Annotated in this window: 53 protein-coding genes (2 of these 53 running past the window's edge); 22 read left to right on the forward strand and 31 right to left on the reverse strand. The window is 71.5% G+C overall.

Annotated elements, in window-relative coordinates; all coding sequences use genetic code 11:
• Window positions 1-263, forward strand: the 3' end of a protein-coding gene (locus tag ABZX11_RS32455; RefSeq protein ID WP_354920153.1) for an MBL fold metallo-hydrolase. It extends 664 nt beyond the left edge of the window; the window shows 263 of its 927 coding nt (coding positions 665-927); the start codon falls outside the window, past its left edge; it ends in the stop codon at window positions 261-263.
• 53 nt (window positions 264-316) lie between these two features.
• On the opposite strand, the gene ABZX11_RS32460 is transcribed toward ABZX11_RS32455, so the two are convergent.
• Complete coding sequence (locus tag ABZX11_RS32460; protein ID WP_176175655.1) at window positions 317-502, reverse strand: DUF5302 domain-containing protein; 186 nt, start codon at window positions 500-502, stop codon at window positions 317-319.
• A 93-nt stretch (window positions 503-595) separates the two neighbouring features.
• Entirely contained in the window at window positions 596-1,552 is a 957-nt protein-coding gene (locus ABZX11_RS32465; protein WP_354920157.1) for a winged helix-turn-helix transcriptional regulator, read from the reverse strand.
• Between the two features lie 139 nt (window positions 1,553-1,691).
• On the opposite strand from ABZX11_RS32465, the gene ABZX11_RS32470 reads away from it, so the two are divergent.
• From ABZX11_RS32470 to ABZX11_RS32490, 5 genes are read left to right on the forward strand one after another with little or no spacing between them, the layout of a single operon-like run.
• Window positions 1,692-3,164 carry a carotenoid oxygenase family protein gene (locus ABZX11_RS32470; protein WP_354920160.1) on the forward strand — a complete coding sequence of 491 codons (1,473 nt, stop codon included), beginning with the start codon at window positions 1,692-1,694 and terminating at the stop codon, window positions 3,162-3,164.
• Complete coding sequence (locus tag ABZX11_RS32475; protein WP_354920163.1) at window positions 3,161-4,852, forward strand: class I adenylate-forming enzyme family protein; 1,692 nt, start codon at window positions 3,161-3,163, stop codon at window positions 4,850-4,852. Before ABZX11_RS32470 ends, ABZX11_RS32475 begins: the two co-directional genes overlap by 4 nt.
• 4 nt (window positions 4,853-4,856) lie before the next feature.
• Entirely contained in the window at window positions 4,857-6,044 is a 1,188-nt protein-coding gene (locus ABZX11_RS32480) for an acetyl-CoA acetyltransferase (protein ID WP_354920166.1), read from the forward strand.
• Window positions 6,041-7,024: an LLM class F420-dependent oxidoreductase gene (locus tag ABZX11_RS32485; RefSeq protein WP_354920169.1), complete on the forward strand. Its 984-nt coding sequence runs from the start codon at window positions 6,041-6,043 to the stop codon at window positions 7,022-7,024. The genes ABZX11_RS32480 and ABZX11_RS32485 overlap by 4 nt, the downstream gene beginning before the upstream one ends.
• Before the next feature lie 2 nt (window positions 7,025-7,026).
• On the forward strand, window positions 7,027-7,545 hold the full coding sequence (locus tag ABZX11_RS32490) for a pyridoxamine 5'-phosphate oxidase family protein (RefSeq protein WP_354920172.1): 519 nt from the start codon (window positions 7,027-7,029) through the stop codon (window positions 7,543-7,545).
• Here the strand turns inward: ABZX11_RS32490 and ABZX11_RS32495 are convergent.
• Entirely contained in the window at window positions 7,535-8,377 is an 843-nt protein-coding gene (locus ABZX11_RS32495) for an SGNH/GDSL hydrolase family protein (protein WP_176178246.1), read from the reverse strand. The genes ABZX11_RS32490 and ABZX11_RS32495 overlap by 11 nt on opposite strands.
• Window positions 8,378-8,479: 102 nt before the next feature.
• Here ABZX11_RS32495 and ABZX11_RS32500 point away from each other — a divergent pair, with 102 nt between their 5' ends.
• The gene (locus tag ABZX11_RS32500) at window positions 8,480-9,703 is read left to right on the forward strand and encodes a helix-turn-helix domain-containing protein (RefSeq protein ID WP_354920175.1); all 1,224 of its coding nucleotides are present in this window, start codon (window positions 8,480-8,482) and stop codon (window positions 9,701-9,703) included.
• Window positions 9,704-9,961: 258 nt separating this feature from the next.
• On the opposite strand, the gene ABZX11_RS32505 is transcribed toward ABZX11_RS32500, so the two are convergent.
• Window positions 9,962-10,372, reverse strand: a complete 411-nt coding sequence (locus tag ABZX11_RS32505) for a hypothetical protein (protein ID WP_354920178.1) — start codon at window positions 10,370-10,372, stop codon at window positions 9,962-9,964.
• A 74-nt stretch (window positions 10,373-10,446) separates the two neighbouring features.
• Window positions 10,447-11,316: an alpha/beta hydrolase gene (locus ABZX11_RS32510; RefSeq protein ID WP_354920181.1), complete on the reverse strand. Its 870-nt coding sequence runs from the start codon at window positions 11,314-11,316 to the stop codon at window positions 10,447-10,449.
• A 67-nt stretch (window positions 11,317-11,383) separates the two neighbouring features.
• Here ABZX11_RS32510 and ABZX11_RS32515 point away from each other — a divergent pair, with 67 nt between their 5' ends.
• On the forward strand, window positions 11,384-12,115 hold the full coding sequence (locus tag ABZX11_RS32515; RefSeq protein ID WP_354920184.1) for a TetR family transcriptional regulator: 732 nt from the start codon (window positions 11,384-11,386) through the stop codon (window positions 12,113-12,115).
• Between the two features lie 108 nt (window positions 12,116-12,223).
• Here ABZX11_RS32515 and ABZX11_RS32520 read toward each other — a convergent pair whose 3' ends face one another.
• The 4 genes from ABZX11_RS32520 to ABZX11_RS32535 all read right to left on the reverse strand — a co-directional run bounded on the left by ABZX11_RS32520 (window position 12,224) and on the right by ABZX11_RS32535 (window position 16,778).
• Window positions 12,224-12,889 carry a TetR/AcrR family transcriptional regulator gene (locus ABZX11_RS32520; protein WP_176175666.1) on the reverse strand — a complete coding sequence of 222 codons (666 nt, stop codon included), beginning with the start codon at window positions 12,887-12,889 and terminating at the stop codon, window positions 12,224-12,226.
• A 69-nt stretch (window positions 12,890-12,958) separates the two neighbouring features.
• A complete protein-coding gene (locus ABZX11_RS32525; RefSeq protein WP_354920187.1) occupies window positions 12,959-14,650 on the reverse strand; it encodes an NAD(P)/FAD-dependent oxidoreductase in 1,692 nt (563 codons plus the stop codon).
• Window positions 14,647-15,390, reverse strand: a complete 744-nt coding sequence (locus ABZX11_RS32530) for a carbon-nitrogen hydrolase family protein (protein WP_176175668.1) — start codon at window positions 15,388-15,390, stop codon at window positions 14,647-14,649. Before ABZX11_RS32530 ends, ABZX11_RS32525 begins: the two co-directional genes overlap by 4 nt.
• Window positions 15,387-16,778, reverse strand: coding sequence for an amino acid permease (locus tag ABZX11_RS32535; RefSeq protein WP_176175669.1), 1,392 nt, complete (start codon window positions 16,776-16,778; stop codon window positions 15,387-15,389). The genes ABZX11_RS32530 and ABZX11_RS32535 overlap by 4 nt, the downstream gene beginning before the upstream one ends.
• A 226-nt stretch (window positions 16,779-17,004) precedes the next feature.
• Between ABZX11_RS32535 and ABZX11_RS32540 the strand changes: the two genes are divergently transcribed.
• The 3 genes from ABZX11_RS32540 to ABZX11_RS32550 all read left to right on the forward strand — a co-directional run bounded on the left by ABZX11_RS32540 (window position 17,005) and on the right by ABZX11_RS32550 (window position 19,119).
• Window positions 17,005-17,808 carry a MarR family transcriptional regulator gene (locus ABZX11_RS32540; RefSeq protein WP_354920292.1) on the forward strand — a complete coding sequence of 268 codons (804 nt, stop codon included), beginning with the start codon at window positions 17,005-17,007 and terminating at the stop codon, window positions 17,806-17,808.
• Window positions 17,809-17,951: 143 nt separating this feature from the next.
• Window positions 17,952-18,242: a transposase gene (locus ABZX11_RS32545; RefSeq protein ID WP_354920191.1), complete on the forward strand. Its 291-nt coding sequence runs from the start codon at window positions 17,952-17,954 to the stop codon at window positions 18,240-18,242.
• Complete coding sequence (locus ABZX11_RS32550; RefSeq protein ID WP_354920194.1) at window positions 18,220-19,119, forward strand: IS3 family transposase; 900 nt, start codon at window positions 18,220-18,222, stop codon at window positions 19,117-19,119. The genes ABZX11_RS32545 and ABZX11_RS32550 overlap by 23 nt, the downstream gene beginning before the upstream one ends.
• A gap of 142 nt (window positions 19,120-19,261) precedes the next feature.
• Here ABZX11_RS32550 and ABZX11_RS32555 read toward each other — a convergent pair whose 3' ends face one another.
• The 6 genes from ABZX11_RS32555 to ABZX11_RS32580 all read right to left on the reverse strand — a co-directional run bounded on the left by ABZX11_RS32555 (window position 19,262) and on the right by ABZX11_RS32580 (window position 25,094).
• A complete protein-coding gene (locus ABZX11_RS32555) occupies window positions 19,262-20,548 on the reverse strand; it encodes a HAMP domain-containing sensor histidine kinase (RefSeq protein WP_354920196.1) in 1,287 nt (428 codons plus the stop codon).
• Window positions 20,549-20,550: 2 nt separating this feature from the next.
• Window positions 20,551-21,261, reverse strand: coding sequence for a response regulator transcription factor (locus tag ABZX11_RS32560; protein WP_176175671.1), 711 nt, complete (start codon window positions 21,259-21,261; stop codon window positions 20,551-20,553).
• Window positions 21,262-21,307: 46 nt separating this feature from the next.
• Complete coding sequence (locus ABZX11_RS32565; protein ID WP_354920198.1) at window positions 21,308-21,970, reverse strand: IclR family transcriptional regulator; 663 nt, start codon at window positions 21,968-21,970, stop codon at window positions 21,308-21,310.
• Between the two features lie 54 nt (window positions 21,971-22,024).
• Complete coding sequence (locus ABZX11_RS32570; protein ID WP_354920201.1) at window positions 22,025-22,837, reverse strand: sugar phosphate isomerase/epimerase family protein; 813 nt, start codon at window positions 22,835-22,837, stop codon at window positions 22,025-22,027.
• Complete coding sequence (locus tag ABZX11_RS32575; protein WP_354920204.1) at window positions 22,837-23,970, reverse strand: DUF993 family protein; 1,134 nt, start codon at window positions 23,968-23,970, stop codon at window positions 22,837-22,839. Before ABZX11_RS32575 ends, ABZX11_RS32570 begins: the two co-directional genes overlap by 1 nt.
• A gap of 83 nt (window positions 23,971-24,053) precedes the next feature.
• Window positions 24,054-25,094 (reverse strand): LacI family DNA-binding transcriptional regulator, encoded by a 1,041-nt coding sequence (locus ABZX11_RS32580; protein ID WP_176175674.1) that lies wholly within the window; start codon window positions 25,092-25,094, stop codon window positions 24,054-24,056.
• Between the two features lie 216 nt (window positions 25,095-25,310).
• Here ABZX11_RS32580 and ABZX11_RS32585 point away from each other — a divergent pair, with 216 nt between their 5' ends.
• From ABZX11_RS32585 to ABZX11_RS32615, 7 genes are all read left to right on the forward strand, one after another.
• Complete coding sequence (locus tag ABZX11_RS32585; protein ID WP_176175675.1) at window positions 25,311-25,715, forward strand: nitroreductase family deazaflavin-dependent oxidoreductase; 405 nt, start codon at window positions 25,311-25,313, stop codon at window positions 25,713-25,715.
• Window positions 25,716-25,783: 68 nt separating this feature from the next.
• Window positions 25,784-26,554, forward strand: a complete 771-nt coding sequence (locus ABZX11_RS32590) for a lysophospholipid acyltransferase family protein (protein WP_176175676.1) — start codon at window positions 25,784-25,786, stop codon at window positions 26,552-26,554.
• Window positions 26,555-26,901: 347 nt separating this feature from the next.
• The gene (gene lpdA / locus ABZX11_RS32595) at window positions 26,902-28,293 is read left to right on the forward strand and encodes a dihydrolipoyl dehydrogenase (protein ID WP_176175677.1); all 1,392 of its coding nucleotides are present in this window, start codon (window positions 26,902-26,904) and stop codon (window positions 28,291-28,293) included.
• A 271-nt stretch (window positions 28,294-28,564) separates the two neighbouring features.
• Window positions 28,565-29,461, forward strand: coding sequence for an NADP-dependent oxidoreductase (locus ABZX11_RS32600; protein WP_354920209.1), 897 nt, complete (start codon window positions 28,565-28,567; stop codon window positions 29,459-29,461).
• 146 nt (window positions 29,462-29,607) lie between these two features.
• Window positions 29,608-31,518, forward strand: a complete 1,911-nt coding sequence (locus ABZX11_RS32605) for a S8 family serine peptidase (protein WP_354920212.1) — start codon at window positions 29,608-29,610, stop codon at window positions 31,516-31,518.
• 58 nt (window positions 31,519-31,576) lie between these two features.
• Window positions 31,577-32,311, forward strand: coding sequence for an SDR family oxidoreductase (locus tag ABZX11_RS32610; RefSeq protein ID WP_354920215.1), 735 nt, complete (start codon window positions 31,577-31,579; stop codon window positions 32,309-32,311).
• 23 nt (window positions 32,312-32,334) lie between these two features.
• The gene (locus ABZX11_RS32615) at window positions 32,335-33,309 is read left to right on the forward strand and encodes an AraC family transcriptional regulator (RefSeq protein ID WP_354920218.1); all 975 of its coding nucleotides are present in this window, start codon (window positions 32,335-32,337) and stop codon (window positions 33,307-33,309) included.
• A 137-nt stretch (window positions 33,310-33,446) separates the two neighbouring features.
• Here the strand turns inward: ABZX11_RS32615 and ABZX11_RS32620 are convergent, their stop codons facing one another.
• A complete protein-coding gene (locus tag ABZX11_RS32620; protein ID WP_354920221.1) occupies window positions 33,447-34,463 on the reverse strand; it encodes an SDR family oxidoreductase in 1,017 nt (338 codons plus the stop codon).
• Between the two features lie 70 nt (window positions 34,464-34,533).
• On the opposite strand from ABZX11_RS32620, the gene ABZX11_RS32625 reads away from it, so the two are divergent.
• The gene (locus tag ABZX11_RS32625; RefSeq protein ID WP_354920224.1) at window positions 34,534-35,412 is read left to right on the forward strand and encodes a LysR family transcriptional regulator; all 879 of its coding nucleotides are present in this window, start codon (window positions 34,534-34,536) and stop codon (window positions 35,410-35,412) included.
• Between the two features lie 10 nt (window positions 35,413-35,422).
• On the opposite strand, the gene ABZX11_RS32630 is transcribed toward ABZX11_RS32625, so the two are convergent.
• From ABZX11_RS32630 to ABZX11_RS32665, 8 genes are read right to left on the reverse strand one after another with little or no spacing between them, the layout of a single operon-like run.
• Window positions 35,423-36,049, reverse strand: coding sequence for a VOC family protein (locus tag ABZX11_RS32630; protein ID WP_354920227.1), 627 nt, complete (start codon window positions 36,047-36,049; stop codon window positions 35,423-35,425).
• Window positions 36,046-37,323, reverse strand: a complete 1,278-nt coding sequence (locus ABZX11_RS32635; RefSeq protein ID WP_176175685.1) for an MFS transporter — start codon at window positions 37,321-37,323, stop codon at window positions 36,046-36,048. The genes ABZX11_RS32630 and ABZX11_RS32635 overlap by 4 nt, the downstream gene beginning before the upstream one ends.
• A 50-nt stretch (window positions 37,324-37,373) precedes the next feature.
• Window positions 37,374-38,270: a hypothetical protein gene (locus tag ABZX11_RS32640; protein ID WP_354920230.1), complete on the reverse strand. Its 897-nt coding sequence runs from the start codon at window positions 38,268-38,270 to the stop codon at window positions 37,374-37,376.
• Complete coding sequence (locus tag ABZX11_RS32645; protein WP_354920232.1) at window positions 38,267-39,643, reverse strand: FAD-binding oxidoreductase; 1,377 nt, start codon at window positions 39,641-39,643, stop codon at window positions 38,267-38,269. The genes ABZX11_RS32640 and ABZX11_RS32645 overlap by 4 nt, the downstream gene beginning before the upstream one ends.
• The gene (locus ABZX11_RS32650) at window positions 39,630-40,229 is read right to left on the reverse strand and encodes a class I SAM-dependent methyltransferase (protein ID WP_176175688.1); all 600 of its coding nucleotides are present in this window, start codon (window positions 40,227-40,229) and stop codon (window positions 39,630-39,632) included. The genes ABZX11_RS32645 and ABZX11_RS32650 overlap by 14 nt, the downstream gene beginning before the upstream one ends.
• The gene (locus ABZX11_RS32655) at window positions 40,226-41,884 is read right to left on the reverse strand and encodes a hypothetical protein (RefSeq protein ID WP_354920236.1); all 1,659 of its coding nucleotides are present in this window, start codon (window positions 41,882-41,884) and stop codon (window positions 40,226-40,228) included. The genes ABZX11_RS32650 and ABZX11_RS32655 overlap by 4 nt, the downstream gene beginning before the upstream one ends.
• Window positions 41,885-41,888: 4 nt before the next feature.
• A complete protein-coding gene (locus tag ABZX11_RS32660) occupies window positions 41,889-43,127 on the reverse strand; it encodes a hypothetical protein (RefSeq protein ID WP_354920239.1) in 1,239 nt (412 codons plus the stop codon).
• An 18-nt stretch (window positions 43,128-43,145) separates the two neighbouring features.
• A complete protein-coding gene (locus tag ABZX11_RS32665; protein WP_354920295.1) occupies window positions 43,146-44,054 on the reverse strand; it encodes a YcaO-like family protein in 909 nt (302 codons plus the stop codon).
• Window positions 44,055-44,902: 848 nt separating this feature from the next.
• Between ABZX11_RS32665 and ABZX11_RS32670 the strand changes: the two genes are divergently transcribed.
• Genes ABZX11_RS32670 through ABZX11_RS32680 form a run of 3 tightly spaced genes read left to right on the forward strand, consistent with a single transcriptional unit; the run spans window position 44,903 to window position 47,107 of the window.
• Entirely contained in the window at window positions 44,903-46,126 is a 1,224-nt protein-coding gene (locus ABZX11_RS32670) for an aminopeptidase (RefSeq protein WP_354920242.1), read from the forward strand.
• Entirely contained in the window at window positions 46,119-46,967 is an 849-nt protein-coding gene (locus tag ABZX11_RS32675; protein WP_354920245.1) for a DUF5829 family protein, read from the forward strand. Before ABZX11_RS32670 ends, ABZX11_RS32675 begins: the two co-directional genes overlap by 8 nt.
• A complete protein-coding gene (locus ABZX11_RS32680) occupies window positions 46,964-47,107 on the forward strand; it encodes a hypothetical protein (protein ID WP_354920248.1) in 144 nt (47 codons plus the stop codon). The genes ABZX11_RS32675 and ABZX11_RS32680 overlap by 4 nt, the downstream gene beginning before the upstream one ends.
• 49 nt (window positions 47,108-47,156) lie before the next feature.
• On the opposite strand, the gene ABZX11_RS32685 is transcribed toward ABZX11_RS32680, so the two are convergent.
• From ABZX11_RS32685 to ABZX11_RS32715, 7 genes are all read right to left on the reverse strand, one after another.
• Window positions 47,157-48,734, reverse strand: a complete 1,578-nt coding sequence (locus ABZX11_RS32685; protein WP_354920251.1) for a glycoside hydrolase family 13 protein — start codon at window positions 48,732-48,734, stop codon at window positions 47,157-47,159.
• Between the two features lie 37 nt (window positions 48,735-48,771).
• On the reverse strand, window positions 48,772-49,641 hold the full coding sequence (locus ABZX11_RS32690) for a carbohydrate ABC transporter permease (RefSeq protein ID WP_176175695.1): 870 nt from the start codon (window positions 49,639-49,641) through the stop codon (window positions 48,772-48,774).
• Entirely contained in the window at window positions 49,638-50,612 is a 975-nt protein-coding gene (locus tag ABZX11_RS32695; RefSeq protein ID WP_176175696.1) for a sugar ABC transporter permease, read from the reverse strand. The genes ABZX11_RS32690 and ABZX11_RS32695 overlap by 4 nt, the downstream gene beginning before the upstream one ends.
• Window positions 50,590-51,966, reverse strand: coding sequence for an extracellular solute-binding protein (locus ABZX11_RS32700; RefSeq protein ID WP_176175697.1), 1,377 nt, complete (start codon window positions 51,964-51,966; stop codon window positions 50,590-50,592). Before ABZX11_RS32700 ends, ABZX11_RS32695 begins: the two co-directional genes overlap by 23 nt.
• Window positions 51,967-52,292: 326 nt before the next feature.
• Window positions 52,293-53,300 carry a LacI family DNA-binding transcriptional regulator gene (locus tag ABZX11_RS32705; RefSeq protein WP_354920255.1) on the reverse strand — a complete coding sequence of 336 codons (1,008 nt, stop codon included), beginning with the start codon at window positions 53,298-53,300 and terminating at the stop codon, window positions 52,293-52,295.
• A gap of 175 nt (window positions 53,301-53,475) precedes the next feature.
• Window positions 53,476-55,656, reverse strand: a complete 2,181-nt coding sequence (locus tag ABZX11_RS32710) for a discoidin domain-containing protein (protein ID WP_354920258.1) — start codon at window positions 55,654-55,656, stop codon at window positions 53,476-53,478.
• A gap of 6 nt (window positions 55,657-55,662) precedes the next feature.
• Window positions 55,663-56,062: the 3' end of a discoidin domain-containing protein gene (locus ABZX11_RS32715; protein ID WP_354920261.1), read on the reverse strand. Its footprint extends 1,799 nt past the window's final position; 400 of the gene's 2,199 nt are visible here — the last part of the coding sequence; its start codon lies off the right edge, out of view — the gene reads right to left on this strand; its stop codon occupies window positions 55,663-55,665.

Genomic DNA, 56,062 nt, shown 5'->3' on the forward strand with positions numbered 1-56,062 from the left:
AGTCCGAGCTGGCGGGCTTGCGGCCGGACGTGGTGCTGCTCCCGCCGGGCGGGGCGAAGGTGACGGACTACGTGCCGAGGCTCCTGCGGGTCCTCGGGAACCCGCGGTGCGTGGCGGCGACGCATTGGGACGACTTCGACCTGCCGTTGGGCCGGGCTCACGACCCGAACGGCGGGTTGGAGGTCCTGCGGAAGGCCGTCGCGGCGGCGAGCCCGGGGAGTGAGTTCGTGGTGCTGGACCACCTCGGCGAGTTCACGCCCTGAAAACGGTGAAGGCCACCTCGAGCGACCTCGAGGTGGCCTTCACCGGCTGCGTCTCAGCCGCTCTTGCGGCGGAACTGGCGCTTGTTCGCCGCGGGCCCGTGGGCGTGCTGGTTCTTGCCGCCGCCGTTCTCGTGGGATGCGCCGCTGCGGGCGTGGGCCTGCTTGCGCTCCAGTGCCTCGCGGAACTTGCGCTTGACGTCGTCCTCCTCGCCGCTGGGCGACGGGTTCGGTTCACTCATGCTACCTCCGGAAAACGACGAAAAACGACGACGTGTGACCGCTCCAGCCTGGCACCACTCCCAGCGCTTGGCGAGCCGATTTCCGTCACCCCTTCAGCGTTTGGGCGACGGCACCCCGCCGAACTGCACCGACTTGCGCGTCAGGGGGCGGCCGCAGTGGTCGCACAGCAGGATCGGCTGCAGCCGGTTGCCGCACTCCACGTGGTGGAGCGTGATGTCCGGGTCCTGGCCCGTCACCTCGAACCCGCGGGACCACTCCGCGATGAACGCCAGCGCCGGGAAGAACGCCAGGCCCTTCGCCGTCAGGCGGTAGTCGCGCGCGTCCGTGCGGGTGGCCGCCGTTCCCGTCCGCAGCACGCCCACCTCGACCAGCTTGCTCAGCCGGGCCGACAGCACGCTCGGCCCGATGCCCAGCTCGCGCTCGAACTCCGAGAAGTGCCGGCAGCCGAGCAGCGCCGAGACCAGCAGGCCGGTCGACCACCGGTCGCCGAGCAGCTCCATCGTGTCCGGGAAGAACATCATCGGGTCGCCGGCCAGTGACTCCGCGTCCTTGCGGCGGAAGCGCTTGGACGCCGTCGCCGCCGCCACCCCCGTGCTGTCCAGGCGCGAAGCCCGCACGTCACGCGCGTCGACTCGGCGGCCGCAGGCGGCGCAGCCGAGGGGCGCTGATGTAGCCAGCTCGCAGTCGAGGTGGATCAGCGTCGGCAGCACCTCGCGGCGGCCTTCGACCCACTCGCGCTCCCACGCCCAGATGGAGATCAGCAGCGGCCACAGCTCGAGGCCGCGTTCGGTGAGCCGGTACTCGTGCCGGGTGCGGCGGGCGTCCCGGTACGGCACCCGGGTCAGCATGCCCGCCTCCACCATGTCCCGCAGCCGCCCGGACAGCGCCGTCGGCGAAATGCCCAGGCGGAGCCGCAGCTCTTCGTACCGCCGGAACCGCAGGAACAGGCTCTGCAGGATGAGCAGCGTCCACTGGTCGCCGACCAGCTCGAGCGCCCGGCGGAGCGGGTCGCCCGCCGGCCGGATGCGCTGTGCAGTCGCCTCGACCACGTCTTTCCCCCTTGTTACTCGCCCCTGAGGGTAGCACCTGACTACACCAAAAGAAGCCTATTGACAGCTGGGTACACAAATCATAGTCTCGTCCTCATCAGCCCGCCGCATTGAGGTCCCACAGCCAGGGAGCAGCCCGATGACCAGCACTTCCGAACAGCCGCTGATGGTGGCCCGTGCGGCGGACGCGGACGAGGCCAACCCCTACCTGCTCGGCGTCTACGCCCCGGTCGGAGAAGAGATCGACGCCGAAGACCTGCAGGTCATCGGCGAGATCCCGAAGGACCTCAACGGCGTCTACCTGCGCAACGGCCCGAACCCGCGGTTCGCCCCGGAGGGCCGCTACCACTGGTTCGACGGCGACGGCATGATCCACGCGGTCCACCTGGAGAACGGCAAGGCCCGCTACCGCAACCGCTGGGTCCGCACGAAGGCGTTCGAGGCCGAGTCCGCCGCCGGCAAGGCGCTCTGGACCGGCGTCATGGAGCACCCGAAGGGCAACCCCTTCGGCAACTCGCACGGCCTCGGCCTGAAGGACAACGCCAACACCGACGTCATCTTCCACCGCGGCCGCGTCCTCGCCACCTGGTACCTGTGCGGCTCGCCGTACGCGGTCGACCCGCTCTCGCTGGAGACCCTCGGCGCCGACGACTTCCTCGGCACGCTGGCCGGCGACATGATGGCCCACCCGAAGGTCGACGAGACCACCGGCGAGCTGTTCTGGTTCGACTACGGCCCCCGGCCGCCGTACCTGCGCTACGGCGTGATCAGTGCGGACGGCCGGGTCGTCAAGACCACCGACGTCGAGCTGCCCGGCCCGCGCCTGCCGCACGACATGGCCATCACCGAGCACTACGCGGTGCTGATGGACCTGCCGCTGGTCCAGGACCTGGCGGCGGTGCGGCAAGGCCGCCACAAGCTGCACTTCGACCGCTCGCTGCCGAGCCGCTTCGGCGTCCTGCCACGCTACGGAGACGGTAGCCAGGTCCGGTGGTTCGAAGCGAGCCCGTGCTACATCTACCACGTCGTGAACGCGTGGGAAGAGGGCGACGAAGTCATCCTCGACGTCTGCCGCGTGCAGCGCCCGCAGCCGCGCGCCGACGCGCACACGCCGCTCGCGAAGATGCTGTCCTACCTGCGGCTCGACGCCCAGCTGCACCGCTACCGCTTCGACCTGCGGACCGGCGCGTGCCACGAGGCGCCGCTCGACGACGACAACACCGAGTTTCCGACCGTCGACGCCCGCGGCGTCGGGCGGCGGAACCGGTACTCCTACACCGTGCACATCTCGCCCGAGTCGACGCTGAAGTTCGACGGGCTGGTGCGCCGCGACAATCTTGCCGGCACGAAGACCGAATACCGGTTCGGTCCCGGCCGGTGGGGCAGCGAGGCTCCGTTCGCACCCCGCGAAGGAGCACCCGTCGACTCGGCGGACGGGTACCTGGTGACGTTCGTGCAGGACGAGCGTGAGGGACGCTCGGAACTGGACATCTTCGACGCCGCCGATCTCGCTGCCGGACCCGTGGCCAGGGTCCTGCTCCCCCAGCGTGTCCCGCTCGGTTTTCACGCGACCTGGGTCCGGGCGGACCAGCTGGAAAACCTCCGTTCATGAGATGCCATCGAGAGGGTCGCGCCCGGGACTTCCGGGCGTGGGGATGGTGGAGTGCGGAGACGATCGACCAGCTCGTCAAGGAGCGGGTCAGTGCCGCCCCGGAGGGTCTCGCGCTGGTCGATCCACCGAACACCACCGCACTGGTCGGACGCGACCCGGTGCGGTGGACCTGGAACCGGCTCGACGAACGCGTCGACGTCCTGGCCGCGTTCCTGCTCGCCAGAGGGGTGCGAGCAGGGGACGTCGTGGCCGTGCAGCTGCCGAACTGCTCGGCCCTGGTCCAGGCCTTTCTCGCGATCGTGCGGATCGGCGCGATCGTCACCCCGTTCCCGGTGTCCTACCGGGAGCACGAACTCGGTCCGATGTGCCGGCGCACCGGGGCCGTCGGGGTGGTGACCGCTTCCAGATACGGCGAGCACGAGCTCGCCGGGGCGGCCCTTGGGCTCATCGGCGCTGCGGCGCCGTCGGTCCGGTTCGTCGTCGCCTCGGGGGACGACGAACCGGCCGGCGCCCTGGCCTGGCCCGAAGCGGCCCTGTCCGAAGCGGACAAGTCTACTTTGGACGCGCAACTGCCCGAAGCCGACGTGAACGACTGCGTCACCATCTGCTGGACGTCCGGCACCGAAGCCGAGCCGAAGGCCGTACCGCGCTGCCACGGGGACTGGCTGGCGACGGCCGCCGGCTGCGTCCAGGCCGCCGGGATCACCCGGGACGACGTCCTGCTCTCGCCGTTCCCGATGACGAACATGGCAGGCATCGGCGGGATGTTCCTGCCCTGGCTGCTGACCGGCGCCGTGTTCGTCCCGCACCACCCGTTCGACCTGCCGGTGTTCCTCGGGCAGCTCGCGGCCGAACGCGTGACCTACACGCTCGCGCCACCGGCATTGCTGACCATGCTGCTGCACAACGAGAAGATCCTGTCCGGAGTGGACATTTCGGCGCTGCGGAAGATCGGGTCCGGCTCGGCCCCGCTGTCGCCGTGGCTCGTGCGCACCTGGGCGGAGCGGTACGGCATCGACATCATCAACTTCTTCGGCTCCAACGAAGGCACCGCACTGCTGTCCGGCCCGGCCGACATCCCGGACCCGGACCAGCGCGCGAGCTACTTCCCCCACTACGCCGCCGACGTCACCTGGTCGACGCCCGTCGCCGGCTGGACGTCGGTGCGGCTGCACGACCCGGTCACCGGCGAGCACGTGACCGAGCCCGGGCGCCGCGGCGAACTGCACATCGCCGGGCCGACGGTGTTCGCCGGCTACCTGACCTCGGTGGGCGAACCGCTCGACACGTCGCCGTTCGACGAGAACGGCCACTTCCGCACCGGCGACGTCTTCGAGGTCGCCGGCGAGCGCGGGGAGTTCCTGAAGTTCGTCGACCGGACGAAGGACCTGGTGATCCGCGGCGGCATGAACATCTCGCCCGCCGAGGTCGAGGGCCTGCTGGCCGGGCACCCGGACGTCGCCGACGTCGGCGTGGTCGGCGTGCCCGACGACGTCATGGGGGAGCGGGTGTGCGCGGTCGTCGTGCCGGGCGCGCGCAAGCCGACCCTCGACGAGCTGGTCGCGTACCTGCGCGAGCGGAAGGTGGCCGCGTTCAAGCTGCCGGAGCGGCTCGAGTACGCCGACGCCTTGCCCCGCAACCCGGTGGGGAAGATCCTGAAGCGGCAGCTGCGGCAGAGCTTGGGGTGAGGCCATGACGGTGTTCGTGCTGGGCGGGGCGCAGACCGACTTCGCGCGCAACTTCACCAAGGAAGGGCGCGGGCTCCTCGAGCTGTTCGCCGAGGTCGTGCCCGCGGCCCTCGCGGACGCTCGCGTGAGCGCCGAAGACGTCGAAGTCGCGCACGTCGGGAACCTCGCGGCGGAACTGTTCACCGGCCAGGCCCAGCTCGGCGGGCTGCTGGTGGCGGCCGTCCCGGAGCTGGACGGCGTGCCGTCGGCCCGGCACGAAGCCGCGTGCGCGTCCGGCAGCACCGCCGTCCTCGCCGCCTGCGCGGACCTCGAAGCCGGCCGCTACGACCTGGCGCTGGTCGTCGGGGTCGAGCTGATGCGCAACGTCGACGGGCAGCGCGCGGCCGAGCACCTCGGATCCGCCGCGTGGGCCGGGCACGAAGCCGTCGCCGCGAAGTTCCCGTGGCCCGCGCTGTTCGCGGACGTCGCTTCCGCGTACGACGCGCGCTACGGCCTCGACCCCGACCACCTCGGGCAGTTCGCGGCGCACGCCTTCGCCCGCGCGGCGCTGAACCCGCTGGCCCAGGCCCGCGACTGGCGGTTCCCGGCCGGCTCGTTCGGCCTCGACGACGAGCTCAACCCCGTCATCGAAGGCCGCCTGCGCAAGCAGGACTGCGGCCGCATCACCGACGGCGCCGCCGCGGTCCTGCTGGCCTCGCCCGCGTTCGCCGAACGGCTCGGCGGCGGGTTCCCGCGCATCGCGGGCTTCGGGCACCGGACGTCCCACATCGGGCTGGCCGAGAAGATCGCCGCCGACGGCGAGTACCTGTTCCCGCACCTGCGCGGCGCCGTCACCGACGCCTACCGGCGCGCGGGCGTGCCCGGGTCTGACGCGCTCGACGTCGTCGAACTGCACGACTGCTTCACCATCACCGGCCTGGTCGCGCTGGAACACCTCGGCGCGGCCCCGCCCGGCGACGGCGGCCGGTTCGTCGCCGATGGCGGCCTCGACGCGGCCGGGATCAACCCGGGCGGCGGCCTGATCGGCCTCGGCCACCCGGTCGGCGCGACCGGCGTCCGGATGCTGCGCGACGCGGCGAGGCAGGTCTCCGGCACGGCGGGCGAGACGCAGGTCGAGGGCGCGCGGACGGCGCTGACGCTCAACGTCGGCGGGTCGTTCACCACGGTGGTCACGATGGTGGTCACCGCGTGAAGCTCTCGGTGTCGCTGGGGCTCTGGCAGGACCGGCCGCCGGAGGAGGCCCTGGAAGCGGCCCGCGCGGCCGAGGCCACGGGCTACCCGGAGCTGTGGATCGGCGAGATGGCGACGTGGGACGCCTTCGCGCTCGGCACGGCGATCGGCGCGGCCACCTCGCGGATCTCCCTGACGTTCGGGCCGTTGGCGGTGACGGTACGGGACCCGGCCACGATCGCCATGGGCGTCGCCTCGGTGGCGGCGCTGACCGGCCGCGCGACGGGTGTCGCGCTCGGGACGTCCAGCGAAGTCGTCGTGTGCGGCTGGCACGGCCGGTCGCGCTCGCGCGCGGCCACGGCGCTGGCGGAGTCCGCCCAGGCGGTCCGGCAGCTGCTGGCGGGTGAGAAGTCCGGTGTGGACGGTCAGGTGGTGGGCTCGCGGGGCTACCGGCTGCGGCTGCCCGCGCCGAAGTCGCCGTTGACGATCGCGGCGTTCGGGCCGCGCGCGCTCGCCGTCGCGGCGCGGTTCGCCGACCGCATGGTGGTCAACCTGGTCAGCCCGGCCGCCGCGGCGACGCTGGTGCGCGGGCTGCGGGAAGCCGCTTCGGGCGCGGGGACCACGCCACCGCCGGTGGCCGCGTGGGTGGTGGCCGCCGCCGACCCGGGGCCAGCCGAGCTGGAGCAGCTCCGTCGGGGCGTGGTCGGCTACCTGGCCGCACCGGGCTACGCGGACATGTTCCGCGCGGCGGGCTTCGGCGAGCTGGTCGACTTCGCGCGGACCCGGCCGCATCCGCGTTCGCTGCTGGCGGCGGTGCCGCCGGAGGCCGTCGCCGCGGTCGGGCTGGTGGGTTCGCCCGCCGAGATCGCGGCGAAGATCGGCGAGTACGCGGCGGCCGGGGTCGACGAGCTGGTGATCGTGCCCGCGAGCGGCGACGAGGATCCGGGCGGCGAGAAAACTCTCGTGGCGTGTCGATCCGCCGCCGGCTCGTTCGACGCGTAGGCATGACTGAAGCCAGCGCAACGAAGAACCTCGACCGGTCCGGCCTCGCGGCGCTGCCGTGGAGCAGGGCGCGCGACCTCCTCGCCACCCAGACCCCCAAGGAGGACCTGACCTTCTTCGTGGGGACCGTCCGCCCCGACGGCCGTCCGCACGCCGCCGGGGTCGGGGCCATCTGGGTCGACGACGCCCTGTACTTCGTCAGCGGGCCGGGCACCCGCCGGGCCCGCAACCTGGCGGCGAACCCGGCGTGCACCGTCTCGGTGCGGCTGCGCGGCCTCGACCTCACGCTGGAAGGCGAGGCCCGCCGGGTCGCCGACCCCTCGACGCTGGAGCGGGTGGCGGCCGTCTACCGCGAGGGCGGCTGGCCCGCGACCGTGCAGGACGAGGGCTTCACCGCGCCGTTCATGGCGGCGAGCGCCGGACCGGCGCCCTGGCACCTGTACCGGTTCACCCAGGACCGGGCCATCGGCGTCGCCACCGCCGAGCCGCACGGCGCCACCCGCTGGGACTTCACCCGCTGACCGCCGCGGCGACCAGGCCGCCGATGGCCACCATGCCGTCGGCGTTCGGGTGCAGCGGGGCCGCCACCGACGTCGGGATCAGGCTCTCGAACCACTTCACGCCGGGCAGCTTGCAGACGTCGTGCCCGATCGAGGCCGTCCGGACGTCGACGTAGTGCGCGTCGTGCGCGGCGGCCTGGCGGGCGAGGGCGGCGTTGGTCTTGTCGATGCTGCCCTGGATGTAGTTCGCGTCGCGGCGGGTCAGCGGCGCGACCGGCCAGCAGCCGTTGTGCGGCAGGTAGGTGCCGTAACCGGCCACGTAGACGTCGGCGTTCGGCGCCTTCGCGTGGATCGCGTCCAGCAGCGCGCCCCACACCGGCTCGAACGCGGCGATCTTCTCGGCCAGCTGGTCGTGGCCGCCCGCCGTGTACCGGTCGACGCAGTCGGGGACGACACCGGGGAGCAGGTTGATGCAACTCGTCGCGGCACCGACCAGGCCGACGTCGTTGCCGCCGATCGTCACGGACACCGTGCGGGTCTGCTCGCCCAGCGCGTCCAGCTGCGGCGGCACCGCGCCGGCCGACGTCTGCTGCGGGGCCGTCATGTCCGCCGTCGTCGCACCGGAGCACGTGACGTCCTTCAGCGGCACGCCGAGCTGTTTCGCGGCGACGTGCGGGTAGTCGAGCAGGGACCGGATGCAGCCGGGGGAGGAGAGGTCCCACGGCAGGATGAGCGGCCCGGCCGCCGCGGAATCGCCCAGCGCCACGTACTCCCCGGCGGTGTCCGCGGCCGCCGTGCCCGCTGTCGCGCCCAGCGCGGTGACCAGGATCGCGATGAACGCCGTTGTTCTCACTCGCACGGTGTCCTCCTTGACACTGTTGGTCTCCGTGACACCATCGGCACGGGGCGTCACCGGATTGACTGGGAATCCGGGCAGAGAACGAGGGGATCGGTTGTGACCGAGCACAAGTGCGGCGGGGACCTCACCCTCGGCGGGCAGCGCGTGCACGAGCGGCTCACCCGGGAGGAGCCCGAACTGATCGCCCGGGTGCTCGCGCGCATCCAGGCCGAGGTCGCCGACTACCGGCGGCTGCCGGTGGAGGAGCTGGCCGGCGACATCGCGGGGATCACCCGGCAGGCGGTGCGGGCGTTCGCGCGGAGCCTGCGCGAGGACCGCGAGCTCAACGCGGCCGAGCTGCGGCAGGTCGGCGCGTCGGCGGTCCGGCGGGCGGAGGAGGGCTTCCCGCTGGAAGCCGTGCTGACGGCGTACCACGTCGGCGCGCGGGAGATCTTCGCCGTCGGCTCGGCTGCTTCGGGCAGCGGGGACGTCGCCGATCTGCTCGAAGTCGCGGACCGGGTGCTGGCGTTCGTCGGCACGGTGACGGGCGCGGTGACGCGCGGGTACCTGGAGGAGCTGCGCACGAAGGTCGGGCAGGAGCACACGGCCCGCCGGACGCTGCTCTCGGTGCTCGTCGACGGCGGCCCGGTCGACCTCGTCGCCCGCAGCGCCGGGATCACGCTGCCGGCGCGGTACGTCGTGCTGAGCGTCGAGCTCGGGCCGCACGCGGACGAGGGGTCACCGGGGGTGGACGCGGAGATCGCGGTCCGCCGCAAGCTCCGCCGGTTCCTGGCGGCGTTCGAGCACGCCTGCGGCGACGGCGTGCTGGCGTCCCTGGACGGCTCCGGCGGGCTCGTCCTGCTCCCGGCGGCGGGCCGGCTCCCCGACTGGCACGCGGTGCTCGACGCGGCAGGCCGCGCGGCGGGGGTGACCGTGCTGGCGGCGGCGGAGACGGCGGCGCCCGCGGAGGTCCGGGAGGTGGCGGCGCAGACGGGCGAGGTCCTGGACGTGCTGCGCTGGTTCGGCCGCGCCCCGGGGCTGTACCGCCTCGACGACGTCCTGGTGGAGTACCAGCTGACCCGCCCGGGAGCGGCCCGCGACCGCCTCGCGGCGGCCCTCGACCCGCTGGAGGCGCACCCGGAGCTGGCCGAGACGCTGGCCGCGTACCTGGAGCTGGACACGAACCGCCGCCGCACGGCGGCGGTGCTCCACGTCCACCCCAACACGGTCGACTACCGCCTCCGCCGCATCCGCGACCTGACGGGCATCGACCCCCTCCACCCGGCCGGCCTGCCCCGCATCATCGCCGCCTCGGCGGCCCGCCGCGCCGCCCACCCCTGACGTGTCGTCCCCCCAATCACACGAGATGCCCCTCGGATCACGCGAGATACGCGTCCAATCACGCCAGCCGACCCTCCAGGTACGCCAGCCGACCGTTCCGGTACGCGAGCCGACCCCCCGAGCACGCGAGTCGACCGTTCAAGCACGCGAGTCGACCCTCCGATCACCAGGACGCGGCCTGACCCGCCCGGCGGACCGTGTACCCAGACGGTCGGTTCGCGTACCCGGAGGGTCGGCCGGCGTACCTGGAGGGTCGGTTCACGGGATCCGGGGCACGCGGCCGGCGAACTCGCGTACCCGGACGGACGACTCGCGTACCGGAACGGACGACACGCGTGCCTGGACGGACGACACGCGTGATCGGAGGGTCGACACGGTGCGGGCGAGAGCGCCGGCGAGCAGGGCCGAGGCGAGGACGAGCGCAGCGAGCCCGGAGCCGCGGTCGAAGGCGAGTTCGCCGAACCGGCCCAGCACGAAGCCGGTGTGCAACGCCCAGGCGACCACGGCCACTCCGGAAGCCGCCGCGGGGGAACAGCGGTAGGCGGAAGCCAGGACCACCGCGCCCAAGGTGACCAGCGCGTACCAGGGATGGCCGGTCGCCCCCGCGAGGTCCGCCACGACCACCGCGGCCACCGACGCCACGCATCCGAACGGGAATCCGAAACCCATCTGCCCAGTCCAGTCCGGCGCACAAGAGCAGGCGTGAGCCAGGACACGTTCCCTACGCCCCGGCCCGGGGATCTTTACGCCCTGTTGACGACTCCCTCGATCGCGTCGGCCAGCTGAGGCCAGACCGCGTGCGGCAGGTTGTGCCCCATTCCCGGGATCACCAGCAGCTCCGCGCCCGGGATCGCCTCCGCCGTCGCCTTGCCGCCGCTCACGTTGATCAGCGGGTCCGCGTCGCCGTGGACGACCAGCGCCGGCAGCCGCACCCCACGCAAACGAGCCGTGCGGTCGCCCGAGGCCACCACCGCCGCCGCGTGGCGGAGCGTCCCGACCGGGTGCCGCGCGCGGTCGTAGTGCAACGTCGCCTTGGCCAGCAGGAACGCCTCGTCGTCCGGGTAGCCGGGGGAGCCGAGCTTCCGGTAGCCGTCGACGCTGTCCACCAGCGCCTGCTCCCGCGTCGTCGCCGGCGGCCGGGTCAGCAACGCCAGCGCCCACGGCTCGGCCTGCCCGACCGCCGGATCGCCGGTGGTCGACATGATCGACGTGACCGAAAGGAGCCGGTCCGGGTGGTCGATGGCCAGCTGCTGCACGATCATCCCGCCCATCGACGCGCCCACGACGTGCGCCCGCTCGATGCCCAGCGCGTCGAACAGCCCCACGGCGTCGTCGGCCATGTCCGAAAGCGTGTACGGCGCACTCGCCAGGTCGCCGGCGGCCAGCGCGGCCAGGTCCGGCGGCGGCAGGTGGTCGAGCCACGTCGAGAGCCCGACGTCCCGGTTGTCGTACCGGACGACGAAGAACCCGCGGCCGGCGAGCAGCTCGCAGAAGCCGTCCTCCCAGGTGATCATCTGGGCACCGAGGCCCATCACCAGTACCAGCGGCGGGGCCGCCGGATCGCCGAAAGTGTCGTACTCGAGCTCGAGACCGTTGGCCTGTGCGCGTGCCATACCCCGATCCTGCCGTACCCGCGCGGACCTGGCACCGGGCCCGCCGGTGCCGTTACCGTTACGCCCCATGCCGACCTCATCCTCAGGCACCGGACAGCGCCCCCGGTCGCGGGCCGCGGCGGGGCTGCCGGCGCTGACCGCCGACAGCATCGTCAGCGCGGCCACCGACCTCACCGCCCAGCGCGGCCTGGACAACTGGACGCTGCGCGAGCTCGCCCGCGCGGTCGAGGCCTACCCGGCGGTGATCTACCACCACGTCGGCGACCGGGACGCGGTGGTGAACGCCGTCGTCGACCGCGTGGTCGGGCTGATCGAGCTGCCGGACGAGCAGCTGCCTTGGCAGGAGTGGTTCACCGAGCTGCTGGCCGGCCTGCGCGCGGTGCTGCGGACCTACCCGGGCTGCGCGCGGCGGCTGGCGCTGTTCGGCCCGTCGGTCAAGGCGGCCACGCGCACCATCGACGCGGGCATCACCGTGCTGCTCGCCGCCGGGTTCGGCCGGGAAAGCGTGCTGGCCTACAACCTGCTGCTGATGACCGCGTGCCAGTTCGTCGCGATGGAGGACGACCGCGACGGCGCGCTCGCCCTGCGGCTCGACAACACCGAGGAGTACGCCACCTACCGCGAACGGTCGGACCTGCCCGGCATGGCCGAGCTGGGCGCGGCGATGCACGACCTGATGGGTGACCCGGACCTCGCGTCGGGCTACTACGCCCAGCTCTACGACTACGCCGTGCGCCGCTGCCTCGACGGTCTCGCCCACCGGCTGGACGAACTTCGCAAACCGGACATCTCGGGTTGACAGTGACTTGACAGTGCCTCGGCGTACCGTGAGCGTGCGTCGGTGGTTCGCCCACTGACCCGGAGCCCCTGGCGCCCTCCTCCCCCTCGTGGCGCCGGGGGCTTCGGTCTACCCGGAGTCGCCCTGCCGGGGTGACGGCGGGCCGGTGCGCGACGGCTCGGCCTGGATGGCCGGGAAGACCTCCCCGACCAGCGTGACCAGCGACTTCGACAGCAGCAGGTGCACCTGGTCGCGGGTCAGGGCCCCGCGCACCAGCCACTCCCGGCCCGCCGACTTCACCATCCCACCGAACGCGCGCACCAGCGCGTTCAGTTCCGGGCCGTGCTCGCTCTCCCGCGACAGCCCGACGGCCTCCAGCACGCGGTCGGCCGATTCGCGGTCGGCTTCTTCGAGGATGCGCTCCACCTCGAGGTCGCGACCGATGCCCTCGGGTGCGATCGCGGCCAGCCACATCCGCTCCTGGCTGGTGACCATGTCGAGGAACCAGTTGATGGCGACGTCGGCCCGCAGCTCGAGCGGCCCGTCGGGGAGGATCTCGACGGCCAGCCGCGGCACGGTCAGCGCGCGCCGGATGATTTCGAGGTACAGCTCGCGTTTCGTGCCGAAGTAGTGGTTGATCAGCCCTCGCGCGACGCCGGCCGCCGCGGCTATGTCCGAAGTGGACACTGCGGAATACGGGCGCTCACCGAAGAGCCGCGCCGCACAGGCGTAGATCTGTTCCTTCCGTTCGTCCGGTTCCAGTCTTCGCCATCTCGGCGCCGGCTCGGTGTTCATGGGCCCATCGTCGCACGGGCGGTTGCGCCGGGCAGGGTAGTCGGACGGGCTCCCACGATCGGGGCACGCTCAGTCCGGCAGCGTGATCGGCGCGATGTCCGCGAAGCCGTCACCCGGGCCCGGATTCGCCGGATCGGTGGCCCCGCCGAAGTGGCGCAGCACGCCCCACACGGCGTTCAGCGCGGTCTGGACCGCGCCCTCGGCCCAGCCGGCGGTCCACGAGATGTCGTCGCCCGCCAGGAACAGGCCCCGGTACCGCGCGGGCAGCTCGTCCTGCACGAAGTGCGTGAACAGCCGCCGCTGGTAGCGGTAGTGGCCGGGCAGGTTCGCCTTGAACGCGCCCATGAAGTGCGGTTCGGCCTCCCACGACACGGTCACCGGGTCGCCGATGATGTGCCGGCGGACGTCGACGCCGGGGTAGATCTCGCGCAGCGACTGCAGCATCACCTCGACGCGTTCGGACACCGACAGCGGCAGCCACTTCAGCGAGTCGTCGGCCCACGTGTAGGACAGGCAGATCACCGCGGGCTTGGCGGGGTCGTCGCCGAGCAGGTAGGTGCCGCGGGGCATCCGGTCGGTGAGCGTCATGCTCATCGCGTCGCGGCCGGTGGCCGGGTCGCCGTCCAGCCAGAACGGCCGGTCCACCGGCACGAACACCTTCGACGACGCCATGTAGTGCGTGCGCTCGATCGCCGTCCAGTGGTCGATCGGGAAGAGCGCTTCGTCGCACTCGATGTTCGACAGCAGCATCCAGCTCTGCGCGGTGAACACCGCCGCCGGGTACGTCCGGATGTGGCCTTCCGTGTCGGTCACGGTGATGTTGCCGGGTGCCGTGCGGTGCAGCCGGGCGACGCCGGGCTGCGGCCGTCCGCCGTGCAACGTGCTCAGGCTGGTGCCGGCCGGCCAGAAAACGATTTCCTCCGGGGTGTGTTCCCACAGCCGCAGCGGGAGCTGCCTGCTGCCGCCGACGATGCTGCGGTGCTCGTCGTCGGCGCCGGTGTAGACCACGCGCAGGATCTCCAGGATGGAGTTCGGGAAATCGGTGTCCCAGCCACCGGTGCCGAAGCCGACCTGGCCGAAGATTTCGCGGTGGCGGAAGGAGGCGAACGCGGGTGAGTCGCAGAGGAACCCGTAGAACGTCTGGTTGTCCAGCTGGGGGACGAGTTCGTTCCACAGCCGCTTGATCGTCTTCGCGTCGCGGTCGCGGATCGCCGTCTGCATCTCGGCGAAGCAGGCGTGCTCGGCCAGCGTCCGGTCCCAGGCCGCGGCGACCTCGCGGAAGACGGCGGGCAGGTCCTCGGGCGTGCGCGCGTAGTGGCTCTGTCCCTTGAGGTCGACGACGGTGCTCGGCGTCCCCGGGGCCAGGGGGTTGGGGAAGGGCGTGGTTTCCAGCCCGACCTTGTCGATGTAGTGGAACAGCGCGGTGGACGCGGGCGGGAAGCGCATCGCGCCCATCTCGGCGACGACGTCGTCCGGGCAGCCGGGGAACCGCACGGTCCGCAGCCGGCCGCCGATTTCGGCGATCTCGTACACCACCGGCCGCAGGCCCAGCTTCATCAGCTCGTACGCGGTGACGATGCCGGAGAGGCCGCCGCCGATCACGGCGACCTCGGTGCCGTGCCACTCGGCGGGGAGCTTCCCCAGTCCGGCGGGGTGGGCGAGGTGGTCGTCGTAGGCGAACGGGAAGTCCGGGCCGAACATCGTGATCGGGCGGCCCGCCGGTTCGTCGTGGTGGATCGCGGTCGGGACGGCGGAGGTCATGCGGTGGTTCCCCGGTACAGTTCGGGCCGTCGGTCGGCCAGGTGGGTGTTTTCCAGGCGGGACGCGACCAGTGCGTCCCGCGTGACGTCGGCGGTGATCACTCCGGGCCCGGCGCCGGCGCGGGCGAGCACCTCGCCGGTGGGGGCGACGACGCAGGACCGCCCGCAGTACGTCAGCTCCTGCTCGGTGTCGCAGCGGTTCGCGTAGGCGACGAACAGCTGGCTTTCGTAGGCGCGTGCGGGCACCAGCGTGTCGGCGACCAGTTCGTACGGGCTCATCAGCGCGGTCGGCACGACCAGCAGTTCGGTGCCGGCCAGCGCGTGCGCGCGGACCAGCTCGGGGAACTCGACGTCGTAGCAGATGAGCAGCCCGACCCGGAGGCCGCCGAGGTCGGCCTGCACGACCGGCTCGTCGCCGGGGGTGAACCAGGCCTTGTCGAGGTCGCCGAAGAGGTGCGTCTTGCGGTAGTTGGCGAGCCGCCGTCCGGTGGCGTCGATCAGCTGGACGCTGTTGTGGACGTGCTCGCCGTCGGTTTCCGGGTAGCCGTAGGCGAGCGCGGTGCCGGTTCGCCGGGCCCAGGCGGACAGCCGGGCCGCGGTGGGGCCGTCGGCGGGTTCGGCGAGCTGGTGCGTGCGCGCGCCGATGTGGTAGCCGGTGGTGATCATCTCCGCGGTGACGACGAGATCGGCGTCGGGTTCGCGCAGGTCGTCGAGCGGGCCCTGGTGGATCGCGACCCTCACGCCAGCCTCGACTTCCGGATCCCGTAGCCGAAGTAGATCAGCAGGCCGAGGACCATCCAGGCGCCGAAGACGAGCCAGGTGGCGCCGTCGAGGCTGAGCATCATGTACGCGCAGCAGAGCACGCCCAGGATCGGCGTCACCGGCGAGAGCGGGACGCGGAACGTGCGCGGGCGGTCGGGCTGGCGCTTGCGCAGCAGCAGGACGGCCACGTTGACCAGGCCGAACGCGAAGAGCGTCCCGATGCTGGTGGCGTCGGCCAGCTTGCCGAGCGGGATGAAGGCGGCCAGGACGGCGACGAAGGCCGAGACGACCAGGGTGTTGATCCGCGGGGAACCGGTCTTCACGTCCACTTTGGACAGGGCGGCGGGCACCAGGCCGTCGCGGGACATCGCGAACAGGATGCGCGTCTGTCCGTAGAGGACGGTCAGCACGACGCTGGAGATCGCCACGATCGCGCCGACGGCGAGCAGGCCGGCCCAGAACGGGTTGTCCGAGACGACGTCGAGCACGTGCGAGAGCGCGGCTTCCTGGCCGTCGAACTGCTGCCACGGCAGGGCGCCGACGGCGGCCACGGCGACCAGGCAGTACAGCACGGTGACGATGCCGAGGGAGAGCAGGATCGCCCGCGGCAGGTCGCGCTGCGGGTTCTTCGCCTCCTCGCCGGCCGTCGAAGCCGCGTCGAACCCGATGTAGGAGAAGAACAGCTTGGCGCCGCCGGCGCTCAGCCCGGCCAGCCCGAGCGGCAGGAACGGCGTGAAGTTCTTCGCCTGCACCGCGCTGAAGGCGATCGCGCAGAACAGCACCAGCGTGCCGATCTTGACCACGACCATGACCGCGTTGGCCCGTGCGCTCTCCTTGGCCCCGGAGAGCAGCAGGACCATCGCGAGGACGACGACGAGGATGGCGGGCACGTTGACGACCCCGCCGGAGCCGGGCGGCTGGCTCAGCGCGTCCGGGATGGCGAAGCCGAAGGCCAGCCGCAGCAGCTCGTTGAGGTACTGGCCCCAGCCGACGGCGACCGAGGCGACCGAGACACCGTATTCGAGCACCAGGCACCACCCGCAGACCCAGGCGACGAGCTCGCCGAGCGTGGCGTAGGTGTAGGAGTAGGACGAACCGGACAGCGGGATCATCCCGGCGAGCTCGGCGTAGGAGAGCGCCGAGAACAACGCCGTGACGCCGGCGAGCACGAACGAGAGCACCACGGCCGGGCCGGCCACCGGGACGGCCTCGCCGAGCACGACGAAGATGCCGCTGCCCAGCGTCGCGCCGATGCTGAGCATGGTGAGCTGCCCGAGGCCGAGCGACCGCTTCAACGTGCCATGATCACCTTCGGCGACCAGGTCGGCGACCGGTTTCCGCCGCACCGTCGCGGCTCGCAAAGTCATGCCGACGACGGTAACGGTCGTCTCCGGAGCGCAAAACAGGAGAACGTTGCGCGTACAGATGAATCACAGGTGATTCATTGCACAAGTGCGTGAGATCATGGCGATTCGTTCCGAACCGCATTTCGGGTGTCGGATCGCGGGGGAGCCGTTCGTGGAGGGGGTGAGCGGCCGCCGCGAGGGCGCCGCCGGACCCGCAGGGGGAAGAAAAATGGCCGTCGCCCGCCGCATGTACGACCTGGTCGAGCCGATCGGCCTGGTGCCCTACTTCGCCGACGAGTCCGACGAGGCCCTGATGGCGCTGGGCCTGCGCAACCCGTGGGACGCCTACTTCGCCGGCCGCGCCGCGCCCTTCGGCCGGTCGGTCCCGGCCGAGGTGGTCCACGCGGTCTTCTACAACTTCGCGCCCGGCGAAGTGGCCCGGCACATCCCACGGGTGTGGGAACTGACCACGCCGGAAGCGGCGCTGGCGGCCCGCGAGCGGGGGTGCGTCGCGGGGATGCGGCGGATCCTGGGCGAGCTCGCCGACGACCCGCGCGTCGGACGCGCGGCCGACGGGCTGCTGAAGGCTGCGACCAGCGCCCCGGCCGGGGGACGTCCGCTCTACGCGGCGTTGCGCACGGTTCCGGTGCCGGACGAGCCGGTGGCCCGGCTGTGGCACGCGGCCACCCTGCTGCGCGAGCACCGCGGGGACGGCCACACGGTCGCGCTGCTGGCCGAGGGCATCGGCGGGACGGAGGCGCACGTGCTGCACGCCCTGTCCATCGACCTGCCCGCGGAGAAGTTCGGCCGGGTCTGGCACCTCCCGGCGGCCCAGCTGGCCGCGGTCATCGACGGGATGCGGGCGCGCGGATTGGTCGGGTCCGACGGCTGGCTGACGTCCGACGGCCGGGCCGCGAAGGAGCGGGTCGAGTCGCTCACGGACCAGCTCGCGGAGGCTCCTTACGCTGCCCTGGCTCCCGCCGAGCTGGAGGGTCTCATCACCGACCTCGAGCCGATCTCGGCCAAGTTCCGCGCAACCTTCCCCATGTGACCGCCGCTCACCGGTGATTGCCGAGTCATCACTCGTGATTGAAGGGTCGACACGCGTGATTGAACGGTCGACACGCGTGTGGAGTTGCCCCGTGGGGCCGGACACCTTGATTCCAGACAGTGGTCTGGAGGGAGGATGTCCTGGTGTCTCGCAGGTCGAAGTATCCGGAGCAGTTCCGTCGTGACGCGGTCGAGCTGGTCAACTCCAGTGATCGGCCGTTGCGGCAGATCGCCCGGGAGCTGGGAGTCAACCACGAGACCTTGCGGTCGTGGGTGAACATGGCCAAGCAGGCCACCGAAGCCGGGCCGCCGGCAGAGGACCCGGCCGAGGCCCAGGAGCTGCAGCGATTGCGTAAACGGGTCGCTGAGCTGGAGAAAGAGAAGGAGATCCTGCGGAAAGCGGCCGCCTATTTTGCGCGCGAGATGGATCGATGATCTACCGCTACCGGTTCATCTCCGAACACCGCACCACCTTCGGTGTGAAGGGTTGTGCCAGGTCCTGGGGCTGCGCCGGCAGGGCTTTCACGAGTGGGTCGCCGCCGAGGAGGCCCGGTCCGCCCGGGCGGAGGCCGAGGCCGGGCTGGTGCGGGTGATCACCCAGATCCATGCCGAGCACCGGGGTGCCTACGGCGTCCCGCGGATCACCGCCGAACTGCACCGCCGCGGGATCGTGGTGAATCACAAGCGGGTGGAGCGGCTGATGCGCGAACACGGGCTGGCCGGGATCACCCGCCGCAAACGCCGAGCGTTGACCCGCCCTGCGGCCGGCCCAACCGCTGCGGTGGCCGATCTGATCCGCCGCGACTTCACCGCATCCGCGCCCGGGCAACGCATGGTCGGGGATATCACCTGCCTGCCCACCTTCGAAGGCTGGCTCTACCTGGCCACCGTCATCGACCTGCACACCCGCGAAATCGTCGGCCACGCCATGGCTGAGCACATGCGCACCACCCTGGTCTGCGACGCCATCGACCTCGCCACCGCTCGCGGCCTCATCGACCCCGATGCGGTGTTTCATTCCGACCGCGGCGTCCAGTACACCTCCGGCCAGTTCCGGGCCGCGCTGGCCGAGCATCGGATCCGGCCGTCGGTCGGGCGGGTCGGGTCCTGCTACGACAACGCCGTCGCCGAAGCCTTCTTCGCCACGTTGAAGACCGAGATCGGCACCACGATCTGGCGGACCCGGGCTCACGCCCGCCAAGACGTGTTCACCTGGCTGCGCTACTACAACCACCACCGGCTGCACTCCACCATCGGCCACCACACCCCAGCCGAAACCCGCACCAACTACCGTCAGGCCCTCGCTGCCTGAAAACTCCGTGTCCGCCCCACCGGGGCAACTCCACGTGATTGGGAGGTCGACACGACCCACCGTCGTGTTGACCTCCCAATCACGTGAGTTGACCTCCCAATCACGTGAGTTGACCTCCTGATCACGCGAGTTGACCTCCCAATCACGGGTCGGCGGGGGTGGCGGGGAGGAGAAGGGTGAACGTGGGCGGCTCGGGGCGGCTGAGCCGGAGGCGGCCGCCCTCGGCTTCGGCCAGCCCGCGGGCCAGCCTGAGGCCGATGCCGTGGCCGCTCGGCGTGGTCGCGAACGGGTCCGTCTCGCCCAGGTCCGGGCCTTCGTCCGTCACGTCGATCGCGAGCGCGTCACCGGCGTCACGGGCCACCACCGTGACCGTCCCGCGGCCGTGCGTGGCCGCGTTGTCCAGCAACACCCCCAGCACCTGCCGGACCGCCGCGGCCGCCACCCGCGCCGGGGGCGGCTCCTCGCAGCGGATCCGCAGCTCGCGCCCCGACGGCCCGAGCAGGGCCTCACCCGCCTGCCGGACCTCCTCGAGCAGCGCGTCGAGGTCCAGCTCGGCCCGTGGGGCCCGGCGCTCCCGCCCCAGCGCCAGGAGGTCCTCGATGGTGCGCTCCAGCCGGTCCGTGGACGCGATCCCGGCGCGGATCGCCGCGTACGGGTCCGCCGACGGGGTCTCCAGCGCGGCTTCGAGCTGCAAGCGCAGCCCGGTCAGCGGGGTCCGCAGCTGGTGGGACGCCTCCGCGGAGAACGCCCGCTCGCGCTCCAGCGTCGAGCCGATCCGGGCCGCGGTGGTGTCCAGGGTCTCGCCGACCTGGTCGATCTCCGGGATGCCCGCGCGCGGCGAGCGGGCGGTGAAGTCGCCCTCGCCGAGCCGTCCGGCCGCCGCGGCGAGCTCCTCCAGCGGCCGGACCAGCCGCTTCGTGAACCGCCGGGCCAGCAGCCAGCTCGCCCCGGTCGTCGCGACCGCGAGCCCGGCCATGCCGAGCCAGGTCAGGATGATCCGCATCCGCAGCTGGGACAGCGGCAGCGCGGCGCGGACCACGCCGGTCACCCGGGAGCCGCTGACCACCGGCACCGCCAGCGCCAGTTCGTCGCCTTCGCGGCCGATGACGACGTCCTCCGTGGCCGTCGCCGCCTGGCGCTCGACCGAGCCGCCGACGGCGGGCCCGTGCCCGGCGAGCAGCCGCCCGTCCGGGAGGTAGATCGCGACCTCGGCTTCGGCTTCGTCCTTCTCGGGCAGCGGCAGGTCGGGGGACAGGCCGGCGTTCAGCTCGTGTGACACGGCGAGCGCGGCGGTGTCCGCGGCCCGTTCCAGGTCGCCCTTGGCGTTCTCGTGGTAGTACTGCCACACCGCGAAGCCCAGCGGCAGCGCGAACAGCAGGGTCGCGACCAGGGCGGCCAGCACCGTCAGCGAGGTGATCCGGCGGCGCACGGCTACCCTTCGGCCGCGGTACGGGCCGGGTCCTCCAGCCGGTAGCCGTGCCCGCGCAGGGTGGCGATCCGCGGCACCTCCGCACCGGGCCCGGCGGCCGCCGACAGCTTCCGGCGCACCGCCGCGATGTGCACGTCCAGCGTCTTCGTCGAGCCGTACCAGTGCGCGTCCCAGACCTCGGACATCAGCGTCTCGCGGCTGACCGCGACGCCGGGCTGCTCGGCGAGCCGGGCCAGCAGGTCGAACTCCTTGGCCCGCAGCACCACCTCGCGCCCGCCCAGGATGGCGCGGCGGCCGGCGATGTCGACGGTCAGCCCGCCGACGGTGACCGGCGGCCGGGCCCCGGCCGGCGCGCCGCGCCGCAGGTGCGCCCGCACCCTGGCCAGCAGCTCGCCCAGCCGGATCGGCTTGGTGAGGTAGTCGTCGGCGCCGGCGTCGAGGCCGACGACGACGTCCATCTCCTCCTGCCGCGCGGTGAGGATCACCAGCACCGCCGCGGGCAGCGCGGCCCGCAGGCGGCGGCAGACCTCGACGCCGTCGAGGTCGGGCAGGCCCAGGTCGAGCAGCACGAGGTCGAAGTCGCCGGACTCGGCGGCCTGCAGGGCGGTCCGCCCGTCGCGGCTCCAGCACACCTGGTGACCGTGCAGCCCGAGGGTCGATTCGAGCACGCTGCCGATCGCCGCGTCGTCTTCCACCACCAGCAGGTTCGGCATGCCGGAAGCCTAACCAACCGGACGCCGGAATCCGGACCTCTGTGGCCTATTCCGCCCGCGTTGCGAGGCCGATCTGCGATATCCGCACCGAAGCGGCGGTCAGAGCTTCGGTGAACGCAGCGACTTCGCTCGGGCCGAACCGGCTGCTCGGCCCGGTGATCGCGAGGGCGGCCAGCAGCCGCCCGTCGCCGTCGTGCACCGGCGCGGCGACGCTGGAGGCGCCCGGCTCCGGCTCGCCGTGGCTCACCGCGGCGCCTTCGGCGCCGTCGAGGACGCGCCCGGCGGCCCCGAAGCCGAGCGGCAGCTCGTCGCCGACCCGGCCGACGTGCCGGATGGCCAGCGGTCCTTCCTGCTGGGCCACGCAGACCAGCACGGAGGTGCTGCGGACGTAGAGGTTCACCGTCTCCCGGCACTCGGCGGCCAGCTCGCGCAGCACCTGGCGGACCGGCTCGGGCAGCTGCCACGCGGTGTTCGCCAGCTGCGCCCACCGCAGCATGCCGGGCCCGACGGTGATCCGCCCGTCCGGGCGCGTCCAGAGCAGGCCGCGCTGTTCGCAGGTGGCGACCAGCCGCAGCACGGTCGTCTTCGCCAGCCCGCTGGCCGTGGTGAGGTCCTTGACCGCCCAGGTCCGGCGGTGTTCGGTGAAGAGGGCGAGCAGGTCGAACGCGCGCAGCACGCTCCGGACCGAACCGTCGTCGTCGGTCTTCATGCGCGACCCCCCCGTCCGCCTGACGGACCCAGCGTAGGCGCCAGGTGGACCGGATCAGGCCACGAATCGCTCGAACGCCGCAACGGTCTCCGCGAGCACGTCTCCGCCGGGCCGGGCCCACAGCTGCGCGTTGAACACCTCGACCTCGATCGGCCCGGTGTAGCCCGCCGCCTCGACCGCCGCCCGCAGGTGGCGGTGGTCGATCGGACCGTCGCCCGGCAACGCGCGCCCGAGCAGCGGGTCCGGCAGCGGCACCAGGACGTCGCAGACGTGGAACCCGGCGATCCGCCCGGCGGCCGCGGCGATCGACGCCTCGATCCGCGGGTCCCACCAGACGTGGAACTCGTCCACGACCACCCCGACCTGCTCGGCCGGGTGCTCCACCGCGATCGCCAGCGCCTGCTCCACAGTGGACAGCACCGACCGCTCCGCGCACTGCACCGGGTGCAGCGGTTCCAGGCCGAGCCGCACCCCGCGCTCCCCGGCGTAGGGCGCCAGCTCGCCCACGGCGTCGGCGACCCGCTGCCGGGACGCGGCGAGGTCGTTGCCGGCGATCCCGCCGACGACCAGCACCAGCACGCCGGCGCCGAGCGCGGCCGCTTCGTCGATCGCCTCGCGGGTCTGCGCCACACCGTCCACAGGGGAGCCTTCCGGCGTCACGCCGGTGAAGAACCCACCGCGGCACAGCGACGAAACCCGCACGCCGTGCTCTTCGAGCAGCCGGGCGGCCTCGTCGACGCCGGTCTCGGCGACCTTGTCGCGCCACAGGCCGATCCAGCCGACGCCCGCCTCGGCGCAGCCGGCCACCGCTTCGGGCAGCGACCAGGACTTCGTGGTGATCTGGTTGAGGCTCAGCCGCGGGTCCATCACACGACCCCCGCGACCCGCAGCAACGGCCGCATCCGGGCCTCGGCCAGGTCGGGATCGGCCAGCACGCCTGCCTCGTCGGCCAGCCGCAGCAGGGTGGCGAGGTGGGTGATCGTGCGCGCGGACTCCTGCCCGGCGATCATCCGGAAGTGGTCCTGGTGACCGTTGAGGTGGGCCAGGAACACGACGCCGGTCTTGTAGTGCCGGGTCGGCGCGCGGAAGATCTCGCGGGACAGCGGCACGGTCGGGTCGAGCAGGGCGCGGAACCCGGCCTCGTCGCCCTCGTCGAGGCGGGTCAGCGCGGCCGCGGCGACCGGGGCGAGCGGGTCGAAGATGCCGAGCAGGGCTTCGCTGTGGCCGCGTGCGTCCCCGGCGATCAGCTCGGGGTAGTGGAAGTCGTCACCGGTGTAGCAGGCGACGCCGTCCGGGAGCGCCCGGCGGAATTCGACCTCGACCCGGGCGTCGAGCACGGAAACCTTCACCCCGGCGATCGTGCTCGCGTGTTCGGTGCACAGCGCGGCCAGTTCGCGGGCGGCGGCGCGCACGTCGTCGTGGCCCCAGTAACCGGCCAGCGCCGGGTCGAACTGCTCGCCCAGCCAGTGCAGCAGGACCGGCCCGCCCGCTCCGGACAGCAGCTTCCCGTAGGCCGCGTGGTAGTCGTCCGGGCCCGTCGCCGCCGCGGCCAGCGCCCGGCTGGCCATCACGACCGGGACCGCGCCCGCCCCGGCGACCAGGTCGAGCTGCTCGCGCCAGGCGTCCACAATGGACGCGACGGTGGCCGGTCCCGGCGGCAGCTGGTCGGTGCCGACCCCGGCGCACCAGCGCCGTCCGGCCGCGATCGAACCGGTGCGGGTCACCAGCTCTCGGGTGGCCGCCCAGTCGAGGCCCATCCCGCGCTGCGCGGTGTCCATCGCCTCCGCGACGCCGAGCCCGCACGACCAGAGGTGCTCGCGGAAGGCCAGCGTGGTGTCCCAATCCACCGCGTAGGGCTCGTCGGCCAGCGCGTCCGCGACGACGTGCGCGGCGGCGTAGGCGACGCGCGACGACGGTGGCGTGTTCGGGGGTGCGGGTGGCCGTGGTCCGGACGGCGACCAGTTCAGCAGCTCGCCGCCGGGAGCCGGGAGCACCAGCATCGCAGACCTCCGGAGGAGTCAGAAAGCGCTTTCTCAGGCCACGGTAGGGCCTGCGCCGCGCCCGCGGCAAGGCCCGTCCGGGGTCAGCGCTTGGGCCGTCCGGTGCTTTCCCGCAGGACCACTTCGCCGGAGAGCCGCACCGTCCGCGGCCGGGTGCCCGCGGCGCCCTTGATCGCCAGGTCCATCGCGCGTTCGCCGAGTTCCTCCAGCGGCAGCCGCACCGTGGTCAGCGCCGGGGCCAGGTCACGGACCACCGGGATGTCGTCGAAGCCGGCCACCGAAATGTCGCCGGGCACGGACAGGCCCTCCTCGCGCAACGCCGTCAGCGCGCCGATCGCCATCACGTCGGTGACGGCGAACAGGCAGGTCGGCAGCTTGCGCCGGCGCCCGGCGAGCAGCCGTTTCGTCGCCTCGTAACCGCCGTCGCGGCTGAACGCGGCCTCGACGACGTCCTCTTCGTGCAGCTCGATGCCGTGCGCGGCGAGCTCGCCGGTGAACCCGGCCAGCCGGTCGATCACGGTGCTCAGCTGCCGCGGCCCGGCCAGCACGGCGAACCGCTTGTGGCCGAGGCCGACGAGTTCCTTGGCCAGCGCCGCGGCGCCGCCCTTGTTGTCCGGCTGCACGGTGTCGATCTTGAGGCCGCGGTGCCTGCTGACCGCGGCGACCTGGCCGCCGCCGCGGCGGTAGGGCTCCAGTTCGGCGGCCATCGCGCGTTCCCACGCCCGGTCTTCGAACGCCGAGCCGATGAGCAGGATGGCCGCGGCGCGCTGGGCCCGCAGGGTCGAGACGTAGGCGACTTCGCGGTCCGGGTCGCGGAACGTGCCGGCCAGCATGACGAGCAAGCCGTTGTCGGTGGCCACCCGCATCACCCCGCCCGCGATGGCGGCGAAGTACGGGTCGCTGACGTCGTGGCAGATCACGCCGACCGTGCGGTGGGTGCCACCGGCGAGGGCCTGCGCGTGCGCGTTGGGGGCGTAGGCCAGTTCGGCCGCCGCGGCGGACACCCGCTCCCGCAGGTCGGCGCGGACGGACGCGGTGCCGTTGAGCACCCGCGACGCCGTCGCGAGCGAGACGTTCGCGCTGCGTGCCACGTCTTCGAGTGTCACGTGCGGCCGGGCCTTCATGGCTGGCTCCTCCAAGAGTCGGTCTCGAGTGTCTCGGCGTGCTCGGTCGGTGCAATCTACTGGGAGGGGGGTGTGCCGGGAGAAGCCGCTGCTCGGGGGACCTCCCCCGAACGAGTGAAAACGGCGGGGAAGATCGTGCGTCGCGGGTTTGTTGGAAACCAGGAGAACTCTCAAGTGGTGAGCCCGCCACTGACGAAGTCCGAGAAAGGAACCCGCATGCTGTTCGGTGACGAGCACGTCCGCCGCTACGAGGAGACCGATGGCGAGGTCGGCCACGAGTGGAAGGAAGGCGTCCCCACTTTGGTCTTGACCACCACGGGCCGCAAGACGGGTCAGGAGCGCAAGTTCGCCCTGATCTACCAGGAGGTCGACGGCAACCCGGTGATCGTGGCCTCCAAGGGCGGCGCGCCGAACCACCCCGGCTGGTACTTCAACCTCGTCGAGCACCCCGAGGTCGGCGTGCAGGTCAAGGCGGACAAGTTCTCCGCGCGTGCCCGCACGGCCGTCGGCGAGGAGCGCGCGAAGCTGTGGGAAAAGCTCGCCGCCGTCTGGCCGGACTACAACGAGTACGCGAAGAAGACCGACCGTGAGATCCCGGTCGTCGTGCTCGAGCGGCTCTGAAAATCCCGCTGTGATCTGCGCCGCGTTCGGCGCGGGCGTGGGCCGATCCGGCCGGTCGTGGGCTACGAATGACAGTCATGGACCGCTGGACCGCCCTGGACACCGAAGGTGAGCTGCTCACCCGACGCCAGATGATCGCCTACGGCCGGCGCTTCGCCCGCGCCGGCCGTGGCGCCTGGTACAGCTTCGCGATCGAGGTGGTCTGGCAGCTGCTCGTGCAGACCACCCGGTTCCGCGTCCGGGGTGCGCGCCACATCCCGAAGTCCGGCGGTGTGCTGGTGGCGTCGAACCACCTGTCGTTCGCCGACCCGACGACGCTCACGGCGTTCTGCCTCGAGGCCGGCCGCGTGCCGCGGTACCTGGCGAAGGCTTCGCTGTGGAAGCTGCCGGTGGTCGGGCGCGTGATGCGTTCGGGTCGCCACATCCCGGTCTACCGCGGCGCGGCGACGGCCGCGGAGGCCTACCGCGACCTGGTCTCGTCGGTGCGGGCGGGCGAATGCGTCGCGATCTTCCCGGAGGGCACGTTCTCGACGGACCCCGACGGCTGGCCGATGCGCGGCAAGACCGGCGTGGTGCGGGCGGCGCTGGAGACCGGGGCGCCGGTGATCCCGGTCGCCAACTGGGGGACCCACCACCTGCTGCCGTCGACGGCGAAGCTCCCGCGCGTGCTGCCGCGCAAGACGGTGGAGCTGGTGGCCGGCCCGCCGGTCGACCTGTCGGACCTGGCCGGCCGCGAGCTGACCCGCGCGGTGCTGGAGGAGGCGACGGCCCGGATCATGGCCGCGATCACCGAGCTGCTGGTGTCGATCCGGGGCGAGCGGCCGTCGGTGGCCGCCTGATTTTGTCGGTGGTGGGTGAGAACCTGCCGGCATGACGATTTCCGGGTTTCCCCCGAGCGGCGTCGGTTGGTTGGCCGCCGGGGAGGGCGGCGGTCGGCGAGCCGCTGGGAGGGTGTGGCGCGGGAGCGACCTTCGGAGGCGGCTCTGCCTGCCGCTTGGCCGATGGCAGGAGCGGCGCTCGCGGCGGCTCCCAGTGCCTTGGTCGCGCCATCGGCAAGGCGGCCCCTCCACCGCCGCGGGCGGGCGGCCACACCGCCTGAAGTCGCCGGTCTCGGCGGCCGTGGGCTTGCCGCGCGTGAGGCCCGGGTCACCCCGCCGCCCACCGCGTGGAAGGGTAGTTTCGAGGCATGAGTGCACAACACTTTGATGTCGTCGTGCTGGGGGCCGGGGTGGGCGGCTACGTCGCGGCGATCCGCGCGTCCCAGCTGGGGCTGAGCGCCGCGGTGGTCGAGGAGAAGTACTGGGGCGGTGTCTGCCTGAACGTCGGGTGCATCCCGTCGAAGGCGCTCCTGCGCAACGCCGAGCTGGCGCACGTCGTCACCCAGGAGGCGAAGGCGTTCGGCATCTCCTCCGACAGCCCGATCAAGGTCGACTACACCGCCGCGTACGAGCGGAGCCGGAAGGTCGCCGACGGGCGCGTCAAGGGCGTGCACTTCCTGATGAAGAAGAACAAGATCACCGAGTTCGACGGGCACGGCACGTTCGTCGACGACCACACCCTCGAGGTCAACGGCGAGCGCATCACGTTCGGCCACTGCGTCATCGCCACCGGCGCGACCACGCGGCTGCTGCCCGGCACCGCGCGCAGTGAGCGGGTCGTCACCTACGAAGAGCAGATCCTCTCGAGCGAGCTGCCGTCGAGCATCGTGATCGCGGGCGCGGGCGCGATCGGTGTCGAGTTCGCCTACGTGCTGCACAACTACGGCGTCGACGTCACGATCGTCGAGTTCCTCGACCGGATGGTGCCGCTGGAGGACGCCGAGGTGTCGGCCGAGCTGGCGCGCCGGTACCGCAAGCTCGGCATCAAGGTGCTGACGTCGACCCGCGTCGAGTCGATCGACGACTCGGGTTCCTCCGTGCGGGTGACAGTGTCCTCGGAGAAGAACGGGCAGCAGGTCCTCGAAGCGGACAAGGTGCTGCAGGCCATCGGCTTCCAGCCGCGCGTCGAGGGCTACGGCCTGGAGAAGACGGGCGTCGCACTGACCGAGCGCGGCGCGATCGCCGTGGACGGCCGCGGCCGCACGAACGTCGAGCACATCTTCGCGATCGGAGACGTGACAGCGAAGCTGATGCTGGCGCACGCGTCGGAGTCGATGGGCGTGGTGGCGGCGGAGACGATCGCCGGCGCCGAGACCATGGAACTCGACTTCCCGATGATCCCGCGCGCGACCTACTGCCAGCCCCAGATCGCCAGCTTCGGCTGGACCGAGGCGCAGGCCCGCGAGAAGGGCTTCGACGTCCAGGTGGCGAAGTTCCCCTTCACGGCCAACGGCAAGGCCCACGGCCTCGGCGACGCGGCCGGCTTCGTGAAGCTGATCAGCGACGCCAAGTACGGCGAGCTGATCGGCGGCCACCTGATCGGCCCGGACGTGACGGAACTGCTGCCGGAGCTGACCCTGGCCCAGCAGTGGGACCTGACGGTGCACGAGGTGGCCCGCAACGTCCACGCCCACCCGACACTGGGCGAGGCCGTGAAGGAAGCGATCCACGGCCTCGCGGGTCACATGATCAACATGTAGGCACGCCGAAGCGGAGCTCCGGTGCGGTCCCAGCGCACCTTCGCCGGGACCGCGCCCATCCGCCGTGGTGTCCGGGCGCGATAACGCAACCGTCCAAGATGGACTTCCCCTGACAGGCCGACGAGCAGGCATCAGGGCGCGCAGGCCCGGGCGCGGCGCATCCTCGCGACGCCGCCGACCGTGTGGCCGGGCACCGGCAGTTCCCGCTCTTGACCTCCAGTGGACTCGAAGTTCCAGGATGGCGGTACACGCCACCCACTGGAGGAAATCCGTGAAAGCCGTTGCGTTCACCGAATTCGGCGGGCCCGAAGTGCTCCGCGTCCTCGAGCTGCCCGAACCCCACGCCGGCCCGGGGGAGGTCCGGGTGCGGGTCAAGGCCGCCGGGGTGCAGCCGTTCGATGCCGCCGTGCGGGCCGGGTGGGAACCGCCGCACCTGGAGCTCGGCTGGCCGCGGGTGCCCGGGAACGAGTTCGCCGGCGTCGTCGACGAAGGCGAACTCCCCGCCGGGACCGAAGTTCTCGGCTTCACCGCCGTGCAGGCCGCCGCCGAGTGCATCGTCGTTCCCGTCACCGATGTCACGCCGAAGCCGCCGGAAATGCCGTGGGAGGTGGCCGGCGGGTTCACCGCCGGCGCGCAGACCGCGTCCATCGCACTGGAACTGCTGAACCCGCGCCACGGCGAGACGCTGCTCGTCCACGGCGCCGCCGGGGCGGTCGGCACCGCGGCCGTCCAGCTCGCACAGCTCCGCGGCGCCCGCGTGGTCGGCACCGCGAGCCAGGCCAACCAGGACTACCTGCGCGAGCTGGGCGCCATCCCCGTCGTCTACGGCGACGGCCTCAAGAGCCGCATCGAAGCCGCCGCGCCGCAGGGGATCGACGCCGTGCTCGACGGGGCCGGTGGGGAGGCACTCGACGTCTCACTCGAACTGGTGAAGGCGCGGGACCGGATCCTCACCCTCGTCGACCACGACCGGGCCGCGGAACTCGGCGTCCTCGTCTCGAAGTCCGGACGCTCGGCCGCGCGGCTCGCCGAACTGGCCGCGCTCTACGCCAAGGGTGACTTGCGGTTCACCGTGCGCCGGGCTTACCCGTACACCGAGGCTGCGGCCGCACATCGGGAAATCGAAACCGGACACGGCCGGGGAAAAATAGTTCTCACGTTTCCTTGAGCACCCGGCCGAGTTCCAGCATGTGGACCCGGCGGCGTTCCCGACTTTGGTCGGTGGAATCCGGCTCGGTCACTCCTTAGATTCTCCCCATTACACCCGGTCGGGTGTCATTCGGTCAGGTGGCCGAGTACCACAGGGAGACATCGATGGTGAGATTCAGCCGGGTCGCCGCGCACGCGGTTCCGCTGACGGTCGGCGCACTGCTGCTGACGACGGGGGTCTCGGCGGCGCAGCCGTCCACCGTGGACGCCGCGGCCGCGCGCACCGAAGCGGGCATCAACGCGCTGCAGAGCATCAAGAAGAGCCTCAGCCCCGCCGAGCGCAAGCAATCGAGCCAGCTGGTCGTCGAGAAGCGGTTGCGGGCCGACCGGTCGCTGGCCGCGAAGCTGCCCGAATACCGCTCCGGCGTCGGCGTCAACACCGCCGGCACCGTCTCCGTCGACATCGCCGCGCAGGGCAACGCCGTCGCGAACGCCGTCAAGGCGGCGGGCGGCACCGTCCGCTACGCCGCGCCGGACGGTGCCGTCCGCGCCGACCTGCCGCTGTCCGCCCTGGACGCGATCGCCGGCCGGGCCGACGTCACCGAGGTCAAGCCCGCCGCGCAGGCCACCACCTGGAGCGAGCAGGGCAACCGCGACTTCCGCAAGGCCGCCCAAGCCGCCGCCGCGCAGGCCGCCGCCACGCAGGTTTCCGAAGGCGACAAGGCGCACGGCGCCGACACCGCCCGGACCACCTACGGCGTCAGCGGTTCCGGCGTGAAGGTCTGCGTGCTCTCCGACGGCGTCGACTCCCTGGCGAAGTCGCAGTCGGCAGGCGAACTGCCCGCGGTGGACGTGCTGTCCGGCCAGAAGGGCAGCGGCGACGAGGGCACCGCGATGCTCGAGATCATCCACGACCTCGCGCCGAACGCCACCCTCGGCTTCGCCACCGCGTTCACCAGCGAGGCCAGCTTCGCCGCGAACATCCGCGCGCTGCGCACCACCGGCAAGTGCCAGATCATCGTCGACGACGTCTCCTACTTCGACGAGTCGCCGTTCCAGGACACGCAGGTCGCGCAGGCGGTCAACGACGTGACCGCGGCCGGCGTGCTCTACTTCTCCTCGGCCGGCAACTCGGGCAACGCGACCGACGGCACCAGCGGCTACTACGAGGGCGACTTCCGGGCCTCGTCGTCGAAGATCAGCGGCGTCACCGGCACCCCGCACGACTTCGACCCGAGCAGCACCACGCAGAACTTCGACGCGCTTTCGGCGGGCTCGCTCGGCCGCCCGGTGACGCTGTTCTGGTCCGACCCGTGGGGCAAGTCCGCCAACGACTACGACCTGTTCATCCTGAACTCCTCGGGCAGCGTCGTGGCCTCCAGCGAGAACGCGCAGTCCGGTTCGCAGAACCCGTACGAGATCGCGTCCGCGCCGTCCAGCGGCTCCGGCTACAAGGTCGCGGTCGTCAAGTACTCCGGCGCCGACCGGTTCATCGCGCTGAACGTGATCCGCGGCCGCTTCGTGGCTTCGGGTTCGCTGAAGGCGTTCAGCACCAACGGTGTCACGAACGGCCACTCGGCCGCGGCCAACGCGTTCAGCGTGGCGGCGGCGCCGGCGGCGGGTGCGTTCGGCCGCCCGCTGGAGACCGGTGACCCGGCGAACCCGGCCGGCCCGTACCCCGGCCTGTACACGGCGTCGAGCAAGTGGGAGCGCTTCTCCTCCGACGGCAAGCGCCGCCTGTTCTACAACGCCGACGGCACGGCGATCACCCCCGGCAACGTCTCCTCGACCGGCGGCACGGTCCGCAACAAGCCGGACATCACCGCGGCCGACGGCGTGGCGACCTCGGTGACCGGCTTCCAGCCGTTCTTCGGGACGTCGGCGGCGGCCCCGCACGCGGCGGCCATCGCGGCGCTGCTGCTGTCGGGCAAGCCGACGGCGACCCCGGCCCAGATCCGCTCGGCCCTGGTGTCGAGCGCGATCGACCTGGGCACGCCCGGCTTCGACACGGTGACCGGCAACGGCGTGATCATGGCCGGCCCGGCGCTCGCCGCGCTGGGCGTGGCGGCGAAGTAACCGACGTTCCGCGTGAAGGGCCCGGCACGCGCCGGGCCCTTTTCGTTAGGGTCGGGGCATGGTGAAGACCGCGGTGGTGACCGGAGCCGGTTCGGGCATCGGGCGGGCGGTGGCCCGCGCCCTCCTCGAAGACGGCTACCACGTTGCCCTGGCCGGACGGCGGTCCGAGGCGCTCGCCGAAACCGCCGCGGGCTTCGAGCACGCGCTCGCCGTGCCCACCGACGTCTCCGACGAGGGAGCCGTCGAGGCGCTCTTCGCGGCCGTGCGGGAGCGGTGGGGGCGGCTCGACCTGCTGTTCAACAACGCCGGGATCGCCGCGGGCGGGACCGTCGCCGAGCTGTCCGTCGAGGACTGGAAGCGGACCGTCGACGTCAACCTCACCGGGATGTTCCTCTGCGCGCGGCAGGCCGTGCGGCTGATGAAGGACCAGGAACCCCGCGGCGGCCGGATCGTCAACAACGGCTCGATCTCGGCGCACGCCCCGCGGCCCGCAAGCGTCGCCTACACCGCGACCAAGCACGCCGTCACCGGGCTGACCCGGTCGATCTCGCTGGACGGGCGGGCCTGGGACGTCGCCTGCGGGCAGATCGACATCGGCAACGCCGCCACCGAGATGACCGAGCGGATGGCGGCGGGCATCCCGCAGGCCGACGGCCGGGTCGTCGCCGAGCCGACCTTCGACGTCCGGCACGTGGCCGACGCCGTGCGGTACATGGCCGCCCTGCCGCTGGACGCCAACGTCCAGTTCCTCACCATCACCGCGACGACCATGCCGTTCATCGGCCGCGGGTAGGGTCGGCAGCGGGGGGAGCCGCGATGCTGCTGTACGAGGGGAACGACGTCGAGGCGCTGGACGAGGCGGTGACCGGGGAGTTCTCGCCCCACGGCCTGCGCGTCGGCCGCGGCGAGCCGGGGCCCGGCCGCTTCCGCCGGCTGCACCGGAGGGGGCTGGCGCTCTACGAGCTGCGCTGGGGCGTCCCGGTCGAGGTGGCGGCCGGTGAACTGCCCGACTTCTACAACGTCCACCTCCCGCTCGCCGGCGCGGGCTCGGTCCGGGTGGCGGGGCGCGAGGTCACCTCGCCCTGCTCGATCGCCGGGCCCGGGACGACACTGGGCATGTCACTGGCCGCCGGCTCGGACACCCTCATCCTGTTCCTGCCGCAGGCGGCGGTGGACGCCGCCGTCACCACGCAGACCGGTGAACCGCCCGCCGCCGCGCTGCGGTTCGACCCCGGCTTCGCGGACGCCGACCCGGCCGTCGCCGCCTGGCTGGCGACCGCGCGGGCCTTCGCGGCGTTCACCGCGTCACCGCTGGCGGCCCGGTCGCCGCTGGCCGCCGCGCACTTCGAGCAGGTCCTCGTGCACGGCCTGGTCGACCTCCAGCCGCACGACCACCGCACCGCCCTGCCCGCGCACGCCCACCCGGCGCTGCCGCGGGCGGTGCGGCGGGCCATGGCGTACTGCGAGGAACACGCGGGCGAGCCGATCTCGGTCGCCGACATGGCCGCGGCCGCGCGGGTCAGCCCCCGCACCCTCCAGGACCGCTTCCGCGCCGGCTTCGGGACCACCCCGGGCGCCTACCTCAGGCGGGTCCGGCTGGACCGGGTGCACCAGGACCTGCTGCGGATCGCCGGCGGGTCCGCGTCCGGAACGGTCGCCGAGGTCGCGACGCGCTGGGGCTTCACGCACCTGAGCCGGTTCGCCGCGTACTACCGCGAGGTCTACGGGCAGCCACCGTCCCGCACCGCGGGCCATCCGTTTTCCGCCGACCGCTCGGCGGAAAACGGATAGCGGGCGGCCGAGCGGCCTGCCTACCCTGAACGGGAGGCCGCGGTCGTCGTAAGGGGGAATTCCACGGGGGGTTGGAAGACGTCGGCACGCGGTTTTGACCCGCGGCCGGCGGTGCCTTCGCCTGGTACCGCCGGCCGCTAGGGGATCACCCCGGCCTTCCGGAACTCGTCGAACAGCCGGGAGAACATCTGCTCCGTTTCGACGTATTCGTGGAAGCCCGCCCGGCGCGACTTCGACGTGTCCGCGAACATGTCGTAGTCCCAGCCGAACACGAAGTCGCCGAAGGCCCACGAAGCCGAAACGTCCGCGTAGGACGCCGAAAGACCGTACTTCGAAGACATTGCCGTCCACAGTGGACCCTTGTCCGCCATCACCTCCGCCAGTGACATCCGCAGCGGCGGGGCGACGTCGAGCTCGAAGTACGCCGCCAGTTTCGGCCACAGTTCGCGCCAGCGGAACAGGTCGCCGTTCGCGATGTTGAACGTGCCCTGGTGCCCGGTCGCCCAGACCGTCGCCGAGGCCAGGAGACCCGCGTCCGTCATTTCCAGCAGGCTGTCGTACGCGCCCGGTTTACCGGGGAAGCGCAGCGGCAGCCCGAGTTCCTTCGAAATCGACGCGTACACCGCGATCACCAGCGCGAGGTTCATCGGGTTGCCCAGCGCCGTGCCGCCGACGACCGACGGCCGGATCGCCGACCACGTCCAGGTGCCCGCCCGCCGTTCGAGGAACTGCTGCTGGTCGACGTTGAACTCCGGGGGCATGTGCCCGGCGTCGGTCTCGCGCGCCGGGGTCTTGAACGGGCCGAGGTGCGCGCCGTACACCTTGTAGCCCTGCATCAGGCTGACGTGCTCCAGTCCGGGTGCGGCCGCTTCGGCGGCGTCCACGAGGTTCGTCAGCATCGCCAGGTTCGGCGGGACGAGCTCCGCCCACGTCGGTTTGTCCTGGTAGGCGGCGTAGAACAGGTGGGTGGTGCCGGTCAGCGGGGCGAGCTTCGCGCGGGTGTCGTCCGCGTCGAGGAGGTCGACGGCGATCGTGCCGGGGCCGCCGCGGCGGGAGAGGCCGGTGACGTCCCAGCCGCTCGTGCGCAGGTGCTCGGTGAGCGTGCGGCCGATGATCCCGTTGGCCCCGGCGACCAGGGCGGTCTTGCGTTCCATGCCTCCAGGCTGGGGGTGAACGCGCAATAAGTCCAAGGCTTGGTTGTCACCAAGTCGATAAGCTGCGTTCATGACAAGCCTGCGGCAGCTGGAGTACCTGGTCACGGTGGTCGACACCGGCTCGTTCACCCGCGCCGCCGAGCAGCTGCACGTGACGCAGCCGGCGTTGTCGCACCAGATGCGGGCGCTCGAACGCAGCCTCGGCGGCCCGCTGCTGGAGCGGCTGCCGCGGGCGGTCCGGCTCACCCCGATGGGCCGGGCGATGCTGCCGCACGCGCGGGCGGCGCTGGCCGACGCCGAACGAGCACGCTGCGCCGCCCGGCTCGCGTCCGGGACGGCGGCGGGCGAGCTGCAGGTCGCCACGGTGTACTCGGTCAGCCTCGGCGTGCTGCCGCCGGCGCTGCGGGTGTGGCGGCGCGACCGGCCCGAGGTCGACGTCCGGCTGATCGAATTCCGCCACGCCGGCGAGCTGCGCGAAGCGATGGCGGCGGGGGAGGCCGACGTCGCGCTCGGCCCGCGCCCCGGCGACTGGGCGGGTCCGGTGCGCGAGCTGGGCGTGGAGGAGTTCGTCGTGGTGCTGCCCGCCGACGGCGCCGGCGAGGACGACGGCACGGGCGAAGTCGACCTGGCCACCCTCGACGGCTGCGCGTGGGTGCACTACGCCACGGGCAACGGCCTGGCCGAGCTGGTGGACGCGGCCTGCGCGGCGGCGGGCTTCCGCCCCCGCGCGGCGGTCCGCACCGAGCAGACGGCGGCCGCCCCGATCCTCGCGGCGGCGGGCCTGGGCCCGGCGCTGGTCCCGGCGAACGTCCTGCCGCCCCGCTTCGACGGCCGGGTGCTGCGGCCGAGCGTCCCGATCCACCGCACCCTGACGGCGTACACGCGCGCGGCCCCGGACCCGCTGACCACGGCGTTCATCGAGACGCTGGCGGAGCACGCGACGGTCTGAGGACGGCCGCTCACCCCAAGGTGACTTCTCCGGCCGGGGTCTGCAGCGTTGCCTGCAGAGAAGGTTCCGCCGCCTGCCGCACGGTGACGCAGTCCGTCAGCCCGAGCGAGGCCAGGTGACCCCGCACCATCGCGGCGTCGGGGTGCGACACGACCAAGGACACCAGGTGCACGCCCTTGGCGGACAGCTCGGCCGCGTACGCCTCGGTCTCCCACTGGACGAGGAACGGGATGACCTGGCCGAACCCCTGTCCTTCCGAGGGGGCGGCTGCCCGCCAGGCGAGGTGGACACCATCGCCCCGGTCCCGGGACATGGCCACGACCGGGTCGAACCGGCACCCGTTCGCCGTGGCGGCTCGCACGGCCTCGTCCAGATCGTCCACCCGGGCCGCCCAGGTGGACAGCCGCGGCTCGGTCAGGTCGTCGATCCCGAGCGGCCGTCCGTGCGCCGGCACCGGCAGGTCCGGGTCCGGGCCCAGCACCTCGAAGTAGGTGCGGTCACCGAGATCGGCGAGGTAGTTCCGGGTACCGAGCTCGAGGTGACGGCCACCGGGCGAAAGCCGGATCCCGAACCGCCGGTTCAGCTCGTCCACACCGGACTCGAGATCCGGCGTGGCGTACAGGATGTGGTCGATCATGCCGTCTCGGCCGGTACTTCGTTCAGCTCGGTGGCCGGCGGCGCCTTCTTCGGCACCCGGACCAGGCCGAGGATCGCCACCGCGACGAGCACCTCGACGGCCCCGAGGAGCGGCCACAGCAGGGCGGTTCCGAGTGAGAGGAACAGCCAGCCGCCGACCAGCGGGGCGACCGTGTTGCCGAGCCCGAAAGCGAACTGGAAACTGCCGATGTACCGGCTCTTCAGCGGGCCGGCCCCGACGACCGCGGGGTAGGCGAACAGCGACGGGCCGCTGATGATCTCGCCGATCGTCCACAGCAGTGTCCCGCCGATGATCACCGCCGGTACCAAGGGCAGCCCGTACACGCCGACGCCGATTCCGATGAGGGCGAGGCCGATCGCGATCGAAATCCGCATCGGCATCCGCTGCACCACCTTCGTCGCCGGCAGTTCGAGGGCGATCACCACCAAACCGTTCAGCGAAACGGCGAGCGTGTACCAGAAGACGTCCAGCTTGACCTCGTTCACGGTCAGGGGCAACGTCGAAAGGTATTGCTGGTAAACGATGGTGTGCACGGCGGCCACCAGCAGGAAGACGACATAGCGGCGGTTCCGGAGCACCGCGAGGTAACCGCCGCGGCCGGAGCCGGCGGCGGGGTCGGATTCGACCGGCGCGGCAATCGTCCGCACCACGTCCCGGGGTGGCAGCATCACCCAGGCCAGCACCGCGTACGCGACCGCGACGATCGCCTCGGTGAGGAAGACCACCGTGTAGTGCTTGCCGTCCAGGTAGTAGAGGGCGAACCCGAGCATCGGGGCCACGGTCGAGCCGACGTTGAGGCCGAACCGCCAGATCGCGAAAATCATCACCTGGTTGTCGGCGGGGGTGAGGTCCGACAGCAGGGTGGAGGAGGCGGGCCGGAAAACCTGCGAGGTGACGCCGACGAGCACACTGGCCACCAACAGCAGCGGATACTGGTTCGGCACCAGCATGAACGCGATCAGCAGGCCGCTGAGGCCCATGCTCCCCGCGATCGTGAGACGCGGCCCGAACCGGTCGGAGAGCGCCCCGCCGACGAGCGTGCCCACCACCCCGCCGGCGCCGTAGGCGCCGAGGGCGAACACGGCCTGGGCGGTCGAATAGCCGAGCGCCGACACGTAGAGGACCAGGAAGATCACGAGAAAGCCGCTGAGACGATTCACGATGACGCCGAACATGATCGTCTTCGCCGCCGCGGGGGCGTCGCGGAATGTCGCCCACACGCCCGGTTTCTGCGGATCGGCAGCCGCCGTCATACAACCCCCTTGCGAACCGGCGAGCGAATTTCGCCCGCGCGTACGGGATACTACCGAAGAACGGAGGTGAGGACCCCCTCCATCGCCGCACCGAAACGCGCCGGAAACGCGTGGCCCATCCCGTCCTCGTAACGGAGGAAACAGTCGATCCCGCGCGTACGGGCCCATCCCGCGAAGCTTTCGCACGAGGCCACCGATGCCGGGGTCCCACCAGGGAAAATACAGATTCGCGGCTCGATTGCGGCCACCGTTCCGAGCGGCCGCAGGTTCGGTGCGAACGCCACGGCGCCGTCCGCCGCCACGGCACCGGTGAGGGTTGCTTCGATCGCGATCCGGCCTCCGGCGCCGAGTCCGGCGAGGACCAGCGGCACCTCCGGGCCGAATTCGGCCCGTGCGGCCCGCGCGGCGGTCCGGACGTCGGCGACGGCCCGGTCGTGGTCGCGCCATTCGTGGACCCCGACGGCGGCCAGCTGCGGTGAGCGCACCAGGCAGGCCGCGCACGAGCCCAGTTCGGCCCACAGCGAGGCGAAGAGGTCCGCGGGCGCCGGACCGTTGCCGTGCAAGGAAACGACGACCGCGGACGGCGGTGTGTCCGGGCGGATGAGCTCCCAGCTCACCTCGGCCCGCTCCTGCGCCGCCCGCCAGCGCCGCTCCGACTCGGCGCGGACGTCCTGGCGGTCGAGCGGCCAGATGGTCTCCAGCGCGGGATCGGCCAGCAGCTGCGGACTCCACCAGCCACCGCGTTCGACGGCCTCGGCGAGCAGCCGCAGGCCGGCCTCCGGCGCACCGCGCAACGCCATGACGCCGGCGCGGATGTACGCCGACCACACCTGCAGTTCCGGGTGCGCGGTCCCCAGTTGCGAGGCCGCCGCGTCGACCTCGGTCAGCGCTCCTTGCTCGTACGCCTCCATCAGCCGGGCGAGGAGCCGGTCGGCACGGGAGGTCACGGCTGACGGGCGGCCCACGCGAAAAGTCCCTCCGGGTCGAATTCACTGCGGATCGCGTCCAGCCGGGCCGCGCTCGGTCCGTAAACGGCGGCGCGCACGGAATCGGCGTCTTCGGCCAAGCCCGAGAAGTTCAGGTAGACACTTCCGTTGGCGTGCGGTCCCAGCGCCGTCCAGCTCGTCCGGCACCAGCCGAGGATCGTCTCGTCGAGCCCGGTGTCGCGCCACATCGCGTTGACGTTGACGTTGAACTGCGCCGCGCGGTGCGGGAACGCGCTGCGGTCCGCGGGGATGTCCCGGACGGCGCCGCCCATCGTGCGGATCACCAGCTCGGCGCCGGGGCCGGGGCAGCACGCCTGCCGGTCGAGCAGGGTCCGGATCGCGTCGTCGGTGAGCTCGTCCAGGAAATGGGACTTCATGAAAGCCCGGATCCCGGCGGGCGGGCTGGGCGACTGCTCGTAGCCCACGGTCCCGCTCACGTCGAGCAGCGGGGTGGCCAGCTGACGCAGGGGTGCGAGCACCGCCTGCGCCTCCTCCGGCGGACCGGCGTGAACCGCGCCGACGCCGACGACGGGGGTGTCCCGCAACCCTTCGGGCACCTGGGGGTACGGCGGCATACCGCGCAGGATCGTCATCGGCGAGACCGTGTCCGGCAGGGTCGCGACCGCGTCGCGCCAGGCCCGCAGCACCGCATCCCCTTGCTCCGACGAGTAGTACACCTCGGCGTAGGAGACGGTCGGCCCCAGGGGGACGAGGTCGAACTCCATGCCGGTGACGACGCCGAGACCCCGCCCGCCGCCGCGCGCCGCCCAGAGGAGGTCCGGGTACTCGTCCGGGCCCGCCGTCCGGACCCGGCCGTCCGCCGTCACGATCTCCATCGACCGCAGGTGATCGCACGTCAGGCCGTGTGCCCGGGTCAGCATGCCGATCCCGCCGCCCAGGGCGAGGCCCGCCACGCCGGTGCCCGTCACGTCCCCGCCGGGCACCGCCAGCCCGAAGACCTGTGTCCCGGCGTCCAGCTCGCCGACGGTCACCCCGCCCTGCACCCGCACGACCCGGCGTGCCGGGTCGACGTGCACCGCGGTCATCGCCGACAGGTCGATCACCAGCCCGTCGTCGCACACCGCGCTGCCGGCGACCTGGTGGCCGCCGCCCCGGATGCTCACCGGCGGCCGGTGCTCCGCGGCCACGCACACCGCTTCGATCACGTCCGCCACGTCGGCGCACCGGGCGATCAGCGCCGGACGCCGGTCCACCAGCCCGTTCCACACGCGACGCGCATCGTCGTAGGCGGGATGCCACCGGTCGACGATCGTCCCGCCGAACCCGGCCTCGAACGCCCGGCGGAGTGCGCGGCCGTCCTCAGCTGTCGACATCGGCCGCGATCCGGGTCGCGACGCAGACGCCGGGCCCCCAGTCCATCAGCAGCACGTGGAAGTCCGGCTCGTCGAAGATCTCCAGCCGGAACTTGTCGACCCGGTCCTTGCTCGGCCGGACGGCCGGATCCCAGCTCGCCGACCAGATGACGTCGTCGCAGACGAACAGGCCACCGGGGGCGATCCGGGACAGGGTCAGCGCCCGCTCCTCGTACTTCGGCACGCTGGCGTCGACGAAGATCATGTCGAAGAGCGGGCCGTCGTACGTCCGCAGCCACTCGATCGCGTCGGCGTGCACCACCTCGACGCGGGAGTCGCCGGCCAGCATCTCCGTGCTGATCTCCGCCGCTTCGGGATGCACCTCCAGGGTGATCAGCCGCGCGGTGGGGTCCATGCCGTCGAGCAGCCAGCCCGCGCCGACGCCGACGCCCGTGCCGATCTCCAGCAGCAGCCCGCCCGGCTTGCTCGCGGCGAGCGCGCGCAGCAGCTGCCCCGTGTCGCGGGCGCTGGACATGTGGAAGTCCTCTTCCATGGCCCGCTTCTCGGCGACCTCGACGAGTTTCGGGACCTTGACCAGTTCGTTCACGATTCCTCCACGCCCTCTCGGACGCGGCGGCCCCCGGCCGGTGCCCGGCCGCCGCGTACATCGTTCATCCACTCCAGTAGTGGCGGATAAGCCAGGCGGGCACCCCGGTCGGTGCGGATGGCGTGCCCCTCGCCGTCGAGCTCCACGAAAGTGGCCTGCTGGTCCATCCGGTCGAGGTGCCTCCGCACGGCAGCCATCGGAATCCGCTCGTCCAGCTCACCGTGCGCGATGAAGTAGCGCTTGCGCAGCCGGTCGGCACCGAGCGGGGCGCGGCCGGCGAACGCGAACCCGGCGAACTGGCGCACGCCGGGGTGTGCCGTGCCGGCCAGGTCGTCGTGGTGCAGGAAGCCACCGAGGAGAGCCACCCCGGCGCACCGGTCCGACAGCTCGCCCGCGAGCGCCGCCACGTAACCGCCGTAGCTCATCCCCATGGTGACGACCGGGCCGTCGGCGAGCTCTTCGATCACCACGCCCAGGTCCGCCACGTCGTCCACGCCGAACCGGACCGGTCCCTTCGGCCGGTACTCGGGCTGGCGCAGACCGCTGGAGCTCAGGTTGACCCGCACGACCCGCCAGCCCTCTTCGTTCATCGCCGTTGTCAGCGCGGTGAACTCGCCCCACATCGGGACGTGCGGGCCACCGGGGACGAAGAACGCGGTGCCGCGGCAGGCGGTCTGCGGTTCGTGGACCAGGCACGGCAGCAGCTGCTCGCCCCGCCGCACGACCACCGCGCGGACCTCGCCACCCGGCGCCGGCGCCGTGAAGGACGTGTCGTCGAGGGCCCGGAGGGTGCGCGGCAGGGTGGGGGTGCCGACCGCGGCGGCACACGTGCCGTCCGGGGCGGTGGCCACGGACCGGACGGATCCGGTCGTCCCGGGTGCCCACACCGGCTCGACGCGCCCGCTCGCCCAATCCCAGACGTAGGGCACGATGCTCGGCCATTCCTCCGCGCAGAGCACGACCCGGGTGTCGTCCAGCCAGGCGGAGGACGGCAGCACGACCTTCCGCAGCGGCTGCGGGCTGAGCACTTTGCCGGTCCCGCTCGCGATCACGACGAGCTGGTAGCTGGCACCGCCGCGGATCACCGCCAGCACCGCCTCGCGGTCCGGTGACGGCGAAAGGTGCGACACCGTGGCCCCGCGCGGAACCCCGATCTGCCACCCGGGGCCGGTCAACGCCGACTTCCCGTCCGGCTGCGTCGTCACCTGGACGAGTTCGCCGCCTGCGGTCAGGACGGCCGCGTTGCCCGCCGGGCTGCGATGCGCCAGGCGCCTGCCGTCCCAGTCGGTGACCCCGGATTCCTCGACGTGCTCCTCGAGCACGTCCCAGCGGCCGTCGCGCAGGGCGAGCTGCCTGCCGTCGTCGGCGTGGTGCTCGTGCCACAGCACGCTCAGCCGGTCGCCGCCGTCCGACATCGGCCGCCGGATCCAGCCGGCGGGCGCCGGGAACTCGGTCCAGCGACGGGCGTCCGGGTCGAACCGCCCCACCCGGCGGTCTCCCCACGCGTCGGTGGAGACCAGCCAGCGGTCCCGGTACCAGCACACCGAGTCCGGCAGGTAGTCCACTTGGGACTGCCGGAACGCCTCCGACAGGCCGCTGACGACGGCGTCCGAGCGGTCGGGCAGATCGGCCACCAGCCGGGTCGCTTCCGTCATCGCGTCAGGCCGCCGTGGCGGCGGGGTCCAGCTCCGCGGCCACCGCGAACCAGGTTTCCGACTCTTCCTTGCGCCCCAGCGTGTCGAAGGCGACGCCGGCCCGCGCCGCGGCCAGCGCACCGGGGAAGGTGCCGAGCGCACCCCCCGTCGTGAAGCATTCGAGAGCGCGTTCGTCGTGGCCGGTCATCCACAGCGTGTCGCCCGCGTAGAGCTGCGTGTAGGGATCACCCGGGTCGAGTTCGAGCAGCCGGCCGGCCGCCGCGTCCGGTTCCATGTCGATGACCATCGCGCGGCCCTTGGAGTTGATGAACGCCTTGAGACTGGCCTCCAGGCTCAGCCGCTCGTTCTGCGCGGCCGCCACCTTTTCCGCCGGGGTGCTCGCCGCGGCGCTCAGGCCTCTGGCGAGGTCGATGGCGAGCTGCATCTTGTCGGCGATGTCCGCCATGTCGCGACGGCGCACCGCGTACAGCGCGAGTGCCCGGTAGGTCCGGCTGACGTACAGGCGGAGGTCGAAGGTGTCCGCCGTGACGCCGTCGATCAGCGCCTGCGCGTCCGCGGCCACCTCGGCGCACTCGTCGAGGTCGCGTTGCCGCCGGCAGTAGTGCGCGATCAGCCTGCCGTAGGCGCTCAGCCGGGTCCCCGGCGAAATCCCGGTGTCCGCGGCCAGCGTGTGGAACGGTTGTGCCGCCTTGTCCGAATCGGTGACGAGCCCGTAGTACGAACGGGCCACCTCGTAGGTCAGAACGGGGTCGCCGCTTTCGACGGCTCGTTTGCCGAGCGCTTTGGCGGAGACGCTGAACAACCCCAGCACGTTGAGGACCTGTGCCAGTGACGTGAGGGTCGGCACGGAGACGTCCGAGCCCGGCTCCAGCATGGCGCGCAGTTCCGCCAGGAACGGCAGCCCGCTCTCGTCCTTCGCGCTCAACCGGTGATCGATGGCGTCGTCCGGGAATGCGGTGTGACCGAGGACGTGCTGACGGAAACCGGGCGGGTAGTACGAGCCGGGCACGAACGGGAGCCCCTCGCCGGAGCGGGTGCGGATCAGCTCGAGCAGCAGCGGGATGAACCGCGTGGCCACTGCCGCGTCCGGGTTGCCGTGGCCGCGCAGGTAGGTCGACCACAGCTCACGCCGCCGCAGCACCATCGTCCGGTTGTGGTCGGAGAGTTCCAGCGTGGCCAACGCGGTGTCGTCTGATCGGGGGTAATCGGTCAGCCCCGGGCGTCTCGCGGCGGTCGAAGTCATCGTTGAAGATCCCTTCTGCTATTCCAGGTAGCCCGGAGCGACGATGTAGTCGCCGCCCGACCGCGGCGTCAGGAACTCCGCCGACGGGATGACCGCCTTGACGACGGCGGTGGCGTTCACCGACGGCACGTCGATGAGCAGCGGCGCGACACCGAAACGGTCTTCGACGAAGGCCGGCAGTTCGGAGGGCGTGATCGCGGCCGGGTCGCTCGCCTCGCCGACGGGTTTCTCGAGGTGGCGAAGGAAGGACAGGAACGCCTCCTGGTGACCGGCCGAACGGGCGCCGCGGAGGAATTCGGGTTCGCTCCGGTTGACGGGATTCCCCAGCGAGGCCCGCACCATCACGGCCTCGTGCAACGCGTGCAGCAGCGCGGGCCCCTGTGCGAACCCCGCACCGGCGCCGAAGGTCGCCTGGGCCCGGTCGTGCCTGCCGACCAGGACCAGCGTGACGTGGATCGGCGCCATTTCCCGCACCCCCCAGGCGTGGGCGACGAGCCGGCGGTCCGCAAGCGCTTTCGCCAGCCCGGGCGGTATCAGTTCGGCGAGCTGCTCGGTGGCGGGCTCCAGCGTGACCGTTCCCGCCCACACCCGCCTGATCGCCTGGCGTTCCAGGCATTCCAGGATCCCGCTGACGCCGGCGACGTCGCGGTCCGGGTGTGCGGCCGTGCCGACCGAACTCTGCCGCCACGGCAGTACGCGCAGCTTGGTGCTCACCCTGCGGAGCAGCGCGGCGTCCGCCGGCACGCCGGCGGCCTCGCCGGTCGTGGCGCTCCGGGCCGGGACCCAGTCCTCGGCGTCTTCGAGGATTTCGTGCGGGGTGAACAGGGAAAGGCCACGTTCCACCGCCTCACCCCGGGAGATGACCATGAGCGGACCGTTCTCGATCAAACTCGCCCGCTCGGTGGCTTCGCCGTGTGCCCGCACCATGGCCCGTTCGGGCACGTCGTCGCAGGCCCCGCCCGCGAAACGACCGGACCGGGCATCCACGTGATCCAACCCCAGATACAACTGATCATCGAGAATCGGCGTAGCGCTCACCGAAAGATGCTCCGTTCTGACGGACGGGCAGGCCTCGTGACGAGACCCGCCCGTCCGCTTCAGTTCGCTGTGATTGACGCCCGCTCGGGCGGAATTGCGCGATTTACCACGGCAGAACCGCCCTTCGGCCGCACGACACCGAAGGGCACGACAGTAATATCGCGCAAGAACGTATCGAAACTGTGCCAGGGATCAGCTGGCTTCTCGACAGGCCCCTCCAGATAAGCCCGAACAGGTCATCGGCGAGCTGTTCCCCTTAGTACGAGGTGCAGAGGAGAACGGGGAAGTCCTGCGTGTCCTCGACGATGTCCAGCTCAAACTCGACCATTTCAATCCTCCGAAAGGTGAATTACCTCTGATTGATGGTTCAAATTTGCGATTTCCGCCCCAGTCCCCATGCGACTCGGAACCGAGCCGTGATCGCTCCCCGATGCTAGCAGGATCTCTTCCAGAATGCCAAGGTAACGTTCAGCGGTATGCCATTCGGGCTAATTGCACGCTCTTCCGGCCGTACAATTCTGATCGCCTGACAGGCAACGGGAGGCCTTCAATTGATCATGGTTTCCGCTTGTGCCCGTAGGTATCCGGTCGTCGGCTCGCTATAGTGATCTCCGTGATCGGCGGGGATGCACGTGCGGACGATCAAGAAACAGTGCGCGAAGCGCATTACCACTCTTCTGTTGTATTGTCGGGCGAATTCGCGGATCTTACCTGAATGTAACAAAGGGGACGGGTCGATGGTGAGCACGGTCGAGCGGTTGAACCGCTATGCGAAGCTGGCAGTGGAGGTCGGCGTGTGTCTCCGGCCGGGTCAGGACCTCTTGGTCGAGGCGGCGGTGGAGCACGCACCACTCGCCCGCAGCGTGGCACGCGCGGCCTACGCGGCAGGCGCCCGTTACGTGGATGTCCTGTACAACGACCAGCAGATCCTGCGCGCGCAGGTGGAGTTCGGTGCCGACGAGGGCCTGGGCTGGGCGCCGCCCTGGCAGGTCATGCGGCTCGAAGAAGGCAGGCGCCGGCACGTGTGCCGCATGGTGATCGTCGGCGACCCGGACCCGAACGCGATGGCGGGCTTGGACGGCGGCCGGGTCGCCCGCGCGGACGCGATCGACGTCCGCAAGGAACACCTGCGTGGCATCAACGAGCGCGCGGTCGCCTGGTCGATCATCGCGTGCCCGACCGAGGGGTGGGCCGAAGCGTTGTTCGGCGAACCCGACGTCGATCGGTTGTGGGGGCTGATCGAGCGAGCCGTGCGGCTGGACGAGCCGGACCCGGTCGCGGCTTGGCAGGAGCACATGGCGCGGCTGGAAGCGCGCGCGAAGGCCATCACCGAGCGGCACTTCGACGCCATCCGGTTCCGCGGACCCGGTACCGACCTGACCGTCGGCCTGTTGCCGGCCGCGCGCTGGGGAGCCGCGGTCTTCGAGACGGAATGGGGGCAGAAGCACCTGCCCAACCTGCCGACCGAGGAGATCGGCACGGTCCCGGACCTCCGCCGCGCCGACGGCGTCGTCCGCGCCACCCGGCCCCTCTACGCGGGCGGCGTCGAGGTGCGGGACCTCACCCTGCGCGTCGCGGGCGGCCGGGTGGAGGAGGCGAGTGCGTCCGCCGGCGAGAAGACGATCCACCAGCTGATGTCCCGGGACGAAGGGGCGACCCGGTTCGGTGAGGTGGCCCTGGTGGACGCGACGTCGAGGGTGGGCGAGCTGAACACGCTCTTCCGGACCACGCTGCTCGACGAAAACGCGACGTGCCACCTGGCTCTCGGCAACGGCGCGCCGTTCGCGGTGGAGGACGCGCCGGCGAACGATCCGGTGGCCCTGCGGGAAATCGGCATCAACCAGTCCAGCATCCACCTGGACTTCATGGTCGGCGGTCCGGAGGTGGAGGTGGACGGCATCGAGCAGGGCGGCACCGTGGTTCCGCTGGTGCACGGCGACGAGTGGCAGCTGGATGCCTGAAAGCCCCACCGTCGCGGAAGAACGGCAGCTGCTGCAGCTCAACCACTGTTACGGAGTGCTGGACGCGGTGACCGCCGACGCGGTCGCCGCGTCCGAATACCTGCGGACGTTCGCCGGCTGCCACCCCCGTACCACGACGGACGACAGCCGGACGTGGACCGGGTGGTACGTGATGGGCCGCACGACGTACCTGGAGCTGTTCAGGGCCGGCGACGTGCCCGGTCGGGAAGCCGCGCTCGGTTCGGCGGGAGTGGGCCTGTCCGTGGAGAGCGCGGGCGAGCTGGCCGCGGTCGCCGGCAGGCTGCCGGAGCTCGGGGTGCCGACGCCGGTCGAGCGCCGTCACCCGCGCGATTTCGGTGACGGGGTGCTGATTCCGTGGTTCCGGGCCGTCTACACGACGCAGATCTACGACGCGTTCCGGGTTTGGGGAATGGAATACGAACAATCGTATTTCGCCGACCCGCGCAGCGGGAGCGGGCCCGAGGCCCACCCCGGCGATGTCGGCCGTGAGCGCTACCTCGACAGCTACCGCCGATCACCGCACCTGCTCGACTTCACCGGGGTCAGGGTCGCCGTCACCGCGGACGACCTCGCCGGCAGCGTTCCCCTGCTGCGGGCGGGCGGGTACACAGTGCGGGAAGGACCCGGGGGTGTGGTCGCCGAAGGAGGCGGCGCGGTGCTGCGGTTCGACGCGGTACCGCGCGCGGCCGCCGGGCTGCGTCAGGTGGACATGGCACTGGTCGAGCCGATGCCCTTGGTGCACAGCGAAGAGATCGGCAACTCCACCCTCACCGTCGGCCCCGGCCAGCGCGCGGTCTGGACCTTTGCGGCCAACGCGTGACCGGCGGCGCCGGGGCCGCCGCCCAGCCGCGGTTCGGCGTCGTCAACCCGCCGTTCGAGGTCGCGGGCATCAGCGCACGGCTCGCGTTCTTCCGCGACCCGTGGGGCACCGTGTTCGAGCTGTCCGAGCGCGTCGGGTGAGCCACCGGAGGCCGCCGCGGGTTTGTCCGGCGGTGGCCTCCGGTGTGTTCTAGTGCCGCAGCCAGACCGCCGTGTCCGTCGGCAACGTGTCAGTGACCTCGCCGCTGGCCAGGAGGACTTCCCCGGCCGGCAGCGGGACCGGCGTGGCCGAGAAGTTCAGCGCGAACGTGAACCCGGTCCCGATCCGGAACGCCAGCACGCCTTCGCCCAGCGAAAGCCACTCGAGCGCCCCCGCGGGAAGCGACCGGCGGATCCGCAGGCCGTTGCGGTACAGCGACAGCATCGACGCCGGGTCCGCCGCCTCCGCCTCGGCCGTGTACTCGCTCCAGGAAACCGGCTGCGGTAGCCAAGCCCCGCCGCTGCCGAAGCCGAACGGGGGCTCCTCGCCGGACCACGGGATCGGCACCCGGCAGCCGTCGCGGCCGGGGTCGGTGCCGTGGGTGCGGGCGAAGACCGGGTCCTGGCGCAGCTCGTCGGGGATGTCCAGAACCTCCCACAGCCCCAGCTCCTCGCCCTGGTAGACGTACAGGCCGCCGGGCAGGGCCAGCGTCAGCAGCGCCGCCGCCCGGGCGCGCCGGGTGCCGAGCGAGAGGTCCACCGGCAGCTCGTGCAGGCGGTTCGCGAAGCTGAACCCCGTGTCGCCCTGTCTGCCGTAGCGGGTGACGTGCCGGGTGACGTCGTGGTTCGACAGCACCCACGCCGCCGGTGCGCCGACCTCGTCGTGCGCGCGCAGCGTGCGGGTGATGACGTCCCGGAAGCGCTCGCTGTCCCACGGGCAGACCAGGAAGTCGAAGTTGAACGCCGAGTGCAGCTCGTCGCGGCGCAGGTAGCGCGCGGCCCGCGACATGTCCGGCAGCCACATCTCGCCGACCAGCACGCGTTCGCCGCCGTAGCTGTCGGCGATCTTGCGCCACGAGCGGTAGATCTCGTGCAGCCCTTCCTGGTCGGAGAACGGCGTCTCGTCGCCGTCGTCGACGTCGGGCAGGTGCGGGTCCTTGACCAGACCGTCGGCGACGTCGATGCGGAAGCCGTCCACGCCGCGGTCGAACCAGAAGCGCAGCACGTCCTCGAACTCCGTGCGGATCTCCGGGTTGTCCCAGTTGAAGTCCGGCTGGCGCGAGCTGTAGAGGTGCAGGTACCACTCGCCGTCGGGCACCCGGGTCCATGCGGACCCGCCGAAGCGCGACTTCCAGTTGTTCGGCGGCTCGCTGCCGTCCGGGCCGCGGCCGGGCCGGAACCAGAACCGCTGCCGCTCCGGCGATCCCGGCCCGGCTTCCAGCGCGGCCTGGAACCAGCGGTGCTCGTCGGAACAGTGGTTGGGCACGATGTCGATGATCACCCGGATGCCGCGGGCGTGTGCCTCGGCGATCAGGTCCTCCGCCTCGGCGAGGGTGCCGAACAGCGGCTCGATGTCGCGGAAGTCGGCGACGTCGTAGCCGCCGTCGTCCATCGGCGACGGGTACCACGGCGTGAACCAGATCGCGTCGACCCCCAGGTCGGCCAGGTGGTCCAGCCGGGCGCGGACGCCGGCCAGGTCGCCGACGCCGTCGCCGTTGCCGTCCGCGAAGCTGCGGATGTACACCTGGTAGATCGCCGCGCTCCGCCACCAGCCGGTCTTGTCGGTCACGAAAGTGCCCCTCCTGCTTGTCGTGGAAAGGAAGGCCTCAGCCCTTGATGCTGCCGGCGGTCAGCCCGGCGAGGATCTGCCGCTGGAAGGCCAGGAACAGCGCCACCATCGGCAGGCTGGCCAGCACCATCCCGGCGACGAGCACGTTGAGCGGCATGTCGATCGCCACCCGCTGCAGCATCACCGAGAGCGTCTGCTTTTCGGTGTCCGGGAACACCAGCAGCGGCCAGATGAAGTCCTTCCACGCGGTGACCACCGCGAGGATCGACACCACGGCCAGTATCGGCCGCGAGATCGGCAGGATGATCCGCCAGAGCGTGCGCACCGGGCCGGCGCCGTCGATGCGCGCGGCCTCGATCAGCTCGTCCGGTATCTGGTCGAAGAACCGCTTGAGCAGGTAGATGTTGAACGCGTTCGCCGCCGCCGGCAGCCAGACCGCGGCCGGCGAGTTGATCAGGTTGAGGTGCAGCAGCGGCAGGTCCGTCACCGTGACGTACGTCGGGACCAGCAGTGCGGTGGCGGGCAGCATCAGCGTGGCCAGCATGAGCCCGAGCACGACGTTGCCGAACTTCGGGCGCAGCTTCGACAGCGCGAACGCGGCCGGGACGTCGATGGCCAGCTGCGCCAGCCACGCGCCGCCCGCGACGATCAGCGTGTTGAGGAAGTACTTGCCCAGGCTCAGCTGGTCCCACGCGTCGGCGAAGGTTTCCGGGTGCCACTCGTGCGGGACGAGCGTTGCCGGCGTCTGCGCCAGTTCCTGCGGTGACTTCAGCGCGCCGGTGACGACCCAGTAGAGCGGGAACATGAAGGCCAGCAGGAAAACCAGCAGGGTGCAGGCGAAGACGACGCCGTAGACGACCTTGCCGCGCGGGCTGCGCAGCGCGCCGGGGGAGACGAGGGTCCTCATGACTGGTCCGCCTTCCGCGTCAGCCGGACGTACCACGCCGAGAACACGCCGAGCGCCACGAACAGCAGCAGGCTCATCGCGCTCGCCGAGCCGAAGTCGTTGTAGACGAAGGCGTAGCGGTACAGGAGCAGGAGCACGGTCACCGTCGAGTCGTCCGGGCCGCCGCCGGTCATCACGTACGGCTCGGTGAACACCTGCATGGTCGCGACGACCTGCAGCAGGAGCAGTACCAGCAGGACGAATCGCGTCTGCGGGAACGTCACGTGCCGCAGGCGCTTCCACAGACCGGCGCCGTCGAGCTCCGCGGCTTCGTAGAGCTCGCCGGGGATCGTGCCGAGCGCGGCGAGGTAGATGAGCGTGGTGCTGCCCATGTTGGCCCACGTCGAGACGAAGACCAGGCTCAGCATCGCCGTGCTGCTCGAATCCAGCCACTGGCCGCCGGGCAGGCCGACCGCCCCGAGCGCTGAGTTGAACAGGCCAGGACCCGGGTCGTAGAACCACTTCCACATCAGGGCCGTCACCACGGGCGGCAGCATCACCGGCAGGTAGACGGCGAGCCGGAAGAACGCCTTGGCGTGGCGGAGTTCGTTCAGCAGCACCGCGGTGAGGAACGGGACGGCGAAGCCGAAAACCAGCGCGAGCCCGGTGAACAGCAGCGTGTTGCGCCAGGCGACGCCGAACAGCGGGTCTTCGAACAGCTTCGTGAAGTTGTCGAAGCCGACCCACGTCGGCGCGTTGACGAAGTCGACCTGCTGGAAGCTCAGCAGCACCCCGCGGACGATCGGGTACCAGGAGAACAGGGCGAACACCACCAGCGCGGCGCAAAGCAGGCCGTACGCGGTGAGGTTCTCCTTGATCTTCCGCTTGAGCGCGGTGCGGCGCCGCTCTTCTTGCGAGGCAGCCGGGCGCCTGGCCCGCGACGAGGATGTCGCGGGCCAGGCGAGCAGGCTACTTGACCTGGGCGAGGACACTGTTGACCTTCGACGACGCGGACGACAGCTGCTGGTCGATGTTCGCGCTCTGGTCGGTCAGCACGGCCTGCATCACGCTGTCGAGCGCGGCGTAGATCTGCTGCGCGTTCGGCGGCTCGATGCTGCCCTTGATCCGGCTCGTGGTGTCCACGTAGGACTGGAAGTTCTTCGCGGGAACGTTGGCGTACTTGGCCTTCAGGGCCAGCTGCTGCTCGCGGACGGAGCCGGTCCAGACGTCGGGCGTCGGCTCGGCGGGCAGGCCGACCGGCTGCTTGCCGTCGACGTACTGCTGGATGTGCTTCTCGAAGCGGTCCGGGTTGAGGTACTTCCACTGGATCCACTCGAGGCCGGCCTTCACCTTCTCCGGCGACGCCTTCGGGTTGATCATGTAACCCTCGCCGCCGAGCAGGGTGCCCTGGCCGCCGGGCATGCCGGCGATGCCGTAGTCCTCGTACTTGCCGTTGAACTGCTTGACGAGCACGGGAACGTTGTCCGGGGCGGCCATGTACATGCCGAGCTGGCCTGCGCCCATCATGCGCTGGACGTCCTGGGCTTCGAGCAGCTGCTTGGCGCCCATGGAGTTGTCGGTCCAGCGCATGTCGTGCAGGTACTGCAGGGCCTGCTTGCCCTTCTCGTTCGCGAAGTCGGCGACCCACTTGTCGCCGTCCTTGCGGGCGACGTCGCCGCCCATCGAGTAGAGCCAGCCGGTGAGGTGCCAGCCGCCCTGGTTGTTCTTGCTGTAGTCGGCGTACCCGACGACGCCGTTGCCCAGCGCGGAGATCTTCTTCGCGGCTTCGCGGACTTCGTCCCAGGTCTGCGGCGGCTTGTCGGGGTCGAGCCCGGCCTTCTGGAACAGCGGGCGGCTGTAGAGCAGGCCCATGGTGTAGTTCATCGTGGGCAGGCCGTAGAGCTTGCCGTTCGCATCGCGGAAGTTGTCCAGTAGTTCCGGCTTGATGTCGTTGACGTGCGGGACGCTCTTCGCGGCTTCGGTGATGTCGGCGGCTTGGTGGCGCGCGATGATCTGCGCCGGGTCGGTGAAGTAGACGTAGTAGACGTCTTCGAGCTGCCCGCCGGCGAGCTTCGCGGAGAACGTCTTCGGGTCCATGAACCCCTCGTGGGGCTCGATCTGGATGTTCGGGTGGGACGCCTCGAACTCCTTGACGTCGGCGTCGAACACGCTGCGCTCGAACGGCTGGCTGGTCGGCGGCTGCCCGGTGACGGTGATCTTGACCTTCCCGCCGCTCTGGGCGGCGGTGTCGCCGTCCCCGCAGGCGGCGGCGGTGAGGGCGAGCCCACCTGCGGCGAGCAGGCAGAACATCCGTCGGGTGGCGGTTCTGGACCAGGGACTGCTCATCTCAAGCCTCTTCTCGGGGTCGCGACGGCTGTCACGTGATTGCGGTCACTCTAAAGTGGGAGACCAGATCGGCGCAATAAGCCGACGAGACTTTGCAAGTTACGAACAGGCCGCGGACGCCTGGTGTCGGAAGGGACGACACGCGTGATTGGGGGTCGACTCGCGTGATTGAGAGGTCGACTCGCGTGATCGGAGGGTCGACACGGGGCTGAGCTGTGTCGACCCTCCAAGCACGCGTGTCGGCTGGGGGATCACGCGTGTCGTCCGGATGCGGGCGCAGGAAAAAGCGCGACGGCTCGCAAGCCGTCGCGCTCTCGAAAAACAGGTCAGGCAGTCCGGCGCGCGGTGGATCCCCGCACCACCAGCTCGGGCGCGAACAGCAGCTCCTCCGCCGCCACTTCGCCCCCGTTGATCCGCTTGACCAGCAGCTCCACCACCGCGCGCCCCATCGCCTCGATCGGCTGGCGGGTGGTCGTCAGGGGCGGGTCCGTGCAGTTCATCAGGGCCGAGTCGTCGTAGCCGACCACCGAGATGTCCTCCGGCACCGACAGCCCCTGCCGGCGGGCCGCGCGGACGGCTCCGAGGGCCAGCAGGTCGCTCGCGCACAGCACCGCCGTGGCACCCCGCGGGTACAGGCGGGCCGCCGCCGCGTGGCCGCCCTCGATGGAAAACATCCCGTGCTCGACCAGTTCGTCCAGCACCGGCAACCCCAGCTTCGCCGCGTAGGCGCGGAACGCCTCGAGCTTGCGCTGCGACGGCACGTGGTCCGTGGGGCCGAGGACCAGGCCGATCTTCTCGTGCCCGAGCGAGCTCAGGTGCCCGACCACCTGCTCGACGGCCACCGCGTCGTCGCACGAGACCTGGGGCAGCCCGAGGTGGTCGACCGCCGCGTTGATCAGCACCGTCGGGAGCCGGCGCTCGACCAGGTGGTGGTAGTGCGTGTGGACCGCGTCCGCCTGCGCGTACAGGCCGCCGGCGAACACCACGCCCGACACCTGCTGCTGCAGGAGCAGCTCGACGTACTCGGCCTCCGACACCCCGCCCGCGGTGCGCGTGCAGAGCACCGGGGTGAACCCCTGCTGGGCCAGCGCGTTGCCCATGATCTCGGCCAGCGCCGGGAAGATCGGGTTCTGCAGCTCCGGCAGCACCAGCCCGACCAGGCGGGCGCGCTCGCCCCGCAGCTGGGTGGGCCGCTCGTACCCCATCACGTCCAGCGCGGTGAGCACGGCGGCCCGGGTGCTCGCGGACACCCCGGACCGGCCGTTGAGCACCCGGCTGACCGTGGCTTCGCTGACCCCGACCTGGCGGGCGACTTCGGCAAGGCGACGCGTCATGGCTGAAACTTTACAGCAACCGAGCGCAAAAGTACGACGGCCTACTTCGCGACGAGCAGCAGACGCGGCACTGGTCCTCCCCCCCCCGGATGATCTCCGGGGCGATGCTGGTGCAGCACACGGCGGCCCGAGGGTTCCGTGCGGAACCGTCGAGCCGCCGTGCCGGATCGTCACATCAGGCCGCTGCCACCTCGAACTCCGACACCTGGCCGGCGGGCCAGCCGGTGTTGCCGGTGAACGTCAGCCGCACGAACCGCTGGGACGTCGTCGCGAAGGACACCGACGCCGTGTTGCCGGACGCCGGGTCGAACGCGTAGCCGCGGGAACCCACCAGCGTCGTGTACGAGCCGCCGTCGGTGCTGCCGGAGATCGTCACCGTCTGGGTGCGCGCGCCCCAGGCCGAGGACGGCGGCAGCTTCAGGGTCACCTTGTTGATCGCCGCCACCGCGCCGAGGTCCACGGTCAGCGTCTGCGGGAACGCGTTGTTCGCGCTCTCCCAGTAGGAGTTCGCGTCACCGTCGTTGGCGTTCGACGGCGGGAACCCGCCCTGCGACCCGGACGCGGTGATCGCCTTCCCACGGGCGAGGTTGGTGCCGGACTGCGGCGGCTGCGGCGGGCCCGAGTTCGGCGCGGGCCAGGTCGAGCAGTCGCCCCAGGTGCCGGTCCAGCCGCTGTTGCCCGACCCGCTGAACGTCATCTTCGGGATCGAAGTCGGGTAGGGGCAGTTGTACGTCCCGGTCACGCCGACGCCGGACGCGGTCAGGTTGCTGATCGACACCGAACCCTGCGTCTGGGACTGCGCCACGAACGTGCCGGCGCCCTGCACCGAGACGCCGTCGATGGTGATGCCCTGGATCGGCTTGCCCTGCCCGTTGCCGTCGATGAACTGGATGGCTTCGTACGGGCTCTGGATGGCGGTGAAGCCCGTGACGCGGATGGTCACGCCGGTGATCGCCTGGTCGCGCGCGTCGAACCACAGCGCGCCGACACCGAACTGCCAGTTCGGGTCGAGCGCCCCGGCCCGCAGCGCGGTGTTGTTCGACAGCGTCACCGTGCCGGACAACGGCACCGAATTGAACCGGTTCGCGACCAGGTAGCCGCCGCCGAGTGCGTTGGTGTCCTGGACGAGGTTGCCGCTCACCGTGTTGTTCGAGCCGCCGTAGAGCGCGATGCCGTTGGCCAGGTTCGGCTGCACGACCGTGTTGTTGACCAGCGAGTTGCCGGAGTCGGCCTGGCCGTTGGACCACAGCGCGAGCCCGTCGTCGCCGTTGTTGCGCAGGTAGTTGTTGCGCAGGGTCGAGTTCGTGACGGCGCCGTCGAAGTTGACGCCGTCGGCCTGGGTGTCGAGGATGCGGTTGTTCTCGATGGTGAGGTTCGACGAAGCGCCGTTCATCAGCCACAGCCCGCACTTCGTGTTCTGGATCCACAGGCCGGACACGACCGAGCCGGAGCCGAGGACGCCGTGGAACGCGTTGTCCGGGCTGCCGTCGTTGCGCTCAGTGACGTCACCGAACACGGCGAAGTCGTAGAGCTTGATGTTCCCGGACGCGCTGCCGTTGTTGAAGATGTTGTTGCCGTGCAGCACGGTGTACCACTGGCCGGCGCCGCGGACGGTCGTCTGGTCGATCTGCAGGGCCGAGCCGATCTCGAACCGGCCGGACGGCACCCACACCTCACGCCCCTGCGAACGAGCTGCCGAGAGCGCGTTGCGGAACGCCTGCGAGTCGTCCGAGGAGTCGTTCGCCGTGGCACCGTAGTCGGTCACCGACAGCGCGTTCGCCGGTTTCGTGCCCGCGCCGCCGACCTGCTCGAAGTCGGCGAGGTCGATGGTCGCCTGGCCGACGTCACCGGAGTCGGCCTGCACCCGCACCTTCGCGCCCGCGGCCAGGTTCTGCCCGAGCAGGAGCCGGGCGTCGTCGAAGAAGTGGTGCGTCTTCGCGCCGGGGATCCAGCCGGTGTCCACATAGGAATACCGGGAGGTGACCGGCAGGGCCAGCCTGGTCCCGTTGACCAAGACCGTGAGGCGGCCCGAAGAGCCGTCCGGGACGCTGTAGTGGACGTTGATCGAGTTCGCCGCGGCGGGCAGCGTGAACTCGACGTACTGGCCGGTGGTGATCCGGACGGCCTGCCGCCCGGAGGCTTCCGAGGCCGGCGATGCCTGCGTGTAGTCGGGGCCGACGGCCGAGCCGTTGGTCGCCGAGCACTCGGCTTCGACGGTCCGGAACGGCACGCTCGCGCCGCCGGAAGCCGTGGTGGGACAGGTGGCTGCGGCGGCCGGAGTGGCGCCGGAGAGGACGGTCAGGCCGGACGCGGCGAGCGCGGCGGCGAGTAGCGCCGGGATGCGGGACATCGTCATCACCTCTCAGGACGAATAGGCTTCGAGTTCGGACAGCTGCCCGGCGGGCCAGCCGGTGTTGCCGGTGAAGGTCAGGCGCAGGGTGCGCACCGACGTCGCCGGGAACGTCACGGTCGCGGTGTTGCCGGACGCCGGGTCGAACGAGTAGCCGGCCGCGGCCTTGACGCCGTCGACCGAGATCGTCTGCGTGCGGGTGCCCCACGCCGAGGACGGCGGCAGCTTCAGCACCAGCCGCGAAACGGTGACCGTGCTGCCGAAGTCCACTGTGTACGACTGCGGGAACGCGTTGTTCGCGCTTTCCCAGTAGGAGTTCGCGTCCCCGTCGACCGCGTTGCCCGGCGGGAACCCGCCCTGCGAGCCGGTCGCGCTGACGCTCTTGTGCAGCGCCAGGTTCCCGCCCGGCTGG

Source organism: Amycolatopsis sp. NPDC004169, assembly GCF_040610315.1.
Taxonomy (GTDB): Bacteria; Actinomycetota; Actinomycetes; order Mycobacteriales; family Pseudonocardiaceae; genus Amycolatopsis.

Bases quoted from the DNA above. Each gene is read 5' to 3' on its own strand.
- ABZX11_RS32605 (WP_354920212.1), top strand. From the start codon at position 29,608: ATGGTGAGATTCAGCCGGGTCGCCGCGCACGCGGTTCCGCTGACGGTC.
- ABZX11_RS32565 (WP_354920198.1), bottom strand. From the start codon at position 21,970: ATGAAGACCGACGACGACGGTTCGGTCCGGAGCGTGCTGCGCGCGTTC.
- ABZX11_RS32625 (WP_354920224.1), top strand. From the start codon at position 34,534: ATGACAAGCCTGCGGCAGCTGGAGTACCTGGTCACGGTGGTCGACACC.
- ABZX11_RS32520 (WP_176175666.1), bottom strand. From the start codon at position 12,889: ATGAACACCGAGCCGGCGCCGAGATGGCGAAGACTGGAACCGGACGAA.
- ABZX11_RS32515 (WP_354920184.1), top strand. From the start codon at position 11,384: ATGCCGACCTCATCCTCAGGCACCGGACAGCGCCCCCGGTCGCGGGCC.
- ABZX11_RS32590 (WP_176175676.1), top strand. From the start codon at position 25,784: ATGACAGTCATGGACCGCTGGACCGCCCTGGACACCGAAGGTGAGCTG.
- ABZX11_RS32580 (WP_176175674.1), bottom strand. From the start codon at position 25,094: ATGAAGGCCCGGCCGCACGTGACACTCGAAGACGTGGCACGCAGCGCG.
- ABZX11_RS32705 (WP_354920255.1), bottom strand. From the start codon at position 53,300: ATGACGCGTCGCCTTGCCGAAGTCGCCCGCCAGGTCGGGGTCAGCGAA.
- ABZX11_RS32645 (WP_354920232.1), bottom strand. From the start codon at position 39,643: ATGTCGACAGCTGAGGACGGCCGCGCACTCCGCCGGGCGTTCGAGGCC.
- ABZX11_RS32505 (WP_354920178.1), bottom strand. From the start codon at position 10,372: ATGGGTTTCGGATTCCCGTTCGGATGCGTGGCGTCGGTGGCCGCGGTG.
- ABZX11_RS32585 (WP_176175675.1), top strand. From the start codon at position 25,311: ATGCTGTTCGGTGACGAGCACGTCCGCCGCTACGAGGAGACCGATGGC.
- ABZX11_RS32525 (WP_354920187.1), bottom strand. From the start codon at position 14,650: ATGACCTCCGCCGTCCCGACCGCGATCCACCACGACGAACCGGCGGGC.
- ABZX11_RS32460 (WP_176175655.1), bottom strand. From the start codon at position 502: ATGAGTGAACCGAACCCGTCGCCCAGCGGCGAGGAGGACGACGTCAAG.
- ABZX11_RS32665 (WP_354920295.1), bottom strand. From the start codon at position 44,054: ATGGTGCGGGCACACGGCGAAGCCACCGAGCGGGCGAGTTTGATCGAG.
- ABZX11_RS32670 (WP_354920242.1), top strand. From the start codon at position 44,903: ATGGTGAGCACGGTCGAGCGGTTGAACCGCTATGCGAAGCTGGCAGTG.
- ABZX11_RS32660 (WP_354920239.1), bottom strand. From the start codon at position 43,127: ATGACTTCGACCGCCGCGAGACGCCCGGGGCTGACCGATTACCCCCGA.
- ABZX11_RS32710 (WP_354920258.1), bottom strand. From the start codon at position 55,656: ATGACGATGTCCCGCATCCCGGCGCTACTCGCCGCCGCGCTCGCCGCG.
- ABZX11_RS32560 (WP_176175671.1), bottom strand. From the start codon at position 21,261: ATGCCGAACCTGCTGGTGGTGGAAGACGACGCGGCGATCGGCAGCGTG.
- ABZX11_RS32540 (WP_354920292.1), top strand. From the start codon at position 17,005: ATGTACGACCTGGTCGAGCCGATCGGCCTGGTGCCCTACTTCGCCGAC.
- ABZX11_RS32575 (WP_354920204.1), bottom strand. From the start codon at position 23,970: ATGCTGGTGCTCCCGGCTCCCGGCGGCGAGCTGCTGAACTGGTCGCCG.
- ABZX11_RS32490 (WP_354920172.1), top strand. From the start codon at position 7,027: ATGACTGAAGCCAGCGCAACGAAGAACCTCGACCGGTCCGGCCTCGCG.
- ABZX11_RS32620 (WP_354920221.1), bottom strand. From the start codon at position 34,463: ATGGAACGCAAGACCGCCCTGGTCGCCGGGGCCAACGGGATCATCGGC.
- ABZX11_RS32475 (WP_354920163.1), top strand. From the start codon at position 3,161: ATGAGATGCCATCGAGAGGGTCGCGCCCGGGACTTCCGGGCGTGGGGA.
- lpdA (WP_176175677.1), top strand. From the start codon at position 26,902: ATGAGTGCACAACACTTTGATGTCGTCGTGCTGGGGGCCGGGGTGGGC.
- ABZX11_RS32630 (WP_354920227.1), bottom strand. From the start codon at position 36,049: ATGATCGACCACATCCTGTACGCCACGCCGGATCTCGAGTCCGGTGTG.
- ABZX11_RS32510 (WP_354920181.1), bottom strand. From the start codon at position 11,316: ATGGCACGCGCACAGGCCAACGGTCTCGAGCTCGAGTACGACACTTTC.
- ABZX11_RS32615 (WP_354920218.1), top strand. From the start codon at position 32,335: ATGCTGCTGTACGAGGGGAACGACGTCGAGGCGCTGGACGAGGCGGTG.
- ABZX11_RS32655 (WP_354920236.1), bottom strand. From the start codon at position 41,884: ATGACGGAAGCGACCCGGCTGGTGGCCGATCTGCCCGACCGCTCGGAC.
- ABZX11_RS32480 (WP_354920166.1), top strand. From the start codon at position 4,857: ATGACGGTGTTCGTGCTGGGCGGGGCGCAGACCGACTTCGCGCGCAAC.
- ABZX11_RS32700 (WP_176175697.1), bottom strand. From the start codon at position 51,966: ATGAGCAGTCCCTGGTCCAGAACCGCCACCCGACGGATGTTCTGCCTG.
- ABZX11_RS32610 (WP_354920215.1), top strand. From the start codon at position 31,577: ATGGTGAAGACCGCGGTGGTGACCGGAGCCGGTTCGGGCATCGGGCGG.
- ABZX11_RS32570 (WP_354920201.1), bottom strand. From the start codon at position 22,837: ATGGACCCGCGGCTGAGCCTCAACCAGATCACCACGAAGTCCTGGTCG.
- ABZX11_RS32690 (WP_176175695.1), bottom strand. From the start codon at position 49,641: ATGAGGACCCTCGTCTCCCCCGGCGCGCTGCGCAGCCCGCGCGGCAAG.
- ABZX11_RS32470 (WP_354920160.1), top strand. From the start codon at position 1,692: ATGACCAGCACTTCCGAACAGCCGCTGATGGTGGCCCGTGCGGCGGAC.
- ABZX11_RS32535 (WP_176175669.1), bottom strand. From the start codon at position 16,778: ATGACTTTGCGAGCCGCGACGGTGCGGCGGAAACCGGTCGCCGACCTG.
- ABZX11_RS32675 (WP_354920245.1), top strand. From the start codon at position 46,119: ATGCCTGAAAGCCCCACCGTCGCGGAAGAACGGCAGCTGCTGCAGCTC.
- ABZX11_RS32635 (WP_176175685.1), bottom strand. From the start codon at position 37,323: ATGACGGCGGCTGCCGATCCGCAGAAACCGGGCGTGTGGGCGACATTC.